30 protein-coding genes are annotated in these 40,732 nt (G+C 67.6%); 11 read left to right on the plus strand and 19 right to left on the minus strand.

Annotated features, from left to right (window positions below; all coding sequences use genetic code 11):
* The 6 genes from V6M56_RS17120 to V6M56_RS17145 form a co-directional block, all read right to left on the minus strand.
* On the minus strand, positions 1-260 hold a 260-nt coding region (locus V6M56_RS17120; protein ID WP_332685365.1), incomplete at its 3' end, for an aminotransferase class V-fold PLP-dependent enzyme.
* Positions 261-263: 3 nt separating this feature from the next.
* The gene (locus tag V6M56_RS17125; protein ID WP_332685366.1) at positions 264-470 is read right to left on the minus strand and encodes a tautomerase family protein; all 207 of its coding nucleotides are present in this window, start codon (positions 468-470) and stop codon (positions 264-266) included.
* Positions 470-1,822, minus strand: a complete 1,353-nt coding sequence (gene sufD, locus V6M56_RS17130; protein WP_332685367.1) for a Fe-S cluster assembly protein SufD — start codon at positions 1,820-1,822, stop codon at positions 470-472. The genes V6M56_RS17125 and sufD overlap by 1 nt, the downstream gene beginning before the upstream one ends.
* Positions 1,822-2,574: a Fe-S cluster assembly ATPase SufC gene (sufC, locus tag V6M56_RS17135; RefSeq protein WP_332685368.1), complete on the minus strand. Its 753-nt coding sequence runs from the start codon at positions 2,572-2,574 to the stop codon at positions 1,822-1,824. Before sufC ends, sufD begins: the two co-directional genes overlap by 1 nt.
* Before the next feature lie 110 nt (positions 2,575-2,684).
* The gene (sufB, locus tag V6M56_RS17140; RefSeq protein ID WP_332685369.1) at positions 2,685-4,157 is read right to left on the minus strand and encodes a Fe-S cluster assembly protein SufB; all 1,473 of its coding nucleotides are present in this window, start codon (positions 4,155-4,157) and stop codon (positions 2,685-2,687) included.
* Between the two features lie 78 nt (positions 4,158-4,235).
* Complete coding sequence (locus tag V6M56_RS17145) at positions 4,236-5,441, minus strand: cysteine desulfurase family protein (protein ID WP_332685370.1); 1,206 nt, start codon at positions 5,439-5,441, stop codon at positions 4,236-4,238.
* A 291-nt stretch (positions 5,442-5,732) separates the two neighbouring features.
* Between V6M56_RS17145 and V6M56_RS17150 the strand changes: the two genes are divergently transcribed.
* Together V6M56_RS17150 and tyrS are read left to right on the plus strand one after the other, a co-directional pair.
* Positions 5,733-6,404: an alpha/beta hydrolase gene (locus V6M56_RS17150; RefSeq protein WP_332685371.1), complete on the plus strand. Its 672-nt coding sequence runs from the start codon at positions 5,733-5,735 to the stop codon at positions 6,402-6,404.
* A gap of 172 nt (positions 6,405-6,576) precedes the next feature.
* Complete coding sequence (gene tyrS / locus V6M56_RS17155) at positions 6,577-7,818, plus strand: tyrosine--tRNA ligase (RefSeq protein WP_332685372.1); 1,242 nt, start codon at positions 6,577-6,579, stop codon at positions 7,816-7,818.
* Between the two features lie 297 nt (positions 7,819-8,115).
* Here tyrS and V6M56_RS17160 read toward each other — a convergent pair whose 3' ends face one another.
* Positions 8,116-11,577: a hypothetical protein gene (locus V6M56_RS17160; protein WP_332685373.1), complete on the minus strand. Its 3,462-nt coding sequence runs from the start codon at positions 11,575-11,577 to the stop codon at positions 8,116-8,118.
* A 209-nt stretch (positions 11,578-11,786) separates the two neighbouring features.
* Here V6M56_RS17160 and V6M56_RS17165 point away from each other — a divergent pair, with 209 nt between their 5' ends.
* The gene (locus V6M56_RS17165; protein ID WP_332685374.1) at positions 11,787-12,251 is read left to right on the plus strand and encodes a peroxiredoxin; all 465 of its coding nucleotides are present in this window, start codon (positions 11,787-11,789) and stop codon (positions 12,249-12,251) included.
* A 99-nt stretch (positions 12,252-12,350) separates the two neighbouring features.
* A complete protein-coding gene (locus tag V6M56_RS17170) occupies positions 12,351-13,679 on the plus strand; it encodes a M23 family metallopeptidase (RefSeq protein WP_332685375.1) in 1,329 nt (442 codons plus the stop codon).
* A 190-nt stretch (positions 13,680-13,869) separates the two neighbouring features.
* On the opposite strand, the gene V6M56_RS17175 is transcribed toward V6M56_RS17170, so the two are convergent.
* From V6M56_RS17175 to V6M56_RS17190, 4 genes are all read right to left on the minus strand, one after another.
* Positions 13,870-14,976, minus strand: coding sequence for an SGNH/GDSL hydrolase family protein (locus V6M56_RS17175; RefSeq protein WP_332685376.1), 1,107 nt, complete (start codon positions 14,974-14,976; stop codon positions 13,870-13,872).
* Positions 14,973-16,101, minus strand: a protein-coding gene (prfB, locus tag V6M56_RS17180; protein WP_332685377.1) for a peptide chain release factor 2 whose coding sequence is annotated in 2 segments (ribosomal slippage) — positions 14,973-16,031 and positions 16,033-16,101 — 1,128 coding nt in all. Because the reading frame shifts where the segments join, the coding sequence is not laid out codon by codon here. The genes V6M56_RS17175 and prfB overlap by 4 nt, the downstream gene beginning before the upstream one ends.
* Positions 16,102-16,414: 313 nt before the next feature.
* A complete protein-coding gene (locus V6M56_RS17185; RefSeq protein WP_332685378.1) occupies positions 16,415-18,865 on the minus strand; it encodes a penicillin-binding protein 1A in 2,451 nt (816 codons plus the stop codon).
* A 154-nt stretch (positions 18,866-19,019) separates the two neighbouring features.
* Positions 19,020-20,180 (minus strand): N-acetylmuramoyl-L-alanine amidase, encoded by a 1,161-nt coding sequence (locus V6M56_RS17190; protein WP_332685379.1) that lies wholly within the window; start codon positions 20,178-20,180, stop codon positions 19,020-19,022.
* A gap of 774 nt (positions 20,181-20,954) precedes the next feature.
* On the opposite strand from V6M56_RS17190, the gene V6M56_RS17195 reads away from it, so the two are divergent.
* The 3 genes from V6M56_RS17195 (at position 20,955) to V6M56_RS17205 (ending at position 26,115) form a co-directional block, all read left to right on the plus strand.
* Entirely contained in the window at positions 20,955-23,825 is a 2,871-nt protein-coding gene (locus V6M56_RS17195; RefSeq protein WP_332685380.1) for an Rne/Rng family ribonuclease, read from the plus strand.
* Positions 23,826-24,609: 784 nt separating this feature from the next.
* Positions 24,610-25,581 (plus strand): cell wall hydrolase, encoded by a 972-nt coding sequence (locus V6M56_RS17200; RefSeq protein ID WP_332685381.1) that lies wholly within the window; start codon positions 24,610-24,612, stop codon positions 25,579-25,581.
* Positions 25,582-25,749: 168 nt separating this feature from the next.
* Positions 25,750-26,115, plus strand: a complete 366-nt coding sequence (locus V6M56_RS17205) for a hypothetical protein (RefSeq protein ID WP_332685382.1) — start codon at positions 25,750-25,752, stop codon at positions 26,113-26,115.
* 15 nt (positions 26,116-26,130) lie between these two features.
* Here V6M56_RS17205 and V6M56_RS17210 read toward each other — a convergent pair whose 3' ends face one another.
* The 5 genes from V6M56_RS17210 to V6M56_RS17230 form a co-directional block, all read right to left on the minus strand.
* Positions 26,131-28,383 (minus strand): mechanosensitive ion channel family protein, encoded by a 2,253-nt coding sequence (locus V6M56_RS17210; RefSeq protein WP_332685383.1) that lies wholly within the window; start codon positions 28,381-28,383, stop codon positions 26,131-26,133.
* A 108-nt stretch (positions 28,384-28,491) separates the two neighbouring features.
* On the minus strand, positions 28,492-29,682 hold the full coding sequence (locus tag V6M56_RS17215; RefSeq protein ID WP_332685384.1) for an aminotransferase class I/II-fold pyridoxal phosphate-dependent enzyme: 1,191 nt from the start codon (positions 29,680-29,682) through the stop codon (positions 28,492-28,494).
* Between the two features lie 64 nt (positions 29,683-29,746).
* Positions 29,747-30,313, minus strand: coding sequence for an ImmA/IrrE family metallo-endopeptidase (locus tag V6M56_RS17220; RefSeq protein ID WP_332685385.1), 567 nt, complete (start codon positions 30,311-30,313; stop codon positions 29,747-29,749).
* Between the two features lie 72 nt (positions 30,314-30,385).
* Positions 30,386-31,354 carry a Gfo/Idh/MocA family protein gene (locus V6M56_RS17225; protein ID WP_332685386.1) on the minus strand — a complete coding sequence of 323 codons (969 nt, stop codon included), beginning with the start codon at positions 31,352-31,354 and terminating at the stop codon, positions 30,386-30,388.
* A gap of 87 nt (positions 31,355-31,441) precedes the next feature.
* Positions 31,442-32,695 carry a GGDEF domain-containing protein gene (locus V6M56_RS17230; RefSeq protein WP_332685387.1) on the minus strand — a complete coding sequence of 418 codons (1,254 nt, stop codon included), beginning with the start codon at positions 32,693-32,695 and terminating at the stop codon, positions 31,442-31,444.
* Between the two features lie 235 nt (positions 32,696-32,930).
* Here V6M56_RS17230 and tenA point away from each other — a divergent pair, with 235 nt between their 5' ends.
* Both tenA and V6M56_RS17240 read left to right on the plus strand, forming a co-directional pair.
* Positions 32,931-33,605, plus strand: coding sequence for a thiaminase II (gene tenA / locus V6M56_RS17235; RefSeq protein WP_332685388.1), 675 nt, complete (start codon positions 32,931-32,933; stop codon positions 33,603-33,605).
* Positions 33,606-33,924: 319 nt separating this feature from the next.
* A complete protein-coding gene (locus V6M56_RS17240) occupies positions 33,925-34,758 on the plus strand; it encodes a DUF899 domain-containing protein (RefSeq protein WP_332685389.1) in 834 nt (277 codons plus the stop codon).
* A gap of 269 nt (positions 34,759-35,027) precedes the next feature.
* Here the strand turns inward: V6M56_RS17240 and V6M56_RS17245 are convergent, their stop codons facing one another.
* A complete protein-coding gene (locus V6M56_RS17245; RefSeq protein ID WP_332685390.1) occupies positions 35,028-35,291 on the minus strand; it encodes a Rid family hydrolase in 264 nt (87 codons plus the stop codon).
* 227 nt (positions 35,292-35,518) lie between these two features.
* Here V6M56_RS17245 and V6M56_RS17250 point away from each other — a divergent pair, with 227 nt between their 5' ends.
* Together V6M56_RS17250 and V6M56_RS17255 are read left to right on the plus strand one after the other, a co-directional pair.
* Positions 35,519-35,749: a type II toxin-antitoxin system CcdA family antitoxin gene (locus tag V6M56_RS17250; RefSeq protein WP_332685391.1), complete on the plus strand. Its 231-nt coding sequence runs from the start codon at positions 35,519-35,521 to the stop codon at positions 35,747-35,749.
* 4 nt (positions 35,750-35,753) lie between these two features.
* The gene (locus V6M56_RS17255) at positions 35,754-36,065 is read left to right on the plus strand and encodes a CcdB family protein (protein WP_332685392.1); all 312 of its coding nucleotides are present in this window, start codon (positions 35,754-35,756) and stop codon (positions 36,063-36,065) included.
* Between the two features lie 32 nt (positions 36,066-36,097).
* Here the strand turns inward: V6M56_RS17255 and V6M56_RS17260 are convergent, their stop codons facing one another.
* Both V6M56_RS17260 and V6M56_RS17265 read right to left on the minus strand, forming a co-directional pair.
* Entirely contained in the window at positions 36,098-37,003 is a 906-nt protein-coding gene (locus V6M56_RS17260; RefSeq protein ID WP_332685393.1) for a protein NO VEIN domain-containing protein, read from the minus strand.
* A 50-nt stretch (positions 37,004-37,053) separates the two neighbouring features.
* On the minus strand, positions 37,054-40,731 hold the full coding sequence (locus tag V6M56_RS17265; RefSeq protein ID WP_332685394.1) for a vitamin B12-dependent ribonucleotide reductase: 3,678 nt from the start codon (positions 40,729-40,731) through the stop codon (positions 37,054-37,056).
* Between the last annotated feature and the right edge of the window lies 1 nt (position 40,732).

Here is a 40,732-nt window from a genome sequence, read left to right on the forward strand (position 1 = left end):
GCGTTGAGGAAGCGCCGGGCGCTTTCGCGCGCCGCCTCATAGGCCTCGGTCGAGGCGTTGGCGAGGTAGTGCAGGCCGCGATGGACATTGGCGTAGTCCTCGCGCATCAGCCGGCTCATCGCCTCGATAACGGCTTCCGGCTTCTGCGCCGAGGCGGCGTTGTCGAGATAGACCAGCGGCTTGCCGTAGACCTCGCGCGACAGGATCGCGAAATCCTTGCGGATCGCCTCGACGTCGTAGGGCTTCGCGATCGCGTTCATGCCTCAGCCCTTTCCAGGCTCGACCGGCCGGTCGGCGACGAGGATGCCGGCATGCCCCCAATCCTCGCGCTCGATCTCCTGGATCACGATATGGGTGTTCTGCGGGTTCTTGCCGAGCACGCGCACCAGGGTCTGGGTGAACTCCCTGACGATCTCGGCCTTCTGGGCATGGCTCGCGCCCTTGGTGATCTGCAGATTGACATAGGGCATCAGGCTGCCTCCCCCTTCGGTGCGGCTTCGCGCTGCGCCAGCCAGGCCTCGACCTCGCGCATCGCGATCTCGCGCACCGCCTCGTCGGTGACGAACTCGGCGACCTCGCCCGCGAAGGCGGCGAGCACCAGCGCCTCGGCCTGCGGCCGCGGCAGGCCGCGCGCCATCAGGTAGAAGAGCTGCTCGGCGTCCATCTGCGCGACCGTCGCGCCATGGCCGCAGACGACATCGTCGGCGAAGATCTCGAGCTCCGGCTTGTTGAACATGGTCGCGCCGTCGTTCAGCAGCAGCGCGTTGCTCTTCATGCTGCCATCGGTCTTCTGCGAATGCGGGCGGACGATGACCTTGCCCTGGAAGACGCCGGTGCCCTCGCCCTCGATGATGTTCTTGAACAGCTCGCGGCTCTCGCCATGCGCGGCGGCATGGTCCATCACCAGCGTCACGTCACAATGTTCCTGCTTGCGCAGCAGGTTGATGCCGCGCAGCGCCGCCCGGCTGTGCTCGCCGGCATAGCGCAGGAAGCTCTGCTGGCGCAGCACGCCGCAATTGGCCGCCAGCGCGAAGGAGGCGAAGCTGGCATGGGCCCCGATCTCGGCGAGCAGCGACTGGACCTGCACCGTCTCCGGCCGCTGCCGGGTGACCATGCGGACATGCTCGACCTCGGCGCCGTCGGCGATGTCGAAGGCGATGGCGTGGTTGATCTGCGCCGGCGCCGGCCCGACGCTCTCGTGCAGCTCGACCACGGTGACCTTCGCCCCCGCGCCGACCTTCACCAGCGAGCGCGAGACGATCGCCGCCTCGCTTTGGCCGGTAGCCAGCGAGAGCAGCACGATCGGCTGCTGGAGCTCGGTTCCCGGCGCGATCTCGAGCACGACGCCGTCCCCGGCGAAAGCGGCGTTGAGCATCAGCGCGCTGTCGTCACGCGCGATCTCGGGCGCCACGAAGGCCGCCGCCATCTCGTCGGCTGCGTCGGTCAGCGCCTCGGCGAGGCTGCGCGCGCCGACCCCGGCGGGCAGGCCGGCCTGGTCGGAATCGGCCGGGCTGAAGACGCCGTCGATCAGCACGAACCGCGTGCCGCCGATGGTCTGCAGGGCCAGCCGGTCGGCGACGGCATGCGGCCGGACGGCGCGGCGCGGCGCCAGCGGCATCGCCTCGCGCAGCAGCGAGCGCAGATCGGTATAGCGCCAGGATTCGAGCCGGCGATGCGGCAGGCCCTTGGCCTCGAAGCCGGCGAAGGCATCCTCGCGCAGCTTGCGCATCGCGCCGGCGCCCGGCAGCTCGGCCTTCGCATTGGCGAACTGCTGGGCGAGCTGCTGCTCGGCTACGGTCTTGAGCGGGGTGATGATCGCCATTACGCGGCCTCGGAATAAGCAGCGTAGCCGTTCTTCTCGAGTTCGAGCGCCAGCTCCTTGCCGCCACTCTTCACGATCCGCCCCTTCGACATCACGTGCACCGTGTCGGGCACGATATGGTCGAGCAGGCGCTGATAATGGGTGATGACCAGGAAGCCGCGGTTCTTGGCGCGCAGCGCATTGACGCCGTCCGCGACGATGCGCAGCGCGTCGATGTCGAGGCCGGAATCGGTCTCGTCGAGGATGCACATGGACGGCGAAAGCAGCGCCATCTGCAGGATCTCCATGCGCTTCTTCTCGCCGCCCGAGAAGCCGACATTGAGCGGCCGGCGCAGCATGTCGCGGGCGATGCCGAGGCTGTCGGCCGCCGCGTTGACGCGCTTGATGAATTCCGGGGTCAGCAGCTCGGCCTCGCCGCGTGCCTTGCGCTGCGCGTTCATCGCCGCCTTCAGGAAGGTCATGGTGGCGACGCCCGGAATTTCCAGCGGATACTGGAAGGCGAGGAAGATGCCGGCGGCGGCGCGGGCATCGGCCTCCATCTCCAGCAGGTTCTCGCCATCGAGCAGGATCTCGCCGTCGAGGACCTCATAATCCTCCTTGCCGGCGATGACATAGGACAGCGTCGACTTGCCGGAGCCGTTCGGCCCCATGATCGCGGCGACCTCGCCGGCGTTCACGGTGAGGCTCAACCCGTTGAGGATCTGGGTGTCCTCGTCGGCGATCTTGACGGTCAGGTTGCGAATTTCGAGCATGTTTCAGAGTTCCATTCTGCTGGAGATGATCGGGTCAGGCCCGACCATGACGCACCCGGTTCTGGCGTCATGCCCGGGCTCGACCCGGGCATCTCGGAAACGATCGGGCGTCAGCCCACGGAGCCTTCAAGGGAGATGGTGATCAGTTTCTGCGCCTCGACGGCGAACTCCATCGGGAGCTGCTGCAGCACCTCCTTGACGAAGCCGTTGACGATCAGCGCCACCGCCTCCTCCTCGGAGAGCCCGCGCTGCAGGCAGTAGAACATCTGGTCCTCGCCGATCTTCGAGGTCGTCGCCTCATGCTCGAAGATCGCGGACGCGGTCTTGGCCTCGATATAGGGGATCGTATGCGCGCCGCACTGGTCGCCGATCAGCAGCGAGTCGCAATTGGTGAAGTTGCGCGCGTTCGTCGCCTTGCGGTGGGCCGAGACCATGCCGCGATAGGTCGAGTCCGACTTTCCGGCCGCGATGCCCTTGGCGATGATCTTCGAGGTGGTGTTCTTGCCGAGATGCAGCATCTTGGTGCCGCTATCGACCTGCTGCGCCCCGTTCGACACCGCGATCGAGTAGAACTCGCCGCGCGAGCCGTCGCCGCGCAGGATGCAGGAGGGGTACTTCCAGGTGATCGCCGAGCCGGTCTCGACCTGCGTCCACGAGATCTTCGAGCGCTTGCCGCGGCAATCGCCGCGCTTGGTGACGAAGTTGTAGATGCCGCCCTTGCCCTCGGCATCGCCGGGGAACCAGTTCTGCACCGTCGAGTACTTGATCTCGGCATCGTCGAGCGCGATCAGCTCCACCACCGCCGCATGGAGCTGGTTCTCGTCGCGCTTGGGCGCCGTGCAGCCTTCGAGATAGCTGACATAGGAGCCTTCCTCGGCGATGATCAGCGTCCGCTCGAACTGGCCGGTATTCTGCTCGTTGATGCGGAAATAGGTCGACAGCTCCATCGGGCAGCGCACGCCCTTGGGGATGTAGACGAAGGAGCCGTCGGTGAAGACGGCGCAGTTCAGCGTCGCGAAATAGTTGTCGGTCACCGGCACCACGGTGGCGAGGTACTTCTTCACCAGCTCCGGATGCTCCTGGATCGCCTCGGAGATCGAGCAGAAGATCACGCCGGCCTCGGCCAGCTCCTTCTTGAAGGTGGTGACGACCGAAACCGAATCGAACACGGCATCGACCGCGACCCGGTTCTCCGGCGCGACGCCGGCCAGGACCTCCTGCTCGCGCAGCGGGATGCCGAGCTTCTTGTAGGTCTCCAGGATCGCCGGATCGACCTCGTCGAGCGATTTCGGCTGCGCGCCGGTCTTCGGCGCGGCGTAGTAGTAGATGTCCTGGTAGTCGATCGGCGGGTACTGCACGCGCGACCAGGCCGGCTCGGTCATGGTCTTCCAGCGCCGGAAGGCGTCGAGCCGCCATTCCAGCATCCATTCCGGCTCGTTCTTGCGGGCCGAGATGTAGCGGACCGTGTCCTCGGTCAGCCCCTTGGCCGGCTTGTCGACTTCGAGCTCCGTGACGAAGCCGTACTTGTACTCGGTCACATCGATCGACTTGACCTGATCGATGGTCTCCTGAACCGCTGCCATATCTACTCTCCTGTCGCGGGTTCAAGGCCCGCCGGTCTGGTCTTCGTCTTGTTCGGTCTTCATCCTGCCGGAAGGGGCTCAGGCCGCCGCCTGCACCTGCCGGTTCGGGTTTGCGGCCACCGCCTTCGCATAGGCCGCCAGAAATCGCTCGATATCCGCCCCGGAGGTGGTCCATCCGAGCGAGGCGCGCAAGGCCCCCGCGCTCATGGCGGGGTCGACGCCCATGGCGGCGAGCACATGCGAGCGCTTGACCTTGCCCGAGGAACAGGCCGAGCCCGAGGACAAGGCCATGCCGGCAAGATCGAGCATGATCAAAGCCGTCTCGGCCTTGATGCCGGGCGTCGCGAAGGCGCTGGTATTGGGCAGACGCGGCGCCTTGCCGCCGAACACGACCGTGTCCGGCACCAGCGCCGCAAGGCCTGCTTCCAGCGCGGCGCGCAGGGAGGCAAGCCGGACGGCCTCGCCGGCGAGCGCGGCGCCCGCCTCGGCGGCGGCAACGCCGAAGCCGACGATGCCCGGCACGTTCTCGGTGCCGGCGCGCCAGCCGCGCTCCTGCCCGCCGCCGCGCATCGGCTTCTCAGTGAGTTCGAGCGCCCCGGTGCGAAAGACGATGGCCCCGACGCCCTTGGGGCCGCCGAGCTTATGCGCCGACAGCGTCAGAACATCGACGCCGAGCGCATTGATATCGATGGCGATCTTGCCCGCGGCCTGGACGGCGTCGCTGTGCATCAGCGCACCATGGCGCCGGGCGATCGCCACAGCCTCGGCGATCGGCTGGATCACGCCGGTCTCGTTGTTGGCGAGGTGCAGCGAGACCAGTGCCCGTTCGCCCGGCCGCTCGCTGGCATGGCGGGCAAGCCGCGCCTCCAGCCAGCAAAGATCGGCGAGCCCTTCGCCATCGACGGGGATTTCTTCCGCCGCATCGGCCGCAAAGCGATGGCCGTCGCGCACGCAAGGGTGCTCGCTGGCGCCATGGAGCAGCAGCGTCACCGGTGCGCGCACGCAGTCGCGCCCGCCGCTGCAATCGCTCAGGCCCGGCGAGAGGATCGTCGCATTCGCCTCGGTGCCGCCGCTGGTGAAGACGACATTCGCCGCCTTCGCGCCGCACAGCGCCGCGACCTGCTCGCGCGCCGCCTCGACGGCGGCTCGCGCCGCCCGCCCCTCGCCATGCACGGAGGACGGATTGCCCGGCATCTGCAGGGCCCGCAGCATCGCCTCCGCCACCGCCGGGCGGACCGGCGTCGTGGCGTTGTGGTCGAGATAGCTGCGGTCGGTCGTGTTCACCTGCGCTATTGCTCCATGTCCTGGCGGGCCTTGCCCCGAGCGCGGCACGAAATGCTTGAAACTGCACCCCTGCGCCGTGCTATAGCCGCCCGTCCGAGCCGCGGCGACTGGAGCGGCAAGCGGTCATCCGCCTGCATGTTCCCGTCTTGTTCACGGCTGTTAGAACCATTCTAAGCGCCTGATGTAGGGCGCGAGCGGCGGGGCCGTCAAGGGTGAGCGCGCGCATCGGTGGCATTCCTGCCGCTTTTGCGCGACCGCCCGGGAGCCCTGCCCAGCAAAAGGCGAGACACGATGCCCGAGGTGATTTTCAACGGACCGGCCGGCCGGATCGAGGGCCGCTACCAGCCCGCCAAGAAGCGCGGTGCGCCGCTCGCCATCATCCTGCATCCGCACCCGCAATTCGGCGGGACGATGAACAACCAGATCGTCTACAACCTGTTCTACACCTTCGTGAACCGCGGCTTCTCGGCGCTGCGCTTCAACTTCCGCGGCGTCGGCCGCAGCCAGGGTCATTTCGACCATGGCGCCGGCGAGCTCTCGGATGCCGCCGCCGCGCTCGACTGGATGCAGGCGCTGAACCCGGAGGCCAAGAGCTGCTGGATCACCGGCGTCTCCTTCGGCGCCTGGATCGGCATGCAGCTCCTGATGCGCCGGCCGGAGATCGAGGGCTTCCTCTCGATCGCGGCGATGGCGAACCGCTACGACTTCTCGTTCCTCGCGCCCTGCCCCTCCTCCGGCCTGTTCGTGCATGGCTCCGAGGACCGCGTCGCGCCGGTCAAGGAGGTGATGGCGGTGATCGAGAAGGTGAAGACCCAGAAGGGCATCCAGATCGAGCACGTCGTGGTCGAGGGCGCCAACCACTTCTTCGACGGCCGCGTCGACCAGTTGATGGAGCAGGTCGGCGTCTATCTCGACCGCAAGGTCGGTCCGGAAATCCTCAAGAGCGAGCAGGAACAGGCCTGAGCCCAGAGCAGGCGGAGCGTCATCCCGGACAAGCGGCCGAAGGCCGCGCCGATCCGGGATCCATCGGAGGCCTCCGGCACTCTACGATGGATTCTAAGCGCTCCGCTCCGCTACGGCTGGAATGACGGCGCCCCTTGCCCGGGGGCGCCTCACCTAAGAATCGAGTCCCACCATGACCGCCTTCAAATCCGATTTCCTGCGCGTGCTCGACGAGCGCGGCTTCATCCACCAGATCTCCGATCCGGAGGGGCTGGACGCTCAGGCGGCCAAGGGACCGATCTCGGCCTATATCGGCTATGACGCGACGGCGACGAGCCTGCATGTCGGCCATCTGATGCAGATCATGATGCTGCACTGGATGCAGGAGACCGGCCACAAGCCGATCGCGCTGATGGGCGGCGGCACCACCATGGTCGGCGACCCTTCCTTCAAGGACGAGGCGCGCAAGCTGCTGACCCAGGAGACGATCGAGCAGAACCTTGCCGGCATCCGCTCGGTGTTCTCGAACTATCTCGACTTCTCCGGCCCGGCGACGATGCTGAACAATGCCGACTGGCTGCTCGGGCTGAACTATCTCGAATTCCTGCGCGATGTCGGCCGGCATTTCTCGGTCAACCGGATGCTGTCCTTCGACAGCGTCAAGACGCGGCTCGACCGCGAGCAGTCGCTATCCTTCCTCGAATTCAACTACATGATCCTGCAGGCCTACGACTTCGTCGAGCTCAACAAGCGCACCGGCTGCATCCTGCAGATGGGCGGCTCCGACCAGTGGGGCAACATCGTCAACGGCATCGATCTCGGCCATCGCATGTCCGATGTGCAGCTCTATGCGCTGACCTCGCCGCTGCTGACCACTGCCTCGGGCAACAAGATGGGCAAGACCGCCTCCGGCGCCGTCTGGCTCGACGCCAAGCTGCTGCCGGTCTTCGAGTTCTGGCAGTATTGGCGCAATACCGAGGATGCCGATGTCGGCCGCTTCCTCAAGCTGTTCACCAAGCTGCCCATGGCCGAGATCGCCCGCCTCGCCGCCCTTGGCGGCGCCGAGATCAATGAGGCCAAGAAGGTGCTGGCGACCGAGGTCACGGCGCTGCTGCACGGCCGGCCGGCGGCCGAGGCTGCGGCCGAGACCGCGCGCAAGACCTTCGAGGAAGGCGCGACCGCGCAGGACCTGCCGAGCGTCGAAATGCCGAAGGCCCAGTTCGAGGCCGGCCTCGGCGTGCTCAGCGCCTTCGTCAGCGCCGGGCTCGTGCCTTCGACCGGCGAGGCCCGGCGCCAGATCAAGGCCGGCGGTCTGCGCGTCAACGACCAGCTCGTGACCGACGAGCGCGCAAGCCTCGGTGCCTCGGACCTGTCGGAGGGCACGATCAAGCTCTCCTTCGGCAAGAAGAAGCACATCCTGCTGCGGCCGGTTTGAGGCATCCCAAGCCCCGGGCGCAGTTGTGGCCGGGGCGGAATCGAAATCTCAACGGCCCGAGCCAACCGCTTGCCGCCATTTCGCTTTCGGCTCTGGCCGATCGGCCATATTGTGTTCACTCGAAACCTCCCGTCATTCCGGCCGCAGCGAAGCGGAGCGCCGGAATCCATCGTAGAGCTCGACGCCCTTCGATGGATTCCGGAGCGACGCCGCTGACGCGGCTTGTCCGGAATGACGCAGTGGTCCGCGAAGAAGAGCGGATGCCGCGCGCCTTCGGCGAAACTCGTTTCGGTGCCCTCAGCGCTCGGGGGTGCCGGGGACAATCCCTTGCGGGCGCTGTTCCAGCGGCCCGCCGCCGAGCGGATCGACGAAGCGGCGCAGGATTCCCGGCGCGATCGCCGAAAGCGGGTTGACCGTCATGGTCGGCGCCGCCGCCGAGCCGGAGAGGCGGAAATTCACCGCGAAAAGCCCGCCATACTGGCCGCCGCCGAGGATCATCCCGACGACCGGCACCTGCGCGAAAGCGTTGTTGAGCGCATAGCCGGGCACGAAGGTCCCGCCGATATCGACGCGGTCGCGGCCATAGTCGATGCTGCCCTGCACGGTGAAACCGACCTGCTGGCCCCAGATCACGGCTTCGTTGATATCGATCCGGCTGGCGCTGCGGACGAACTCGGCCCGCAGCTTGGTGAAGGCGACCTCGCTGACGTTGATCCGCGGCGCCGGCGCGCCGGTCCGGTCGAGCGCGTTGGGCGCCGTTTGCGCCCCGACGACGCGGCGCAGCGCCGGCTCGTCGCGCACGGTGAAATTCCGCAAGAGGAGCTCGCCGGTCTGGCGGACATCGCCGCTGCCGAGCTGGAGGACGAGGTCGCCGCCATGGGCACGGCGGTAGAGATCGAAGAAGCGCAGCGTCGCGCCGCCATTCTCCGATTGCAGCACCATCGGTCCGGCGCCCTCGCCCTGCCGCTGCTGCTTGATCGAGAGATCGGCGCGCCCGATCCTGCCGGTAAAGCTCATCGAACGGATCGCACCGCCGCGCCGCGACAGCTTGAGCTGCGAGTTGCCGAGCGCCTCGTTGTTGAAGCCGGTCAGGATCGGCACTTCGAGGTCGAGATCGTAGTCGGGACCGGCCGCAGGCGCGCCTCGGGCGCCGCGGGCGGGCGCCGCCGGCGCGTTCAGGATATCGCGGATGAAGGGCCGGGCATCGAGCACGGCGCCGCGCACCGAGAGCCTGGTCAGCGCGCCGTCGCGCGTGATCTCGACCTTGCTCAGGTTGTCGCCGGGCGAGAGCTTGAGCTGCGACAGGCTGGCGCTCTCGAAGGCGTTCTGCTTGTTCAGCGAAACCCGGCCCTTCACCAGGATCGGGGCACTGTCGATCGTCAGGTCCTCCAGATCCGGCCCGTCGGCCTCCGCGACATAGGTGAAGATCGCCCGGCCTGCCCGGCCGGCCGGCTTGCTCAGCCCCGGGATCGAGCTGTCGATGGCGGCGCGCGTCAGGTCGACCTCGACGCGCGGCGGCGCTTCCGGCGTCTTGCCGAGCGTCTTGATGACCTTGACCTGGAGCGTTCCGGTGATGCCGGCCTCGGGGCCGATGCCGCGGCGCTGCCGGGCGGCGTTGTCGAGGGTCAGCGACACCGTCGCCTCGCCCTGGCCCTTGGCATTCTGGCGCAGCTCGATCGGCCCGCGATCGCCGCCGACGCGCCCCTCGCCCCGGATCACGAGCTGGCCGCGATCATAGGTCAAGGCGAGGTTGGCGCCGTCCAGCTTCTCATTGCCCAGCAGCGTGTCGGAGGCGACCCCCGTCAGAGTGCCGCTGCTCTGGATCGCCACATCGGCGAAGCGCAGATCGTCGACCAGCGGCAGCGTGATCACGTTCTTCAGCTCGCTCGTGCCGCGGATCGAGGCCGGGTCGATCTGCAGCGGCGAGAATTCCCGCAGCGCCGGAAAGCGGAACAAGGCGGCGAGCGCCTCCATCGAGCCGGTCGAGCGGAAGCCGATCCGGGCCGGCGCCCGGTCGCCCCAGCTGTCGAGCATCGAGAAGCTGCCTTCGTCCAGGGTGAGCTTCCTGCCATCGCCGAGCTCGGCCGTCGCCTGCGGGATGCTGAGCTGCACCGTCCGGCCGGTTATCGTGCCGGCAACCCTGGCATCGACGAGCATCGGCAGGCCGGGATCGGCAAGGAAGCGCACCTGCGAACTCTTGAGCACCACGGTGACGGCGTCGTCGTCCATGCCCTGGCCGCTCACCAGCCGGGCACGCGCCTCCGGCGAGACCGAAAGGTCGACGGTGATCTCCTCGATCCGTCCGCCGAGGACCTGCCTCGCCAGGGTGGAATGCAGATCCGGCGACGTCACCGCCGGCCAGACCGCCAGCGCCGCGCGCATGTCGGAATCGACCGCCCTGATCTTGAACTGCTGCGCATTGCTCTCGCCGACGCGGCGCGCCAGGCCGGAGCCCTCGGCATCGATCAGCGGCCCCTTGACCACGAGCTGCTCGATCCGGACTTCGCCGGCCGCCGGCTCGACCTCGAAGGACGAGCGCAGCTTGTCGACGATGACGGGCGCATCCTTGCCGACGCCGGCGATCTGCCCTGCGCCCTCGAAGGAAACCTTCCAGACCCCGCCTTCCTCGCGCGCCTGCCCGCGCCCCAGGAGCTTCGTCGCACCCGCCTGCAGTTCGGCGGCGGCGATCCGCACCGTCTTGAGCCCGTCATCGCTGTCGAAATCGAGCCGCGCGCCCTGGACCTCGACAGGTTCGAGCCCGGCGCTGTGCAGGTTGATCACGCCCGGCGCGACGTTCAGGCCGGCGGCGATCCTGCGGGCGCCATCGGGCGTCTGGGTCAGCGAGATCTTGCCGCTGAGCGCGAGCCCATCCAGCGCGACGGTCGTGTTGCCGAAGGCCAGCGCCACCGCCTCCGCCGGCTCGAAGCGGTGGATGTCGATGCTGGCGCTGCGCGTGCCGTCCGGGCTGCTCGACAGATCGATGGTCAGGTCCTTCCAGCGCGAGCCCGACCGCCCCCGCGCCACCAGCCGCGCCAGCCCGCCGCCGAGTCGCTCCAGCCTGATCTCGACATCCTCCATCCCCGCCTTCTGGCGCCCCGACGGGTCGATCAGGGTGACGCGCGCGCCGCCCATGCCGGCTTGCTCGAGCGAGCCGAGCAGGCCGTCGCCCTCGGCCAGCGCACCGATCGCGTTCATCACGCCGGTGAAGGCGTTCCAGTCGGCCGGGTCGCCGATCACAGGGGTGTTGGGCAGCGGCACCGCCTGGGTGCCCTGCTCCAGCAGCAGCGCGCCGTCCTGCCTGACGCCGAGGCGGATATTGACGCCGCGCAGATCGAGCGAGACGAGCTTGATCTCGCCGCGCAGCAGCGCGAACGCGTCATAGCCCAGCACCGCTTCCGGCGCCCGGAAGGAGGCGCCCCCGGAATGGCGGAACGAGACGTCCCGGACCCGCAGGCGCGAGCGACCATCGACGCGGTAGAGCTCGGCCTGTTCCGCCTCGACCTGCCAGTTCGGCCCCAGCCTTTCCTCGATCGCGGAGGAGATCCGGCCCTCCAGACCGGCAAGCGGGATGAAACCGCTGACCAGGAGGGCGACGCCCGCGAAGCTCAGCGTGATCATGGCGACGAGGACGGCGACGCCGATGGTGACGACACCCCGCCAGGCGCGCTTCGCCACCGCGGCGGTCTCGCAGGCCTCCGCTTGCGCCGGAGCGGGCGCCGCGAGTGCGGGCGCCGGGCTGTTGCTGTTGTCCTCGGTCAAGAAGGCTTCGCTTTTTGTCTTGCGGACGGAAGACCGGAAATCCGGCCCAGCGCCCTTCCGGCACAATGCGCGCGGCCGCCCGACTGGTACAGCTCGCGCCAGGGTAACCGATTCTCGGGCCGCATGTTCCTGCACTCTGGCCTAAGCCAGCTCGGCGCCCTATGGCTCGCCAGCCCATGCGGCGCGATCTCGACCAAAGGAAGGCAGACATGGCCCTGAACGAAGGCAACCTCGCCCCGGATTTCACCTTGCCCAAGGATGGCGGCGGCACCCTGACGCTGTCGGCGCTCAGGGGCCGGAAGGTCGCGCTCTACGCCTATCCCAAGGACGACACCCAGAGCTGCACCGCCGAGGCCACCGCCTTCAACGGCCTGCGCAAGGCTTTCGCCGCCGCCGGAACCCGGATCATCGGCGTCTCGCCCGATTCGATCGCCAGGCACGACCGCTTCAAGCAGAAATACGACCTCGCGATCGACCTGCTCGCCGACGAGAAGCGCGAGATGATCGAAGCCTATGGCCTCTGGGTCGAGAAGAGCATGTATGGCCGCAGCTATATGGGCGTCGAGCGCACCACCTTCCTGATCGACCCTGAAGGCAGGATCGCGCGGATCTGGCGCAAGGTGAAGGTGAAGGGCCATGCCGAAGAGGTGCTCCTCGCCGCCGAAAGCCTCTGAATTATCGGCGCGAGCAGGTATTCCGGCGGCACGATTTGCGATTGATTAACCCTAACGCGGTCTAATCGGATCATCGCAGCGTCACAGTCGGTATTGCGTATGACACTTCCCGATCTCGCGGATCAGCCGCGCGCGCCGGCACTGGCCGTGACCGGCATCCTCGCCCGCCGCAGCTTCGCCATCCGCCGCTCGACAGCGCTGCTCGGCCTGACTTTGCTCGGTCTGACCACGGCCTGGAGCGGCGCGACGACCTGGTACATCCTGCGCAAGGACGATCTCGCCGCCCGGCTGATCAACCGCGAGACCTCCCGGCAATATGCCTATGAGGACCGCATCGCCGCCCTGCGCGCCGATATCGACCGGCTTGCCAGCCGGGCCTTGCTCGACCAGGACGGCGTCGAGGCCCGCGTCGGCGAGATCGCCATGCGCCAGGCCGAGCTCGAATCGAAGCAGGCGCTGGTCAGCGCCGTCACCGAGACCCTGAAGGCGAGCGGCATCGGCATCACGCAGGCCGCCAAGGCTTCGCCCGGCCCGCGCCTGATCAAGCCCGAAGCGACGATCCGAGCCTCGGGCCTCAGCAGCTTTGCCCCGCTCGGCCCATCCAGGCCGATGCCGGCGCCCGACATGCCGGCCCTGCGCGGCGCCGAGGAGCGCAGCACCGCGCCCTGGCAATCGGGCGAGGCCGCGGAGCCGGTATCGCCGGCCCAGCGTGTCGCCGAAGCGTTGAAGCAGCTCGACCAGGCCATCGACAAGTCCGGCTCGGCCCAGCTCGGCACGCTGCGCAATATCGACCGCAGCCTCGGCGAAACCCAGAAGTCGCTGCGCTCGGCACTGTCCGAAACCGGGCTGAACACCGAGCGCCTGGCCGCAAGCGCGACGATCGCCAAGAGCGTCGGCGGCCCCTTCGTCCCGATCAAGGTCGACCCTGCCGCCGGCCCGTTCGAGGCGACGCTGCACAGCCTGCAGCCGCGCATCGCCGCGGTGTCCCGTCTGCGCGAGCTGGTCGGGCAGTTGCCGCTGCGCCGTCCGATCCCGGGCGAGATCGATATGAGCTCGAATTTCGGCTACCGCGTCGACCCGTTCACGCGCGGCCCCGCCATGCACACCGGCATGGACCTGCGCGCCGAGCCCGGCACGCCGATCCGCGCCACCGCGCCCGGCAAGGTCGTCACCGCCGAATACTCCGGCGGCTATGGCAACATGGTCGAGGTCGAGCACGCCGGCGGCCTCAGCACCCGCTATGCCCATATGTCGGCGATCCTGGTCTCGGTCGGCCAGAACGTCAGTTCCGGCACCCTGGTCGGCCGGGTCGGCTCGACCGGCCGTTCGACCGGCCCGCATCTCCACTACGAGACCCGGATCGAGGGCGACGCCATGGACCCCATCCGCTTCCTGCGCGCCGGCGACAAGCTCGCCGGGCAGCTCTGAAACGGCGCCCTCCGCCCACCGCCGTCATTTGCGAGCGAAGCGAAACAATCCAGACGTCTCGCTCTGCCGCTCCTGGTTTGCTTCGCTTTGCTCGCAATGACGGATCGAGCCTCGAGCAAACCCAACCGCGCGAATGTTCACGTCCGGAAGACTGATCCGATCAAGACTTCAGTCGGAGCCCCGCCCGCCCTCAGCGCAGCACGTCCGCGATCGCGGCGCCGGCCACGGCATGGCCGTATTCGTTCCAATGGGCGTCGGCGCGATATTCGAAGCGCTTGTGGTTCCTCGCCCAATCCGCGGCGAAGATCGGATGCAGGTCGAGGAACGGGATGCCGTGCCGGCCCGCCATCTCGGCGGCGATCCGGTTGAGGCGCAGGGCCTTGCTGTCGCGGCCGGCATAGATCGCCTCGCGCTCGCCATCCATGACGAGCTGGAGCCGGGCGCCGATCGCCTCCGCCCGCGCCTTCAGCCGGCCGAACAGGTAATCCGTGGCGACCCGGATATCGGCCTCTCGCGCCAGCACGCCGGCAACGTCGATATTGGCGGCGTAGCCGCCCTCGCCTGCCGCTTGTGCCGGTCCGAGGATCGCATCGATCAGCGCCTGCGGGCGCAGCTGCCAGCGATAGAGCAGGAAACGCGCCGTCGCGCTCTGGCGCAGGCTCTCGAACAGCCCCGGTTTCCAAGGCTCCGGCGCGACCTCGCCAGCGACGCGCCCGTCCTCGATCCGCAGCTTCAGGAAGCTCGACGTATAGCGCCCGGGCTTGAACACGAAGCTCTCGTCGAAATCATTATGGACCAGCAGCACGACGATGCGATCGGGCCGCCTGGCCTCGACCTCGCGCTCGACCATTTGCAGGTATTGGCTCAGCGGCGCGCCGGCGATGCCGAAGCGGTAGCCCTCGACCGTGCCCGCCGGCCCCAGGGCCGCAATCGCCTTTTCGGCGAAGCTCCTGTCGAACGGCACCTGCAGCGCCTCGACATAGCTGTCGCCGACGAAGGCGATGCGGGCGACGCCGGGCCGACGCTCGATCGGATAGTCCGGCAAGGGCGAGTTCCAGCCCTCCGCGTTGATATCGAACGGCGCGGCGATCTCGTCGCGCACGCGCCAGATGCCGCTCTGGCCCGGCTGGTAGCGCACCACGCCGTTGGTGAAGGCGTTGCGCGGCACGTCGCTGCCCGGCAGCACGAACCGGAACAGCACGAGCTCGCAAAACAGCAGGAAGAACAGGACGCTGCCGGCAGAGACCGCGAGATTGACAAGAATCTCGCGGCCGCGGAAGCGCTTCTTCCCGCTCAATCGATGTCCTCGACTTCGACCTCGGTGCCATAGACGCGCTGCGCCAGCGAGGCTTCCATGAACGGGTCGAGATCGCCGTCGAGCACGTCGGACGGTGCGGTCGAGCTGACGCCGGTGCGCAGGTCCTTCACCAACTGGTAGGGCTGCAGCACATAGGAGCGGATCTGGTGGCCCCAGCCGATATCGGTCTTGGAGGCCTGCTCGGCATTGGCCTTCTCTTCCCGCTTCTTCAGCTCGGCCTCGTAGAGCCGGGCGCGCAGCATGTCCCAGGCCTTGGCCCGGTTCTTGTGCTGCGAGCGCTCCTGCTGGCAGGCGGCCACGATGCCGGTCGGGATATGCGTGATGCGCACCGCCGAATCGGTGGTGTTGATGTGCTGGCCGCCGGCGCCCTGAGCCCGGTAGGTGTCGATCCGGCAATCGGATTCCTTGACGTCGATGACGATGCGGTCGTCGACGACCGGATAGACCCAGACCGATGCAAACGAGGTTTGCCGCCTTGCATTGGAATCAAACGGCGAGATCCGCACCAGCCGGTGCACGCCCGACTCGGTCTTCAGCCAGCCATAGGCGTTGTGGCCCTTGAACTGCAGCGTCGCCGATTTGATGCCGGCCTGGTCGCCATCCTGGTATTCCAGCATGTCGACCTTGAACTTGCGCCGCTCGCCCCAGCGCCGATACATGCGCAGCAGCATCTCGGCCCAGTCCTGGCTCTCGGTACCGCCCGCGCCGGGATGGATCTCGACATAGGTGTCGAGCATGTCGGCTTCGCCCGAAAGCAGGGTCTCGACCTGACGGCGCGCCGCCTCAACCTCGACCGCCTTGATCGCCGCCTCGCCCTCGGAAACGGTGGCCTCGTCCTCTTCCATCTCGCCGAGTTCGATCAGCGTCAGCGCGTCGTCGAGGTCGCGCTCCAGCTTGGCGATGCCGTTGATCTGGTCCTCGAGCGAGGTCCGCTCGCGCATCAGCTTCTGCGCGGTTTCGGCGTCGTTCCAGAAATCAGGGCCTTCGGAGAGCGCGTTCAGCTCGGCGAGACGTCTTTGCGCGACATCCCAGTCAAAGATGCCTCCTCAGCAGTCCGATCGACTGCTTGGCGTTGTCGAGTTGCGTCTGGATTTCTGGGCGCATGGTCTGTGGTCGGCTTCCGTTCAAGGCTTCCCGTTGAGGCGCTGGAATAGGGGTGAAAGGGGCGAGTGTAAATGGCGCGGGAACCCCTCTCCTGGGGAGAGGGGTAGGGGTGAGGCGTTCGGGAGGGAGAGCATTGGCCTGAACCCCGCCGCGCGGTCAGCGCTCGCGAAACTGGTCCGACGGCCTACACCTCACCCTGCCCTCTCACTGATCTCGGGCCTGCCCGAGATCAGCCTCGCAAGTGTCGAAGTCGGCAACAGCCGACTTCGATGCAGGAGAGGGTTCCCCGCGCCCTACCGGTAGACGAGGCGCTTCAGTACAGCCCGCCCGTCCCGGAGCCGACCGCTCGGCCGCCCGTCGGCGCGACGCTCATCGGCCCGCCGCCGCCATCGCCGGCCGCGCCGATGACCGAGTAGCTGTCGGGCGGCGCGGTGCCGGGCTTGAAGGCTTCCAGGATGCCGCCCTCGCCGCCGGCGCGCATGCCGGTGCGCGGATCGACGCGGATCAGCTTGATCCCGGCCGGAACACGGAACGGCGTCGCCGGCTTGTCCTTCAGTGCCTGCATCATGAAATCCCGGAAGATCGGTGCCGCGTACTGGCCGGCCGTCGCCGAATTGCCGAGCGATTTTGGCTTGTCGAAGCCCATATAGACCCCGACCGCGAGATCCGGCGAGAAGCCGACGAACCAGACGTCCTTGGCGTCGTTGGTCGTGCCGGTCTTGCCGGCGAGCGGCTTGCCGACCGACTTCACCACCGTCGCAGTGCCGGCGTTGACGACGCCTTCCAGCAGCGAGACCATCTGGTAGGCCGTCAGCGGGTCGAGCACCTGGTCGCGGTTGTCGACGAGGCGCGGCTCGCGCTGGTTGGCCCATTTCTCCGCGGTGCAGCCTTCGCAGACACGCTGGTCGTGCCGGTAGATCGTCGCGCCGAAGCGGTCCTGGATGCGGTCGATCAGCGTCGGCCGGATGCGCTTGCCGCCATTGGCGAGCATCGAATAGGCGGCCGTCATCCGCATCACCGTGGTCTCGCCGGCGCCGAGCGACATCGAGAGCACCGGCAGCATGTCGTCATAGATGCCGAAGCGCCGCGCATATTCGGCGATCAGCGGCATGCCGACATCCTTGGCGAGGCGCACCGTCATCAGGTTCTTCGAGAACTGGATGCCATAGCGCAGCGTCCGCGGCCCGGTGAACTTGCCGTCGTAATTGCTCGGCGACCACACGCCGAGCCCGCCGCCCTGGTCGACCTCGATCGGCGCGTCGAGCACGATGCTGGACGGCGTGTAGCCATTGTCGAGCGCGGTCGCATAGACGAACGGCTTGAAGGACGACCCCGGCTGGCGCAGCGCCTGCGTCGCGCGGTTGAACTCGGACTGGTCGTGCGAGAAGCCGCCGACCATCGCCAGCACGCGGCCCGAGAACGGGTCCATCACCGTGATCGCGCCGTTGACCTCCGGCATCTGGCGCAGGCGCACCTGCCCCGCCTTGCCGTCGATCGGCTCGACATAGACGATGTCGCCGACGGAAACCGCCTGCGAGACACGGGTGCGCCGCGTCCAGCGGATGCCCTCGGTGCCGAGCGTCGCGGTCTCGCGCTCCGGCCGGAGCTGGCCGGAGGCCTCGCGAACCGGCTGCAGGCCGACGCGGGCGCCGTCGCCCGCGACCTCGAGCACGACGGCGAGGCGCCAGGGCTTGACGTCGCCGAGCGCCGGCAGCTCGCCGATGGCGACGCCCCATTCCCGGCCCGCGAGGTCGATCTTCTGGACCGCGCCGCGCCAGCCGCGCGCCTCGTCGAAGCGCACCAGGCCGTCGACCAGCGCCTTGCGCGCCATCAGCTGCATCTTCGGGTCGACGGTGGCCCGCACCGAGAGCCCGCCCTCGAGCAGCTTCTTCTCGCCATAGCGATCCTGCAATTCGCGGCGGATCTCCTCGGCGAAGAAGCCAGCGGCGATGTTGTTCGGCGAGATGGAACGCGGATTGACGCCAAGCGGCTGCTTCTTGGCGGCGTCGGCCTCGGGCCGCCCGATCACGCCGTTCTCGGCCATGCGGTCGAGCACATAGTTGCGGCGCTCGATCGCCCGTTCGCGATTGCGGAACGGGTGCAGGTCGGTCGGCGCCTTCGGCAGGGCGGCGAGATAGGCCGCTTCCTGGACATTGAGCTCGTGCACCGATTTGCCGAAATAGTTCAGGGCCGCGGCGGCGACGCCGTAGCTGCCCTGCCCCGGCGCCGGCGCACCGAGATAGATCTCGTTCAGATAGAGCTCGAGAATCTTGTCCTTCGAATAGGTCGACTCGATGCGCAGTGCGATCAGCGCCTCACGGATCTTGCGCTCGATGCTGTGCTCGGAGCCGACGAGGAAGTTCTTCGCCACCTGCTGGGTGATGGTCGAGGCGCCCTGCGGCCGGCGGTTGGAGCCGCGATTGCGGAAGTTCGAGATCGCGGCACGCGCCAGGCCCTCGGGGTCGACGCCGAAATGCCGGTAGAAATTCTTGTCCTCGGCGGCGAGGAAGGCGTCGATGATCAGCTTCGGCACCGCCTGGATCGGCAGATAGAGCCGGCGCTCGCGGGCGAACTCGGCGATCAGGCTGCCGTCGCCGGCATGGACGCGGCTCATCACCGGCGGCTCGTAGTTCCGCAGCTGGGCCGAATCAGGAAGATCCTTGGAATAGTGCCAGACAAGCCCGGCGGCCCCCGCGACACCGATCACGAAGAGGATCGTGCCGGCGGCGAACGCCCACCCGAAAAGGCGCAGAATGAACCGCATCGAGAACCTTGACCTCGTCTAGCGGCAGCGGCGTCGCTCGAATCGACGGCATGCCCTGCCCGGGTGGTGGACTTTCAACGCAAGTCTATAACATGGCGGAAATGGCGGAACCGTGGCTGCAAGACCACAAACCCTCATCTTCGGCCCCGCTGCGTCAGCGCCGGCTCTCCGCCGCCTTGCCGGGCGCCTGGGTGCGCGCGAAATACTGGTCGACGGCGCGCTGCACCGCCGCCACCGCCTGCGCCCGCCAGCTCTCGGAATTCAGGAGCTCGGCATCCTTCGGGCTCGACATGTAGCCGAGCTCGATCAGCACCGAGGGCACGTCGGGCGCGGTCAGCACCCGGAAGCCGGCCGAACGCAGCGGCACCTTGTGCATCTTGACCGAGCCGCCGAGCTTTTCGACCAAATTGCGCGCGAACATCGCCGAGAAGCCGCGGGTCTCGCGCTTGGCGAGGTCCATCAGGATGCCGGCGACGTCCTGCACGTCCTCGCTGGCGTCGAGGCCGGCGACAGCGTCGGCCTGGTTCTCCTTGGCGGCGAGGCGCGCCGATTCGGCGTCGCTCGCGCGTTCCGAGCTCGTATAGATCGTGGCACCGCGCACTTCCTGCGACTGGGTCAGCGAATCGGCGTGGATCGAGATGAACAGATGTGCCTCGACGCCCCGGGCAATGCGGACGCGGTCGCCCAGCGCCACGAAGCTGTCGTCGGCGCGGGTCATGATCACGCGATAGCGCCCCTGCGCCTCGAGCTGCTCCTTCAGCTTCAGGCCGAAGGCGAGCACCACCGACTTCTCCGCGATCGAAGCGACGACGGCACCGGGATCGATGCCGCCATGGCCGGGATCGATCACCACGATCCGGCGCTGGTCGCCCTCGCCCCTGGGCTCCACCGGCACATGCGGCAATTGCGCCTTGGTCGCGGCGGCGCGGGCGAGCGCGGCGAATTCCTCGCGGCTCGTGCGCTTGAGCTCGATGACGAGCTCGCCGAAGCCGCCGCGCATCGGCTTCACCGAGACATCGGCGACGACGGCCGGCTGCGCCAGGTCGAGGATCAGCCGCGCCCGGTCGGGCGTGAACAGGCCATAGCGGAAGCCGGAGACGAAACCTGCGGATTTGCGGGCGTTCGAAGCGGGGATCTGGAAATTGACCGAGGGCAGGTCGACGATGACGCGGTCGGGGCCGGCCATGACGAAGGCGCTCGCGGTGACCGGGCGCGACAAAGTGAGCGTCAGCCGGACGACCTCGCCCTGGCTTTCGATTCGCGCCTCGCTCGCGACGGGGAAGTCGCTGCTCGCCCTCCCCGGCGAATTGGCCATGGCCGGGCCGGCTGCCAGGAACAGGGGAACAAGCAGGAGAACGAGCAGCGCCGGCAGGGCGCGCCGGAGCACCGCGCCGGCGATGCGGCGCGCCGTCCTGGCGGCATGATGGTGAGGGCCCTGAGGCAGGAGCTGCTCCTAGATCCACGGCGGCGATGCTTAAGGGTTCTTAACCATAGCGCCGCAATCCATTGACAATCGGTTACCATGCCGCAACGCCCCCGGAAACCGGCTGGTTCCTTGCGCCGGCGCGTTCTCCCTTGCCAAATATGGCAAGCTGTCTGTAATGGAGTCGGTTGCATCGTGAAGGCTTCCGCCGCGCGCAAGCAGGGTCTTGGAAAGACCCGTTGACGCCCGACGAAAAAGCCAAACGGCCCGATTGCTCCAGGCGGTCAGGAACGGCGCGAAGGCAACCAGCAACAGATCGTCCGCGGACGGGCCGGCGTCAGGCAGAAATCGACGCCGGGTTCGGCATTCCGCGAGCGTGTCAACGCGGTGCGCTTCCCCTCGAGGCAGGCGCGCCGCAGGTCAAAGGTAAGATGTCGGGGCATACGACGCCGCTTCCCATTTCGGTGTTTCGTCGAGACCTTCTCGGTTGCGACGGGCTGATCGCCCGTTCTGCCGCTCGCCTCCGCTATCCAGCCTTGGCTGATTTTCTTTCCCTGCAACATGCCGGCGCGAGCCGGCCGACGCGTGGCGCCCCTGCCCGCGGCAGCGGAGTCGTTTCCGCAGCCCGGCGGGTACCAAAGGCCGTTGCGCAGATGGACCTATCCTATGGCCAACAAGATGCTGATCGACGCCACCCACCCGGAAGAGACCCGGGTCGTGGTGTCCCGCGGTTCCCGGATTGAGGAATTCGACTTCGAGTCCGCCAGCCGCAAACCGCTGCGCGGCAATATCTATCTGGCGAAGGTGACGCGGGTCGAACCCTCGCTCCAGGCGGCTTTCGTCGAATATGGCGGCAACCGCCACGGCTTCCTCGCCTTCTCCGAGATCCACCCCGACTACTACCAGATCCCGGTCGCCGACCGGCAGGCCCTGCTCGCCGAGGAAGCCCGCGCCGAGCGCGAGGAAGAACGCGACGAGGAGAAGCGCGAGAAGCGCGGCCGCCGCGATCGTGGCCGCCGTGGTGACCGCGAGGGGCGCGCCAAGCGCGCCGCCAATGGCGACGAGACGATTAGCGCCGAGGTCGAGGCCACAGGCGAGCCGGTCGAGACCGACGGCAAGGAAGCCGCGATGGTCAACGAGGGCGCGCCGGCCTTCGGTCAATACTTCGCCCCCGCCGTCGCCGAATCGGACAGCGAGAGCGTCGTCGGGAACGCCGCGCCACTGACCTTCGAGACAGCCAGCGAATCCACCTCCGCCGAGGCCTCCGGAGAGACGCAAGCCGCGGAGGCCCGCCGCCCGTCCGAGGACGGCGACGACAATGGCCAGGATGAGAATGGCCAGGACGATCACCAGCAGGACGACCACCAGGACGAGCCCGAGCAGCTCGGCGGCGGCGACGCCCTCGACGACATGCCGGAGCGTCCGCGCCATACGCGCCGCCAGTACAAGATCCAGGAGGTGATCAAGCGTCGCCAGATCATCCTGGTCCAGGTCGTCAAGGAAGAGCGCGGCAACAAGGGCGCGGCGCTCACCACCTATCTCTCGCTCGCCGGCCGCTATTCCGTGCTGATGCCGAACACCGGCAAGGGCGGCGGCATCTCGCGCAAGATCACCAATGCCGAGGACCGCAAGCGCCTGAAGGAGATCGCCCAGGAGCTCGAGGTTCCGGAGGGGATGGGCATCATCCTGCGGACCGCCGGAGCATCGCGCACCAAGGTCGAGATCAAGCGCGACTACGAATACCTGATGCGGATGTGGGAGAGCGTGCGCGAGTTGACGCTCGGCTCCGTCGCGCCGGCGCTGGTCTATGAGGAGGGCAACCTCGTCAAGCGCTCGATCCGCGATCTCTACAACAAGGACATCGACGAGGTTCACGTCGCCGGCGAGGAGGCCTATCGCGAGGCCAAGGACTTCATGCGCATGCTCATGCCGAGCCATGCCAAGAGCGTGAAGGCCTATCGCGAGCAGACGCCCCTGTTTGCCGCCTTCGGCGTCGAGAGCCAGCTCGACGCGATGTTCTCGAACACGGTCACGCTCAAGTCCGGCGGCTACATCGTCATCAACCAGACCGAGGCGCTGGTCGCGATCGACATCAACTCCGGGCGCTCGACCCGCGAGCACAATATCGAGGACACCGCCCTCAAGACCAATCTCGAAGCGGCGGAGGAGATCTCCCGCCAGCTGCGCCTGCGCGACCTTGCCGGCCTCATCGTGATCGACTTCATCGACATGGAGGAGAACCGCAACAACCGCGCCGTCGAGAAGAAGCTCAAGGACTGCCTGAAGAACGACCGCGCCCGCATCCAGGTCGGCCGCATCTCGGCCTTCGGCCTGCTCGAGATGTCGCGCCAGCGCATCCGCACCGGCGTGCTCGAAAGCTCCTCGGTGCCCTGCCCGCACTGCGCCGGCGCCGGTCTCGTCCGTTCGACGCCCTCGATCGCACTGCAGATCCTGCGTGCGCTCGAAGAGGCGCTGATCAAGAGCGCCTCGCATAATCTCGATGTCCGCACCCGGCCCGAGGTCGCGCTCTATGTGCTCAACCAGAAGCGCGCCCATCTGCGCGACCTGGAGGAACGCTTCAACATCGCGATCACCGTCTCGGCCGACGCCGCCTTGCTCGGCACGCGCTATTTCGAGGTCGAGCGCGGCGAGTTCGTCGGCAACGAGAACCGCGTCGTCCCGGTCAGCAGCATGCGCGCCGAGGCCGTTATCGACGAGCCCGAGGAGGACGAGGTCCTCGATGCCGAGGTGGAGAGCGACGGCGACGCCGATGCCGGTGCCGGCCCGCGTTCGGCCGCCAGTGACGGCGATGGCGAAGGCGATGGCCAGGAAGGTCGCGGCGAAGGCGGGCGCAAGCGCCGGCGCCGGCGCCGGCGGCGGCGTGGCGGCGAGCGCGATGGCGAGGGCCAGCGCCTCGACGGCGGCAGCGATGAGGCCGGAGACGGCCAGGACGATGAGGATGACGAGGCAGGCGAGCGGGCCGCGCCGGCTGCCGGCGCCGCCGAGGAGGATTCCGCGCCTCTCGTCGCAGCCACGGTCGAAGAGCCCACCGAGGCCAAGCCGCGTCGCGGCCGTCGCGGCGGACGCAGCAAGAAGGCCGAGGCCGAAGTCACGGCAGCCGAAGCGGCCGTGACTGAAACGGCAACGCCCGAGACGGCAGCGCCCGAGGCAACCGCCGCCGGCGCAACCGAAGCGGCGACCGAGTCCGTCCCGGCTCCGGTCGAAGCGGCCGAGAAGCCCAAGCGCAGCCGCGCCCGCAAGAAGGTCGTGCCGATCACCGAGGATGGCGGCGTCGCAGTCGCCGCTGCCGAGGCGCCGGCAGCAGCCCGCCGGGCCGCGTCGAGGAAGGCGCAGCCGGTTGCCGCCGCCCCGACCGCAGCCGAGGCCGTGAGCGCCGAGCCAGCCGCCGAGGAGGCGCCCGCCCCGGCCGCCGCCCCGCGCCCGGTCGAGGAACCTGTCGCCGTCGTTCTGACGCCGGCCGATCCGGATCGGCCCAAGCGCGGCGGCTGGTGGAACCGTCTCGCCGGACGCAAATGATCGGACGCAAGAGCACGCGCCGATCAGGTTGATTCAACCTGATCGGATCCGGCTCTCATGAGACAAGGCCCGCTGCGAGCGATCGCAGCGGGCCTTTTCCATTGGGGCGTAGGCTGACGCGCGCGGCGAGGCGCGAATGCCTCGGCTCGGGCAATCGCAACGGCCTTCGCGGTTGGCCGGTGCCTCGCTGCGCCGGTGCCCCCGCCCCGGCAGGCACGCGCTCGCAAGGCAGATATGCGTTAACGGATCGTCTACATATAGATGAGTCACAAAATGGTCGGATTTCGCCTCCATAGGGCGCGTAGTACGCTAAAACAAACCAAGGCGATGGAGCTAGAAAATCTTTGACGTAAAGTAACAATCAAGCAAGACGCCACAAGGTACTTCGGGTAACTATCCTACGATCACGGTCTGTGCGCCTGCTGCCACAACCGTTGCTATTCTGACGCTTTCGCAGGCTGTTGCCGGCGACAAGGTCACCGCCTTCCAGGGTCACCGGCAAAGCTCAAGGTGACGACGCGCGAGAGCGCAGCTTCCTACCCGGTCCCGCCGCGGCGAATGGCCTGCGATCCATCGCAGGCTCGCGGCCCTCCTGAGTATCGGTCGGCAAGAAAGCACTCCGGGTTGGTGCCGCCATGCGCGCGGGCGCCCGTGTCATCGCAGTTGGCGAAGCGCTCGTTCGCCCCCACCCCCAAGAAAACAGACCAAGCCAGAAGCGCCGCTGATTCTGCCGCCGATCGATCGGCGCCGCAAACGCTCGGCTTGTCTCCCCTGGAGTGCCTCCATGAAGCGCCTCGCCCCGCCGGCGTTAGTCGCGCTCGCGGCTTTCGTCGCGTTGCCCGCCGCGACCACGCCGGCCACGTCGCCTACCAATCCGGGCATGCCTGTCGGCATCGACAGCGATACGCGGGACATCTTCGGGCAGCCCGTTCGCCTGAACGGCGTCGATGCCGATGAGATCGGGCATGTCGTCAAGCCCGACTTCCTGCCTGGGTTGGTCCCTGCCAGCCTCACCCTCGACGCGATCCACGGCTGGGGAAGCGATGGCGGGCCACGCAGCGGCTTCAGCCCCTATCCGCAGAATGAGAGACAGGCCGATCCCGCCCCGCCCGAAACCTCGCCGCCCGAGGCTTCGCCACCCCAGAGCGCGTCCCTGCCAAGCGGCGATGGCGCCACTCCGGTGGCTCTGGGGCCCGCAGCCCACGACTCGGCCACGCCAATGAGCGAGCGCACGGCCAACGCCACCGCTTCGGTGACGCCGCCTGCCATGCCCGCCGCGATCGAGAGCGATCCGGAGCCGCGGCAACTCTATCGCGGGCTGATCAAGTCCGAGGACATGGCGCGCGAACAGCGTTGCCTGGCCGAAGCGGTCTATTTCGAGGCGCGCTCGGAACCGGAAGAGGGACGCGCCGCCGTCGCCCAGGTCGTGCTCAACCGGGTCAAGAGCGGGACTTATCCGGACTCGGTCTGCGGCGTCGTCTACCAGAACCGTCACCGCAAGCTCGCCTGTCAATTCACCTTCGCCTGCGAGGGCAAGTCGCTGCGTATAACCGAGCCCGAGTCATGGGCGGCAGCCGTGCGCATCGCGCGCGACGTCTACGAGGGCACGATCTATCTCACGGAGGTCGCCGCCTCGACGCATTATCATGCCGACTATGTCTCGCCCCGCTGGGCGAAGAAGCTGACGAAGATGGACGTGATCGGCCGGCACATCTTCTACAGCTCAGATCCGGTCAGGGTTTCGCAGGCGCCATGACGCGAAAACTCGAACGGCAGAGGCAACTCCGGAAACTGGCTGCCCCGGCAAGGCTATTTCCCCGGCGCCGCACCCATGGCCGGATTCGCTCCATCTGCTTGCGCTCGCGCTTGACGTAATGGCATCGGAGTGCGGAACTGCGGCTGCGCCCTCGAACGCGGAGCCGCGATGCCGCCGCCACGCAATCCCGAGCGTCTCGTGGTCTACGTCCTGTGCGGCGCCGGCCTGCTCGGCCTGGCCTGGCTCGCCTTGCAGGCCATCGGCTGGTTCGGCGTCGGCCTGCTCGGGCTGTTCGTCCTGTTCGTCGCCGTGCGCTTCGAGCTCGAGGGCAATCTGCCGGTCGGCCCGCAGATGACGCCCGACCTCTATGCCAGCCAGTTCCACAAGGACGGGCGCGAGCATGCCTCCGAGCGAGCCGAGCGGCGCACCCTGCTCGGCGGCCAGCTTTCGGCGGCAAGGGTCGCCGCCGGCTTCGGCGGCCTGCTGACCGCCATCGGCTTCGGCTTCTTCTTCATGCTCGAATTCGGCCGCTGACCCGGCCGGCGCGTCTTACTGGGCGGCCGGCACGAGCGGCGTCGGCGGCGGCACGGCGCTGATCGCGGCCGCCCCGGCCGAAGTCTTGGCCCCGCCCTCGCGCACCGTGACCGCATTCGAGGCGAAGGGCACCCCGGCATCGTTGAGGCCGCGATAGACCCGCTTCAGCGCCTCGCGCTGCAGCATCGAGGCCTGGTTCGGCTTCGCCGTGAATTTCAGCCGGATCACGATCGCCGAATCGGTGATGTCGGCGACGCCCTGCATCTTGAGCGGCGCGATGAAATGCGGCCCGAACTCCGGATCCTCGAGCAGGGCCAGCCCGGTCTTCTTGATCGTCTTGCGGGCCTGTTCGATGTCGGCGGAATGGTCGAGCCGCACGTTGAACTTGAGCGTCGCCCAGTCGCGGCTGGCATTGGTCAGCGACTGCACCTGGCCGAACGGGACGGTGTGAATCTGCCCGCTCTGATGGCGCAGTTGCATCGAGCGCAGCGAGATCTTCTCGACCGTGCCCTTGAGCCGGCCGGTATCGACATATTCGCCGACGCGGAATGCATCCTCCAGCATGAAGAAGAAGCCGGAGACGATATCGCGGACCAGCGCCTGCGAGCCGAAGGAGATGGCGAGACCGAGAATGCCGAACCCCGCCAGAAGCGGCCCGATATCGACGCCGAGGCGCGACAGCAGCACAAGCCCGGTCAGGCCGAACGCGGCGGTCAGAACCACGCCGCGCAACACCGGCATCACGGTCGCCAGCCGCGACGGCACGGTGTCCTCGGGCATGACGTCCTCATCCGCAGGCCCCGTGGCCCGTGCGCGCGGTGAATAGGCGTCGAAGAAGCCGCGCAGGAACACGATCACAACCCAGCCGGCGAAGGCGAGCGCGGCGATCCCCGCCACCTTCTGCGTCACCGCCTGGAACTGGCCGGAACTCATCCCGAACAGCAGCCGGGCCCAGATTCGCCCCATCAGGTAGAGCCCACCGGCCCACATGGCCCCGCCGGCGGCGGCGCGCATGGCGCGCCCCAGAGCCTGTTGCATCGGCGTCGGCGGGGAGACGGCGGCCCGCTGCTCCTGCCGGCAGGCCAGCAGGCTGGTGACACCAACCGACAGGATCGGGGCCAGGACGACGATGATCTGCGTCAGTTCCGCTGCCTCGGCCCACCGCCCGCCATCCGGCATCATCGCCGCCGCCCGCCCGACCATCCAGAGCAAGACCGCGAGCGCGACATAAATCCAGGGCGCAGCCTGCGCCAGCAGTCGCAAGCCGTGGCCGGGCTGCTCGCTATTGGCCAGGATCAGCGCGGTCAGGTCATGCCGGGCATCGGTGAACCACCAGATCTTGTAAGACAGCAGCACCGCCCCGCTGAGCGTGACCAGGCCCGCCACCGGTGCGGGGCCGGTTGCGACGCGCTGCGCCAGCAGCGCGCCGACGATGAACACCGGTACGGCTACCGCATAAACGCACAGTAGCCGGAAATGCCGGTCCGCACGCGGCAGCGGCATCAACCGCCGCTCAGGCGCCCCCGGCGCCAGCAGGAAGCGGCCCGTCGCGATATAGGCCGCGCCGACGGCAGCCCCGTTGGCAATCGAGCGCAGATGATGGGCGGCAAGGTCTTCCAGCGGCAGCCAGACGCTGCCCAGCCATCGCGCCAAGACGAGCCAGAGCGAGATTGTCAGCAGGTCCTGAAGCAGGCCGGCTCCGGACGCGGAGAGGCGGGCGGTGAGGTAGGAACCTTGCGGCACCATGCGCGCCGCGAACCATTTCGCCGTCGCCACGCGGAACAGCAGGGCAGCACCGAGTGCGAGCGCGAGGCAGGTCAGGATCTGCGATCCCGCCGAGACATTCCGGTTCCGCGCCCAGGCGCGGCCCCAGTCGCCCGGCAGGTCGACCACGCTGGGAACGGCCCCGCGGCCATAATCCACACCGGAGACGAAGTAGTCCCACAGCGCCCCGGCCTCCGCATCGGTGGTCGCGGCCGGAGGCGGCGGCGCAGCAGCGACCGGCGCTGCCGGGACGGGCGCTGCCGGCGCCGCGGTAGCCGGAGTTCCCGCGAGCCGAATCTCGACCCTGCGCCCCCCGGCGGAAAGCGTGTCGACGAGCTTGCGTATGGTTTCGGGTGTCTCGTCGCCCCGCAGCGTCAGCGTCAGCGTCTCGCCCGGCGCGGCCGCGGTTTGCGACGCAGCCGGCTGGCACAGCAGCGCAACTGCCGCCAGCAGCAAGAAACCGCGCGTCGCGGCCAGCACCTGCCCGATCCGATTCCAGACCATTCGCCTTCCCCGCCTCAGCCAACCGGATTTGATGCCTGCGGCACCCGCTTTGCAAGCCTCGCCTGGCACATGGCCAGGCGCTGCGGATCGTCGGCAGGCCGGCCTTCCCTAGCGCGTCTTCAACCAGCGTCCAAGGCGTGCCACCGCCTCCTCGCACTCCGCCAGCGAGCCGGCGAAGGAGAGCCGCACCGTGCGCGCGCCGCGGCCCTCGTCGAAATCGAGCCCGGGAGTGATCGCGACCCCGGCCGTTTCGAGAGCATCCCGGCAGAAGCTCATGGAATCGTTCGAGTAACGCCCGATGTCGAGATAGATGTAGAAGGCCCCGTCGACCGGCAGGAAATCACCGAGGCCGATCTCCGGCAGCGCCTTGAGCAGATAGGCGCGGTTCTGCGCATAGCCGGCCTTGATCGTCTCGCATTCGGCGGTCGCGTCGAAGGCGGCCTCGCCCGCGACCTGGCTCAGCATCGGCACCGAGATCGAGAAGTTCTGCTGCAGGCGCTCGATCGTCCGGACCAGCCGCTCGGGCACCACCAGCCAGCCGACACGCCAGCCGGTCATGCAGTAATATTTGGAGAAGGAGTTGACGATGATCGCGTCGGGGTCGGCGGACAGGGCCGTCGTCGCCGGCCGCTCATAGGTCAAGCCGTGATAGATCTCGTCGGAGATGTACCAGAGCCCGAGCCGCCGGCACTCGGCCGCGACTGCGGCGATGGCCTCGGGCGCCATCACCACGCCGGTCGGATTGGCCGGGCTCATCGTCAGCACGCCGGCGAGCGGCGCTTCCGCATGGGCCCTGGCGATCAGCTCCGGGGTCAGGGCGTAGCGCGTCTCCGGCCCGACCGGAATCGCGACCGGCTCCAGCCCGAGCGCGATCAGGATGTTGCGATAGGCCGGATAGCCCGGTGCGGTGATGGCGATGCGTGCGCCGGGCTCGAAACAGGCCAGGAAGGCGAGGATGAAGCCCCCCGACGAGCCGGTGGTGACGATGACGCGCTCGGCCGGCACCTCGACGCCATAGGCTTCATGGTAATGCCGCGCGATCCGCGCCCGCAGCGAGCCGATGCCTAGCGCCTGGGTATAGCCGATGCGCCCGTCCTCGAGCGCCCGGCCCGCAGCGGCGCGAATGCTCGCCGGCGTCGGGGCCGAGGGCTGGCCGACTTCCATATGCACCACCGAGCCGCCCCGGTGCTCGATCGCCTCGGCGGCGTTCATCACGTCCATGACGATGAAGGGGGCGACGGCCTGCGCCCGCGCGGCGGGTTTGGGCGCCGGCGGCAGGCCGGGTGCGGCGATGGTCATGGCTGTCCTCGAAAGCGAACCGTTTCCCGAGCCATGCCCCGCCGGCCAGCGGATCGCAAGCGGCTCAGCCGGGCGTCCCCACCGGCCGCAAGGGCGAGACCTGGGCGTTCTCGCCGGATCTCAGCTCGCTGTGCCGCACGATCGCCGCGCTCATGCTGACGCGATAGCGCTCGCTCAGGCCCGTCGCGTCGAGCGCCCGCACCGCCGGCGTATCGGGGATCAGGAAGGCGGCCGCATAGCGCCGCGCCTGATATTCCATCGCCCGCAGCCTGGCTGAGAACCGCTCCGCCCGGCCGCCGGAGGGAGCGCGATTGAACGTACCCTGATGCCCGAGCAAAGCATGGCCGACCTCGTGCGCCACCGTCATCAGCGCCCTGCCCTCGCCGCGATTGGCGCTCTCGAACACGGCCTCTGGAATCAGCAGGCGCTTGCCTTGCGAGTCCCATTGCGCCTCGGCCGTGCCGAGCGCCCCGTCGGCGACGCGCTGATAGGCGAAATTCGGATAGCGCGCCTTCAGCTTGGCCATCAGCGTCATGAAATCGATCGCCTGCTCGTCGCGAAAGCCGAGCCCGCGCCGGTGCGCCAAAGCGCGGGCGTCGATCTGCGCATCGGTGAGGAAGGCATGGCGCATCGGCAGGCCTCCTGAGCCCGCCCATGATAGCCCGGGCCCGGCGGCGGCTCAACGAAAGCCAGCCGGGGCGCCTCAGCTCGCCAGGATGGCCTCGACGATCTCCTGCACGTCGAGCGCCTCCTGCAGGCTCGCCAGCTGGTGCGCCTCGCCGCGCGTCAGCCTGGCGACGCCCTCGAGCTGGCGCTTCAGCGCGACCGGCCGCGCCTCGAGCTGCGAGAGCGCATCGGGAGCGCGCTGCCAGGAGCCGTCGGGCTGGCGCCTCTCCGCCAGCGACCAGTCGCAAAGCCGCACGGCGCCCTTGTCGCCTTCGAGCGTCCAGATGTTGTGGTCGTCCTTCGCCGTCGTGCCGACGCCGCCGCTGAGCGTGAGCGGGGTCTCGCCGGCGACGAGCCGTGCCTCGATCCCTCGCTCCGACCTGCCGGCTTCCGGAAAGGCGACGCTCGCCTGCAGGCCGTGCAGCGGCCCGAGCAGACGCCGGCTCAGGAACAGGAAATGCGAGACGACCTCGCGGGTGAAGCCGCCCTGCTCGCGCCGGTCGAGCCAGCCGGCCGCGTCGGCCTGCCAGGGCCGCGGCCAGCGCGCGAAGCCGACCTCGATCGAGGCATGGCGGAGGGTGCCCAGCACGCCCTCCTCGATCCAGCCCGCCAGCGTCGCCACCGCCGGCGAGGACGCGAACGGGAAATTGACGGCGCCGCGCCCGCCGGCTTCGGCGACGAAGGCGCGGGCATCGGCGAGATCGACCGCCAGCGGCTTCTCGCAGAACACGCTGCGGCCGGCGCCAAGCGCGGCGCGGGCATGGCCGAGATGGGAGGCCGGCGGCGAGGCGACATAGACGCAGTCGCTCGCCGCGATCACCGCCGCGGCGTCCCGCAGTGCGGCGACCTGCGGCAATTCGTGGGCGATCCGCGCCATCGCCTCCGGAGACGGATCCCAGATCCCCGCGGCCCGGACGAGATCGGGCGTCTGGTCGAGCATGGCGCGCAGCATGCGCTCGCCCATGATGCCGGCGCCGATGATGCCGATGGAGACGGGAGCAGGCATGGGAAATGGCCTCGTTGATGGCGGGTGGCATCGCATAGCAGGAGTTGCCGGGGCGAGACAGGGGCTGGTGCCCGAGGCGGCTCGCCCTCACGCCCGGCGGCGCGCCTCGGCCAGGAAGGCCGCCTGGCGGCTGCTCGGGCTGAACTCGACCCGGTTGCGCCCCAGTGCCTTGCCGGCATAGAGCGCCGCGTCGGCGCGCCGATAGAGCTCCGCGGCCGATTCGCGACCGTCGAAGGCGGCCGCCCCCAGCGAGACCGTGAGGTGAGACGTGGTCGGCGAGGCCGCGTGCTCGATGGCCAGCTCCTCCACTGCGGCCACCAGGCCCTCGAGGCGCGCCGCGCCCTTCTCCGACGTGGCGTCATAGAGCAACAGGCCGAACTCCTCGCCGCCGAGCCGGCCGGCCATGTCCATCGGCCGCCAGCCGGCAGCGGCGATGGCGTGCGCGATCAGCGTCAGGGCGGCATCGCCGGCCTGATGGCCGTAATAGTCGTTGTAGCGCTTGAAATGGTCGACATCGAGGATGGCGAAGACCACCGGGACGCCGTCGCGCCGTGCCTGCTGCAGCGCCGAGACGGCATGCTCCTCGAAGCCGCGGCGATTGGCGATGCCGGTCAGCGAATCCGACATGGCGCGGTCGTGCAGCAGCCGGCGCAGCAGGAACTGGTCGCGCTGGGCGCGCTCGCGCAGCCAGGCGCCTACGGCGCTGACGAAGACGGCGAAGAACAGCAGGACCGACAGCCGGCCATGCTCGATCAGGTGCGCAGGTTCGCCCAGCATGGCGAAGCCGAGCCCGGTGGTGAACACGGCGATGAACAGCGCGACGCCGAAGCTTTGCAGGAAGGTCAGCCCGAGCGGCAGGAAGACCGCGGCGATGATCACCAGTTGGGCGATGTCGGCTTGCGGCAGGCCGCGCAGCTTGAACATGTTGGCGATGAAGGCGCAGGTCCCGCCGATCAAGGCGAGCACCAGCATCGAGAGGCGGTGATCGGCGCGCGGCAGGCGCTCCGTGGCCAGCATGCAGATCGGGATCAACAGCGCGGCCAGCGTCGCCAGGCGCAGCGCGATGGCGACCGCGACGTCGAGATCGCCGGCGGCAAGCGCCGCCCAGCCATCCAGCCGCGTAAAATCGAGGCCGATGAAGACGAGCCAGATGCCGAGAGCCGTCACCAGGCAGACCAGCGTGCTGGTCTGCTGGTCGGCGCGCATGTGCAGGCGGTATTCGCTTTCCAGCTTGGGCTCGAAGCGCAGGCCGTCAAGCCGCCGCACCGCGCCGGTGCGTGCCGCATCGCCCTCCGCCGGGACTTCCCTTTCGGGCGCCAGATTATTTCTCAAGCTGTGCACGCACGCGACCATGACCACGACAAGCTAATGGGACTTTGACGCCGGCCGGCCTGAGCGGTTGCGCCCCGGCAGCTTCGGCCGGGAAGGTTTCAACCGGGTTTCGCCAATGCCACGCATTCGAGCGATCGGCGCGGCGATGGCTCCCCGAAAGCGGCGTGCCACCGTAACGGCTGCCGTTACGGCCCGGCTGCGATAAGACTGCCCCCGGATTCGCCGGCGGGAATAAGGTTCAGCCATGGATATCTTCGAGCGCCTGAAACAGGCCGCAGCCGCCGACTGGGCGGCTTACGTCGAGCATGATTTTGTGCGGCAGATGGGCGACGGCTCCCTGCCGGAGGCCGCCTTTCGCCGCTATCTCGTCCAGGACTACCTGTTCCTGATCCAGTTCGCCCGCGCCTATGCGCTGGCGACCTACAAGAGCCGCACGCTTTCCGACATGCGGGCGGCGAAGGCCGGGCTCTCGGCCATCCTCGACCTCGAAATGGACCTGCATGTCCGGCTCTGCGGCCGCTGGGGGCTCTCGCCGCAGGACCTCGAAGCGGCGACCGAGCATCAGGCGACGGTCGCCTATACCCGCTATGTGCTCGATTGCGGCCAGGCCGGAGACCTGCTCGACCTGCATGTCGCGCTCAGCCCCTGCGTCATCGGCTATGCCGAGATCGGCGCCCGCCTCGCCGCCGATCTGGGCGCTGCGCTCGAAAGCCACCCCTATCGCGACTGGATCGCCGAATATGCCGGCGAGGCCTATCAAGAGATCGCAAGCGACGCGCGCCGCCATCTCGACGGCCTCGCCGCCCGGGCGATGACGGAAGCGCGCTTCGGCGAACTCGCCGCGATGTTCGGCAAGGCCTCGCGGCTGGAAGCCGATTTCTGGCAGATGGGGCTGGAGGGGGCGAAAACGACGAACTAGCCGGCAGCGCCCCTCGGTCTGCCACATGTCATGCGCTAGAGCCGGATGATGTCAGATGGAATCATGGAATGATCCCATCTGACATCTGAATCCGTCTCTCATCAAAGAGTTAGAGCAGGATTCTTGCGAAAAACCGGTTTCCACTTTTTCGCATCCTGCTCTAGGCAGTCCGCGACTCCAGCGGAATGCCGCCATAGTTGTTACTCCCTCCTGCCGCTGTCCGGCGTCAAACTCATCCTCAAGATCGACACCGGCGATGAGCCGCTACGGCGTCGCAGCTCGGCGACGAGGCGGGCATCGCCCAGATCGGGAGGAAGCCATGACGACAGCAACGCAGAATGAACCGGCAGGCGCGCTGCCCGCCATGCAGACGCCACCGGTCGTGTCGCCGCAGGACTGGGAGGCGGCCCGCCAGAAGCTGCTCGTGAGGGAAAAAGCCCAGATGCGCGCCCGCGACGCGCTCGCCGCCGAGCGCCGGCGCATGCCGTGGGTGGAGGTCGAGAAGCCCTATGCCTTCGAGGGACCGGCGGGCAAGGCCAGCCTGCTCGACCTGTTCGAGGGCCGGCGCCAGCTGATCGTCTACCGCGCCTTCTTCGAGCCGGGCGTCTACGGCTGGCCCGATCACGGCTGCCGCGGCTGCTCCCTCGGCGCCGATCAGGTCGGCCATCTCGCCCATCTCAACGCCCGCGACACCACCCTGGCCTACGCCTCACGCGCGCCGCAGGCGGACATCGCCCGGCTGAAGCAGAAAATGGGCTGGGCCATGCCCTGGTACACCATCATCGACAGCTTCGACGCGGATTTCGGCGTCGACGAATGGCATGGCCACAACGTCTTCATCCGTGACGGCGAGCGGATCTTCCGCACCTACTTCATCAATAATCGCGGCGACGAGGCGATCGGAACGCTCTGGAGCTATCTCGACCTCACTCCGCTCGGCCGCCAGGAGAGCTGGGAGGACTCGCCCGCCGGCTATCCGCAAGACCCGCCCTACCAATGGTGGAACTGGCACGACAGCTATGTCGAAGGCGCGGCGCCGGACCGGAAATGGGTCGAGGTCTCGGAGGCCGGCGAGGCGGCATTCAGAGAACAATCCGCACGTGAGAAGGCGGCGGGCGAAGCGTGCCCGTCCTGTTCGGGAACCGCCAGCTAGCGCATTTTTCGATCGCCCCGCACCGTCATCCCGGCTGGAGCCCTCGGGTCCGACCTTCGGTCGGCCCAAGGATAAACTCCGCGGAACGCCGGCATCCATGTCGAGCGCAGTGCCTTCGATGGATTCCGGAGCAGCACCGCTTTGCGGCTTGTCCGGAATGACGATCCGGTCATTGGCTTGAACCCGGCCGTGCGGTCAGTGCTCGCGGCACTGGTCCAACCGCCTACACCTCACCCTGCCCTCTCCTTCCAGGAGAGGGTCCCCGCGCCTCACGCATCGAGCGCCGCGATGATCCGCACCTCGACGACCGCACCCTCGCGCCTTAAGCCCGCGACCTCGACCGCCGTCCAGGCCGGAAAGGGCTCGCCGAGATGTTCGAGCCGGACCGCGTCGAAGAGATCGAAATGCTCGCGCAGGCCGACATGATAGCTCGTCATCTCGACGACCGAGCCAAAGTCCAGCCCCGCCTCGGCCAGCAAGAGGCCGATCTTGCGGAAGACATTGCGGAACTGCGCCTCGGCATCCTCAGGCATCCGCCCCTGCGCATCCCCGCCGGTTACGCGGTCAGGAAGGCGAACCCGCCGGACAAGATCGCCGGCGACATTTTCAGCTGCTCGGCGGCGGCGCGGAATTCAGGCGGCGCGATGGCGCGGTTGGGCATGGCATCTTCAGGAGGCTGACTGCCAGCAGACAAGCATAGCCCGTTCAGCAACCCTTGCCGCACGTGACAATTCTCGCATCATGTGCATACCTTATGCGCATGAACCGCCCTGCCAAGCGACCGATCAATCTCTCGCTCGACGTTGGCCTCATCGAGGCCGCGCGGGCTCATGGCCTCAATCTCTCGGCGATCACCGAGGAGGCTCTGAGGACACGGATCGCGCAAGAGGACGCCCAGCGCTGGCTTTCGGAGAACAGCGAAGCCATCGCCGCGCAGAATGCGTGGACGGCCGAGCACGGCCTGTTCTCCGACGAGTTCCGGGGCTGGTAAGCGCGTGGCGCAGTACGATGTCTACGAACACCCCGGCGAGCGCCTTCGAGCCGAATACCCATTCGTCATCGACCTTCAGGCCGATCTGCTCTCCTCGCTCGACACGCGCGTGATCGCCCCACTGCGGCGGGCGGAGTTGGTGCCGGCGATCAAACGGCTGAATCCCGGCTTCACGATCGACGGCATCAACGTCGTGCTGGTGCCAACCGAAATCGTCGCGATCCGCCGCAGCCTGCTGGGACGGCCGGTAGCCTCGCTGGCGAAGGAGCACTTTGCCATCACCGCGGCGCTCGATCTGATGCTGACGGGGATTTAAGGCACGACGACCGTGCCGCCAAAATATTGTTACTATAGGGTCGCTAGAAAGCTGGTTGGTGTTAGTTGAACATGCGCATCAAGCGGTGGACGGATGCTAAACGCCTTCGGGGAGCGAGCTAAATTCCATATCCGTATGAGCTGCCATGCGTCACGATTGGCATCGGCCGCAGCGAGTTCAGTACGAGTGATATGAAACGGCGTCCGCTCCCATCCGTTCGTGGTTTTTACTTCGATTAGACGAGGCGATCCGTCTGGCTCGAAACTCGCAATGTCATAGCCCGCGCCATCTCCGTCCTCCACCGCGATCCACCGCACGCGCTCTGCCAGATCCCGTCGACTGTTGGCTCGAAGTATGGCCCGCTCGTAGTTTATTACGATCTCTTCTCCGGCCCTCCCAAGGGCACGGTTGCGAGCATCTCGCCCCGCCACGTCGTATTTGCGAGCGATTAGGTCCATAGCCACTGGCGAAACTGGTGGCGGCGCATTGGAGAAGGAAGGCGCAGGACCGATCCAAAGAGTAGAAGCGCTATCGTCCATTCGGGGCCTGCGGTCACCCAATTGGCTACTGTCCGATTTAGGCGTAGGCCAGCCCGGTCGCATATCAAGCCTCCGAATTACAGCATCAACGAGCGATGACTGAAATTGCGATGCAGGCTTGTACCCATCTATCCAAGGTTGGCCCAGACCTAAAAGTACAGCACTTATATTCTGATGTTTAAATTCAATAGAACCTTCAGATCGGCCAATTAACTGAGGGAGAAGCCTGCGTCGACGCTCGGCTTTCACATACGGGTGACCGCAAATGTCCGAGATGAGCATCTCGAAATAATCCGCTACGATCAGGTCGTTCTCTTGATCGGTCCAATGCGCGTCGGCCATGACGAAACACATACCAAAACAATGGGCCAGGTCCAACGTGGACCTGGCCCTTCTCATTAAATCAGGCAGCTACTCTCTAGGCAGGAAGCCTAGATTTCGGAATTGGCTCACGAACAACCCGTCGTGCTCCCACACGTATTGCACTTCAAGCAGGTCCCATTCCGCACCAGCGTGAAATTCCCGCATTCGCCGCAGCTATCCCCGACATAGCCCTTCATGATCGCCTCGGCCCGGCGCTCGGAGGCGCTCGGCTGGGCGGCGGGCGCGGCGAAGCCGAGCTTGGCCATCTCCGCCTCGCCATAGGCTTCCGGCTCCTCCTTCAGCGCGGTGGCGCCGAGGGTCGAGATGCCGGTCAGGCTGGCGCCGCCGCGGGCGACCGCGTCGTTCGCCGCCGTGCCGCCGCCCTGGATGGCGAGCAGGTTGATCGGCTTGCCGCGGCGGAAGCCCGAGGAGGCCAGCGGGGTCGAGGTGATCGGCCCGGCCGCTTCCGGCGCCTTGCCCTGCTCGACGCCGCCGCCCATCACGTCATGGCCGATCTCGCTGGGATCGACATGGGCGAGGTCGTGCCGGCCGAGATAGGAGATGGCGAGCTCGCGGAAGACGTAGTCGAGGATCGAGGTGGCGTTCTTGATCGACTGGTTGCCCTGGACGAAGCCCGAGGGCTCGAACCGGGTGAAGGTGAAGGCCTCGACATATTCCTCGAGCGGCACGCCATATTGCAGGCCGAGCGAAACCGCGATGGCGAAATTGTTCATCATCGCCCGGAAGGCCGCGCCCTCCTTGTGCATGTCGATGAAGATCTCGCCGAGGCGGCCATCGGCATATTCGCCGGTGTGGACATAGACCTTGTGGCCGCCGACCACCGCCTTCTGGATGTAGCCGGTGCGGCGCGAAGGCATCTTCTCGCGGTCGCGCACCCGCTCGACCCGCTCGACGATGCGCTCGACGATCTTCTCGGCGATCTGCGTGGCGCGGGCCGCCATGGGCTGCTGGTAGAGCGCCTCGGTCGCGTCGTCCGCATCGTCGTCCTCATCGGCGATCAGCGCGGAGTTCAGCGGCTGCGACAGCTTCGAGCCGTCGCGATAGAGAGCATTGGCCTTCAGCGCCAGCTTCCAGGAGAGCAGATAGGCGCTCTTGCAGTCCTCGACGGTGGCGTCGTTGGGCATGTTGATGGTCTTGGAGATCGCGCCCGAGATGAAGGGCTGGGCCGCCGCCATCATGCGGATGTGGCTGTCGACCGAGAGATAGCGCTTGCCGATGCGTCCGCACGGATTGGCGCAATCGAAGACGTTGTAATGCTCCTTCTTCAGGTGCGGCGCGCCTTCCAGCGTCATCGCCCCGCAGACATGGACATTGGCGGCCTCGATCTCGGCCTTGCTGAAGCCGAGGAAGGGCAGCAGCTCGAACGACATGTCGGCGAGCTTCTCGGCCGGGACCTTCAGCGTGCCGGTGAGGAAGTCCTCGCCCAGCGTCCACTTGTTGAAGACGAACTTGATGTCGAAGGCGGCCTTCAAATCCTTCTCGATCGCGTCGATCTTGTCCTGCGGGAAGCCCTTGGCGCGGAGCGAGCCATGGTTGACGCCCGGCGCCTGCGCCAGCGTGCCATGGCCGACGGCATAGGCCTCGATCTCGGCGATCTCGCTCTCGCGATAGCCGAGCGCCCGGAGCGCATCCGGCACGGCGCCGTTGATGATCTTGAAATAGCCGCCGCCGGCGAGCTTCTTGAACTTCACCAAAGCGAAGTCGGGCTCGATGCCGGTGGTGTCGCAGTCCATGACAAGGCCGATCGTGCCGGTCGGCGCGATCACGGTCGACTGGGCGTTGCGGTAGCCGTGCTGCTCGCCGAGCGCCAGAGCCTCGTCCCAGGTGGCGCGGGCCCGCTCGGACAGCGTCGCCGAGGAGCCGCCGAGGCGCGCCAGCGTCGCATGGTCGAGCGGCACCGGCGTCACCTGCAGGCCCTCATAGCCGGAAGCCAGGCCATGGGCGGCAGTGCGGTGGTTGCGGATGACGCGCAGCATGTGCTGGGCGTTCTTCTTGTAGCCCGGGAACGGGCCGAGCTCGCCCGCCATCTCAGCCGAGGTCGCATAGGAGACGCCGGTCATGATCGCGGTCAGCGCGCCGGCGAGCGCCCTGCCCTCGTCGGAATCATAGCCGAGGCCCATGGTCATCAAGAGGCCGCCGATATTGGCGTAGCCGAGGCCGAGCGTGCGGTACTCATAGGAGAGCTCGGCGATCTCGCGGCTCGGGAACTGCGCCATCGTCACCGAGATCTCGAGCACCACCGTCCAGAGCCGGCAGAGATGCTCATAGCCCTCGACGTCGAACAGCTTGGTCTGCCTGTCGTAGAACTGCAGCAGGTTGGCGGAAGCGAGATTGCAGGCGGTGTCGTCGAGGAACATGTACTCCGAGCACGGATTCGAGGCGCGGATGCGTCCCGAGGCCGGGCAGGTGTGCCAGTCGTTCATCGTGGTGTTGAAGTGCAGGCCGGGATCGGCGGAAGCCCAGGCGGCGTAGCCGATCTTCTCCCAGAGGTCGCGGGCCTTCAGCGTCTTCGTCACCTTGCCGGTGGTGCGGCCGACGAGGTTCCAGTCGCTGTCGGATTCCACGGCGCGCAAAAAGTCGTCGGTCAGCGAGACCGAGTTGTTCGAGTTCTGGCCCGAGACGGTGAGATAGGCCTCCGAATCCCAGTCGGTGTCGTAGGTGTCGAACTGGATGTCGGTATAGCCCTGGCGGGCGAACTGGATGACGCGCTTGATGTAGTTGTCCGGCACCATCGCCTTGCGGGCGAGCTTGATCTCGCGCTTCAGCGCCGGGTTCTTCTCGGGATCGAAGCAGGAATCGCCCTCGCCCTCGCAGTTCACGCAAGACCGCATCACGGCCTTCATCGCCTTCTGGACGATCTTGGAGCCGGCGACGAGCGCCGCGACCTTCTGCTCCTCCTTCACCTTCCAGTCGATATAGGTCTCGATGTCGGGATGGTCGACGTCGACCACGACCATCTTGGCGGCGCGGCGCGTCGTGCCGCCCGACTTGATCGCGCCTGCCGCGCGGTCGCCGATCTTCAGGAAGGACATCAGGCCGGAAGAGCGGCCGCCGCCGGCGAGCTTCTCGCCCTCGCCGCGCAGCATCGAGAAGTTCGAGCCGGTGCCGGAGCCGTATTTGAACAGGCGCGCCTCGCGCACCCACAGATCCATGATGCCGCCCTCGTTGACGAGGTCGTCCTGCACGCCCTGGATGAAGCAGGCATGCGGCTGCGGGTGCTCATAGCTCGACTTCGACTTCACCAGCTTGCCGGTCTTGAAGTCGACGTAGAAATGGCCCTGGCTCGGCCCGTCGATGCCATAGGCCCAGTGCAGGCCGGTGTTGAACCATTGCGGCGAGTTCGGCGCGACCATCTGCGAGGCCAGCATGAAGCGCAGCTCGTCATGGAAGGCCTGCGCGTCGCCTTCGGAGGAGAAGTAGCCGCCCTTCCAGCCCCAATAGGTCCAGCAGCCGGCGAGCCGGTCGAAGACCTGCTTGGAGGAGATCTCGGAGCCGTAGCGCTCGCTTTCCGGCAGCTTGGCCAGCGCCGCCTCGTCCGGAACCGAGCGCCAGAGGAAGGAGGGAACGTCGTTCTCCTCGACCTTCTTCATGGCGGCAGGCACGCCCGCCTTGCGGAAATATTTCTGCGCGAGCACGTCGCTCGCCACCTGCGACCAGGAATCGGGCACCTCGATGCCCTCGAGCCGGAACACGATCGAGCCGTCGGGATTGCGGATCTCGCTGACGGCCGAACGGAACGGAATC

Origin of the sequence: Allobosea sp. (assembly GCF_036675845.1) — a bacterium.
Lineage (GTDB): Bacteria > Pseudomonadota > Alphaproteobacteria > Rhizobiales > Beijerinckiaceae > Allobosea.

Bases quoted from the DNA above. Each gene is read 5' to 3' on its own strand.
- V6M56_RS17125 (WP_332685366.1), bottom strand. From the start codon at position 470: ATGCCCTATGTCAATCTGCAGATCACCAAGGGCGCGAGCCATGCCCAG.
- sufD (WP_332685367.1), bottom strand. From the start codon at position 1,822: ATGGCGATCATCACCCCGCTCAAGACCGTAGCCGAGCAGCAGCTCGCC.
- sufC (WP_332685368.1), bottom strand. From the start codon at position 2,574: ATGCTCGAAATTCGCAACCTGACCGTCAAGATCGCCGACGAGGACACC.
- sufB (WP_332685369.1), bottom strand. From the start codon at position 4,157: ATGGCAGCGGTTCAGGAGACCATCGATCAGGTCAAGTCGATCGATGTG.
- V6M56_RS17150 (WP_332685371.1), top strand. From the start codon at position 5,733: ATGCCCGAGGTGATTTTCAACGGACCGGCCGGCCGGATCGAGGGCCGC.
- tyrS (WP_332685372.1), top strand. From the start codon at position 6,577: ATGACCGCCTTCAAATCCGATTTCCTGCGCGTGCTCGACGAGCGCGGC.
- V6M56_RS17165 (WP_332685374.1), top strand. From the start codon at position 11,787: ATGGCCCTGAACGAAGGCAACCTCGCCCCGGATTTCACCTTGCCCAAG.
- V6M56_RS17170 (WP_332685375.1), top strand. From the start codon at position 12,351: ATGACACTTCCCGATCTCGCGGATCAGCCGCGCGCGCCGGCACTGGCC.
- V6M56_RS17185 (WP_332685378.1), bottom strand. From the start codon at position 18,865: ATGCGGTTCATTCTGCGCCTTTTCGGGTGGGCGTTCGCCGCCGGCACG.
- V6M56_RS17190 (WP_332685379.1), bottom strand. From the start codon at position 20,180: ATGGCCAATTCGCCGGGGAGGGCGAGCAGCGACTTCCCCGTCGCGAGC.
- V6M56_RS17195 (WP_332685380.1), top strand. From the start codon at position 20,955: ATGGCCAACAAGATGCTGATCGACGCCACCCACCCGGAAGAGACCCGG.
- V6M56_RS17200 (WP_332685381.1), top strand. From the start codon at position 24,610: ATGAAGCGCCTCGCCCCGCCGGCGTTAGTCGCGCTCGCGGCTTTCGTC.
- V6M56_RS17205 (WP_332685382.1), top strand. From the start codon at position 25,750: ATGCCGCCGCCACGCAATCCCGAGCGTCTCGTGGTCTACGTCCTGTGC.
- V6M56_RS17210 (WP_332685383.1), bottom strand. From the start codon at position 28,383: ATGGTCTGGAATCGGATCGGGCAGGTGCTGGCCGCGACGCGCGGTTTC.
- V6M56_RS17215 (WP_332685384.1), bottom strand. From the start codon at position 29,682: ATGACCATCGCCGCACCCGGCCTGCCGCCGGCGCCCAAACCCGCCGCG.
- V6M56_RS17220 (WP_332685385.1), bottom strand. From the start codon at position 30,313: ATGCGCCATGCCTTCCTCACCGATGCGCAGATCGACGCCCGCGCTTTG.
- V6M56_RS17225 (WP_332685386.1), bottom strand. From the start codon at position 31,354: ATGCCTGCTCCCGTCTCCATCGGCATCATCGGCGCCGGCATCATGGGC.
- tenA (WP_332685388.1), top strand. From the start codon at position 32,931: ATGGATATCTTCGAGCGCCTGAAACAGGCCGCAGCCGCCGACTGGGCG.
- V6M56_RS17240 (WP_332685389.1), top strand. From the start codon at position 33,925: ATGACGACAGCAACGCAGAATGAACCGGCAGGCGCGCTGCCCGCCATG.
- V6M56_RS17245 (WP_332685390.1), bottom strand. From the start codon at position 35,291: ATGCCTGAGGATGCCGAGGCGCAGTTCCGCAATGTCTTCCGCAAGATC.
- V6M56_RS17250 (WP_332685391.1), top strand. From the start codon at position 35,519: ATGAACCGCCCTGCCAAGCGACCGATCAATCTCTCGCTCGACGTTGGC.
- V6M56_RS17260 (WP_332685393.1), bottom strand. From the start codon at position 37,003: ATGAGAAGGGCCAGGTCCACGTTGGACCTGGCCCATTGTTTTGGTATG.